This is a genomic window from Pseudomonas sp. BIGb0558 (genome assembly GCF_024807515.1).
Lineage (GTDB): Bacteria > Pseudomonadota > Gammaproteobacteria > Pseudomonadales > Pseudomonadaceae > Aquipseudomonas > Aquipseudomonas yamanorum_A.
Map to the genome: position 1 here is coordinate 228,730 of NZ_JANUEW010000005.1, position 55,925 is coordinate 284,654.

Consider the following 55,925-nt stretch of genomic DNA (forward strand, 5'->3'; position numbering starts at 1 on the left):
CAACTCCTTGCGCAGGCTGTTGACGTCAAAGCCCACCTGCATCAGCAAGGGTTTGATGGAACCGCCTTGCTGCTCCAGGAGCGCTTGCATCAAGTGCGCAGGCTCGATGGCCGGATGGTCCAGGCCAACCGCCAGAGATTGGGCGTCAGATAAAGCCAACTGCAATTTGCTGGTTAAACGATCAATACGCATTAGTCACCTTCCTTTTGAGCAGGCCGGAGCTATGAACAAACACATCCTGAATGAAGAAACCTGCCAGATACCCCTATAGATGGGGTGGATTCTGCAAGATTCAAGCAGCCTATCGCTGACTTGCGTCAGGATTGACCCAAGTCAAGAGAGTCTAGCGTTCGAGCCAGATAAGGGAGGCAAACCGACCGGTGCGCGGGCTGCGACGGTAGGAATAGAAACGGGGATCGGTCACGGTACAGAAGCCGCCACCGTACACAGCTGTGACTCCGCGGGCTGCGAGGCGTAGGCGGGCCAGCTGATAAATGTCGGCCATGAACTTGCCCGGATTCTGACTGGGGACAAACGCCGCAATCGTTTCCGGAAGTTGCTGCACAAAGGCTTCCCGCACTTCCGGGCCGACTTCAAAGGCTTGCGGACCAATGGCAGGGCCCAGCCAGACCAGCACTTCGCCAGGTTCGGTATCCAGGCTTTCAAACGCTGCTTCCAATACACCGGCAGCCAGGCCACGCCAACCGGCATGGGCTGCCGCAACGCGGGTGCCCGCGCGGTTGCAGAAGAGCGCAGGCAGGCAATCGGCAGTCATTGATGTACAGGCGATGCCAGGGGTGCTGGTCCAACTGCCATCTGCTTCGGCAGTCCGACCGGGATCGGCCTCAACCACAACGACACCGTGAACCTGACGCAGCCAGGCCGGCTGGATATTGAAGGCAGCGGTGAGGCGACGGCGATTTTCAAGAACGGCGTCGAGATTGTCCTCAACATGATCGCCAAGATTGAGGCTGTCGAACGGCGCCACACTGACGCCGCCCGCACGGGTAGTAACACAGGCTTTCACCCCGGCCGGCGCGGGCCAGTCAGGAATCAGCCAGTCACTCATCCGATAAACGCCTCGCGATCCTGCTTGAGCAGCGACAACAACCAGACAAAATCGTCTGGAAGTGGCGATTCCCAGCTCATCCGCTTACCGCTCGTCGGATGATCCAGTTCCAGGAAGCGTGCATGCAGTGCCTGGCGCGGGAAGGTTTTCAGCGAATCAACCATGGTTGCACTGGCCGCCGGCGGAATACGGAAGCGACCACCATAGGCCGGATCTCCGACCAACGGGAAGTTGATGTGCGCCATGTGTACCCGAATCTGGTGGGTACGACCGGTTTCCAGCTTCACCCGCACGTGAGTGTGGGAGCGGAAACGTTCGAGCACACGGTAATGGCTGACAGCCTGCTTGCCGCCTTCCATCACCGCCATGCGCTGGCGCTGCTGGCCGTGGCGACCGATCGGGGCATTGATTTTGCCACCGGCGGTTACCACGCCGATCACGATGCATTCGTAGATCCGGCTGACACTGCGGCTCTGCAGTTGTGTGACCAGCTGCGTCTGCGCCTGAATGGTCTTGGCCACCACCATAAGGCCGGTGGTGTCCTTGTCCAGGCGGTGCACGATGCCGCAGCGCGGGACATTGATGATGTCCGGCACGTGGTGCAGCAAGGCATTGAGCAGCGTGCCATCAGCGTGCCCGGCGGCCGGGTGAACCACCAGGCCTGCGGGTTTATTGATCACCAGGATGTCGTCGTCTTCATAGACGATGTCCAGTTCAATGTCCTGGGCGATCCATTCTCCCTGGGCTTCCTGCTCGGCAGTCAGCTCAAGAATCGCACCACCATGGACTATGTCTCGCGGGCGGATAACCGCTCCATCCACAGTCAGGCGGCCGTCTTTGATCCAGGCGGAAAGGCGCGAGCGCGAGTGCTCAGCGAATAATTGTGCGGCGACTTGATCGAGGCGTTGGCCGCCCAATTCGGACGGCACCTCTGCGCGAAGTTCAATTTTATCGGACATGCTCAGACTAGGCGTGGCACAGCCTTTGGTTTCGGCTGCGCGCTTGTGGTTAAATACGGCGTCTTTTGCCCCGAGGCTTTCCAAGGGGCGCTCATCATAACAGGACGGCCCCGCCCAAGACAGCGGCCGTCATAGGGACGCAAGCCGCCATGCAAGTGAAACACCTGCTGCTGATCGCCATCCTCGCCATGACTGCTGCTTGCTCGTCAACAAAGGAAGTCGTCGACGAAAACCTGAGCGAGGTCGAGCTGTACCAACAAGCTCAGACCGACCTGAACAACCACAGCTACACCAGCGCCACGGCAAAGCTGAAGGCACTGGAGTCGCGGTATCCGTTCGGGCGCTACGCCGACCAGGCCCAGCTCGAGCTGATCTACGCCAACTACAAGAACGCCGAGCCGGAAGCTGCCAAGTCCGCCGCCGAGCGTTTTATCCGCCTGCACCCGCAACACCCGAACGTAGACTACGCCTACTACCTCAAGGGCCTGACTTCGTTTGACCAGGACGTCGGCCTGCTGGCGCGCTTCCTGCCGCTGGACATGACCAAGCGTGACCCGGGCGCTGCCCGCGACTCCTACAACGAGTTCGCCCAACTGACCAGCCGCTACCCCAACAGCCGCTACGCGCCGGACGCCAAGCAGCGCATGATCTACCTGCGCAACCTGCTGGCTTCCTACGAGATCCACGTAGCCCACTACTACCTGACCCGTCAGGCGTATGTCGCCGCTGCGAACCGTGGCCGCTATGTCGTGGAAAACTTCCAGGAAACCCCGTCCGTGGGTGACGGCCTGGCCGTGATGACCGAGGCTTACCAGCGCCTGCACCTGGACGCCCTGGCGGCCACCAGCCTGGAAACCCTGAAGCTCAACTACCCGGACCACCCAAGCCTGAAGGACGGCCAGTTCGTACCTCAGGTAGCCGAAGCCGACAACCGTTCGTGGTTGAGCAAGTACACCCTGGGCCTGATCGAGTCCCGTCCACCGCTGCCGCCGGGTGAAACCCGCGCCAACCAGGACATCATCAAGCAATACCAGGACGCCAAGGATTCGATTCCATCGGACCTCAAGCCCCGTGACGAAAACGGCGACATCATCGAAGAGCAAGGGCCTCAAGCCCTGGGCAACAACGAAGACCGCTCGTGGTTCAGCTACATGACCTTCGGTATCTTCGACTGATCGTTCGCCGCGACGCAAAAAGGGAGCTCTTCGGAGCTCCCTTTTTTATTGCGCAGCATTATTGCGCTGTGCGCCTGCCACGTCCTTGGCTAAACTGGCGCATTCCTTGTCGAGAAGCTGCCCACCATGGTTCGTCTACTGTTCTGGATTGCCGTTATTGCTGCCGCGGTATGGTTTTGGCGCAAATTCAAAAGCCCGGCCGCCAAACAGCAGCGGCCCAGCGAACCCGGCACCATCCAGATGGTGCGTTGCGCCCACTGCGGCCTTCACCTGCCGCAGGACCGGGCCTTGAGCCAGCGCCAGGAGTGGTATTGCACCCAGGCGCACCTGGAGCAAGGGCCGAAGGCTATCCAGCGTTGATTCGGCCTGCCGGCGCGTACGGTGTCGGATCAATGATCGGCTGACGCTCCAGCAACAAATCGGCGAACAACTGGCAGGACGCCGGCGCCAGCACCAGGCCATTGCGGTAATGCCCGCAGTTGAGCCACAGCCCCTCAAACCCCGATACTTTGCCAATATAGGGAATGCCTTCCGGCGACCCTGGCCTCAAGCCGGCCCAATGCCCAACCACTTCGGCATCGGCCAGGGCCGGAATCAACTCGACGGCCGAGGCTTTCAGGCTTTCCAGCGCGGAAACGGTAGGCGTCTTGTCGAAACCCTCATGCTCCAGTGTGCTGCCGATCAGAATATGCCCATCGCGCCGGGGAATCGCATAACGGCCCTTGGCCAGGACCATGCACGACAAAAAGTCCGACGCGCACTTGTACAGGATCATCTGGCCCTTGACCGGCTCCACGGGTAACGCCAACCCCAGGCTACCGAGCAACTCACCGCTCCAGGCGCCGGCGGCGAGCACTACCTGATCACCACGGATCGGCCCAAACGCCGTGTTCACGCCAACGACCTTCCCGCCTTCCTGAATAAACCCATCAACCGCGCACTGCTCGTGAATCGTCACGCCTGGCAAGGCCAACAAGGCCGCCTTGAGGGATTTGACCAGTCGCGGATTACGCACATTGGCCACATCCGCCATATAGATCGCCTGGGAAAACCCGGCGCCCAGCACCGGCACCGCGTCATGGGCCGCTGAAACATCCACCTTGCTCAGCGGGCGCCCTTCGCGGGCGGCCCAGGCAAGCGCCTCTGCTTCATCGTCCAGATCCAACCAATACAGACCCGTGGTGTGAACTTCAGGATCAACGCCAGTCGCTGCAAACAGACGCTCTGCCAGTTGCGGGTAAAAGTCCTGGGACCAGTGCGCCAGAGCCGTCACCGCCGGGCTATAGCGCCACGGATAGAGTGGGGAAACAATGCCGCCACCTGCCCACGAAGACTCCTGCCCGACCGCCGAACGATCCAGCAGCACAACCGCCTGCCCCTGGGTCGCCAGGTTGAACGCTGTCAACAAGCCGATTACCCCACCACCCACAACCACTACTTGCTGTTGCTTAGCCATTGTTCGATCCAGCCGATAAAAAGAAAAAGGCACGCCCGGCGCCCAATCGTCCAGCTTCCTCATCATTGCCCCCAACACGCCTTGCCCGTCATATCAGGCGCGGCCCCCGGATTGCTTCGCGCACCGGTACTGCTCAGGCTGAAGGCGGCACAGGGATCGCCCGCCATCACCGAGTCAATCGCCGGCGTGGCAAGCAGAACGAAATCCTGAGGGTTCAATGCAGGGGTGATTCTATAGCGATCATTGCCGGCGATGACGCCAGTCGCATCAATAAAAGTACCGTTCCTCGCGTAATAACGCTCAAGGTACTGGGCTTGCTCAGTCAGCAACCCGGCAATTTCCGCGCGATAGACCTTTTTCATATGGCTGGCGTACCCGGGATAGGCGACGCCGGCCAGGAGACCGATGATCGCCACGGCGATCAATAATTCGATCAGGGTGAAGCCTGTGCAATCCTTGCTCATCGTGCTGCTCACCTATTGAAGTTGTCGCCACATGATTCGTCGAAAACGCTCACCGGGACCGCTGCCCACGTGCGCATACACAGATTCCAGGACGGACCGCGAGTGGCCACTGACACCCACCGACGTCACGCGATAGAGGGTGGCCTGGGTTTCTGCCGGCAGATGAGCCAGCCCCGTCCCCGAGCCCAGGTTTTGAATGCCGTAAAGGCTGTCCTTCATCCCGACCCAGGTCACGGTCGACACGGGGTTCGTCCCTGGTCCCACGACGGAAACCGACTCGGCAGGAGGCGCACAGGCAGTAGTCGAGCGACAACGGCGCAGGGCAAAACCAGGCGCCTGCACCAAAGACTCGCCAAGCCTTAGGCCGCTTTCGGCCAACTGAAACGACTGGTTGCGCTGGCGAACGCTGCCGGTCATTTTTTCCTGGGAGATTGCGCCCTGCATCGAAAACAACCCGATTAGCGCCAACAGCAGCAGGAATACCAGGGCGACCATCAACACCATGCCTGACTGCCTCGAACGTGAGAGGTAATAACCCATCATCGAGCTACTCCAGCCGATTACGCAGCGCCGCTACAACGCTGTAGGTCTGGTCTTTAACCAATCCTTTCGGGTCCTGAAGCGTCAGCAGAATCCGCACACTACGTATCAGCGACTCATCAGCGGGGTCAGGGTCGTATCGGCTGACAATCGTTGAGCCCGCCTTCCCGGCCACCCCGAAACTGATATCGAATGCACCCACGTTATCCACCAGCACGGCCTTGCTCGGGGCCGCCAGCGTGCTGAACTTCAACTGCCCGCCCTCGAAGGTGTAAGTCAGCCTGCGCAGTGGAAAGCGGGTCTGCCCGGGCGCTGGCACAGGCCCGCTCCCTGCATAGGCTTGGGCAGCGCCGGTGCAATCGGAAAGCACTGTCCAGTCAGGCTTGCTGCCACCCTCTCCGACGTCGGCGGTCACCAGCGTCAGGGACCGTGAGCTGCCAGTGATACTCCAGCCGATGGGACGATCAAACCCCGCAGGCGCATTGCCGATTGAGGCGGTGGACAGGCAGCCAAACATGCCCGCCAGGCGTATTTCCTGAATCAGCTTGCCCAGCACAAAGCGTGCATCATCCTGCAACAACGAAGCTGAATTCTGGCTGGCATGAGTGATTCGGGAGCTGAGCGCGACCTGGGTCACCCCCATGATCAGCACCAGGCCAAGCGCCAATGCCAGCAGCATCTCCACCAGACTGAAACCGCGAGCCGCGCCCCTCATGGCAGCGCCCTCGAGTCGACGGCAACCCGGCTCGTCAGGGTGAATGTTTCCCGGGCGCCTTGAGCCTTCGCTGCGCGAGAGTCGTCCCAACTGATGCTGATGGTCACCTCTCGCTGATTGACCACGACCGAGCCTTTGGCGCTCTCCCCGGCAAACCCTGCAATGTTGGCTTCGAAATCGTGCAGGTCCAGATCACGGACACTGGCGACCGCCGTACTGGCAGGCGCGCGCTCGCTCTGCCCCCATGAGTAATCGGCGCCCGAGTTGGCGCGGATTCGGTCAAGCATGTCGTACGCAATGAAACTGGCCTGGCTGGTCATCCTGGAACTGTCGGTGTACTTCAGCGCATTGAGCTGAATCACCGCCGCCCCCAGCAGGCCAACGGCGAGGATCAGCACAGACACCAGGACTTCGATCAGGGTCATCCCGGCCTGGGCCGGTTGAGGTCGAAACGTTACGGGGCAAGTGTTCATTACCATCGCCATCCATGTCGAAGGTCGTCAAAAAGCAGAAGAAAATCTGCAGTGCGACGCAAGACTAGCGTCGGTCTTGGCCCAGCGCTGCACCCCGGAACAAAGCGAAATACTTTGGACAGGATGGCCATCATTCGAGGTTCCAACCCCAGCGCTATAACTATGTCTGCCATCCGGCATCGACTGAAAAAACACACCGCGTCCACGGAGGGACGGCACATGAAACAACGAGGTTTCTCGCTGATCGAGCTGATACTGGGCCTGTTCCTGAGCGGCATCCTGGCCAACCTGGCAGTGCCGAGCCTCAAGGGGCTGCTGGAGTCGCAACGGCGCCAAAACGCCGCCGAATCCCTTGCCGGTGGTGTGCGCTACGCCCGCACGGAAGCCATCGCACGCAATCGCACGGTGGTCATCCATGCATTGGACGACGACTGGAGCCGAGGATGGAGGGTGATACTGGACCTGAACGGTCGCGGTCATCTGGACGACGACAACCCGATACTGCTGGAGCGCCAGGACAGTGGGCAGATACCGATTGTGGGGAATACGCCAGTGCGAACCCAGATACGCTTCAGCGGCTTGGGGGAGCCGCTGCTGTCAGCGGGGGCCTTCAGTGCTGGCACGGTCCACGTGTGCGCGACCGACCAGCAACTGAGCCTGTATCAGATAGTGCTGGCAGCCAGCGGGCGAATCAGCCTGCGCAGTAACAAGACCGAGCAGGCGCTGTGCCGGGGCTATGCCGGCACCCTGGGACTCAGAGCAGCGAACGAACCCGCAGCTCCTTGGGCATGGAGAAAGTGATGTTCTCTTCACGACCAGCCAGTTCATCAGCGCCCGTGGCGCCCCAGGCCTGCAATTGTTGAATCACACCACGCACCAGCACTTCCGGGGCCGAGGCACCCGCAGTGATACCAATGCGCTCGACACCGTCGAACCAGCTGCGCTGCATGTCTTCGGCACCATCGATCAGGTAGGCCGGAGTCGCCATGCGCTCGGCCAGCTCACGCAGCCGATTGGAGTTGGAGCTGTTGGGGCTGCCCACCACCAGTACCACGTCGCATTCGTCAGCCAATTGCTTGACCGCATCCTGGCGGTTTTGCGTGGCGTAGCAGATGTCATCCTTGCGTGGCCCGCCGATGGCCGGGAAACGCGAACGCAAGGCATCGATGACGCGGCTGGTGTCGTCCATCGACAAGGTGGTCTGGGTAACGAAGGCCAGCTTTTCAGGGTTGTACACCTGCAAGGCGGCGACGTCTTTTTCGTCCTCTACCAGGTAGATCGCGCCGCCATTGCTGGCGTCGTACTGGCCCATGGTGCCTTCGACTTCCGGGTGACCGGCGTGGCCGATCAGGATGCATTCACGACCGTCACGGCTGTAGCGCGCGACCTCGATGTGCACCTTGGTTACCAGCGGGCAGGTGGCGTCGAAGACTTTCAGGCCACGGCCTGCAGCTTCGGTACGCACCGCCTGGGAAACACCGTGGGCGCTGAAGATGACGATTACGTCGTCCGGCACCTGGTCCAGCTCTTCAACGAAGATGGCGCCGCGACTGCGCAGGTCTTCGACCACGAATTTGTTGTGGACGACTTCATGGCGCACGTAAATCGGCGGCCCGAAGACTTCCAGGGCGCGGTTGACGATTTCAATCGCCCGGTCCACGCCGGCGCAGAAGCCACGGGGGTTGGCGAGTTTGATTTGCATGCTGTGCCTCGTGTCTTGCCCTGTAGGAGCGGGCTTGTGTGGCGAGGGAGCTTGCTCCCGCTGGGCTGCGAAGCAGCCCCACTCTGGGCAATCAAGACACATCAGATGTATCTCGATGAACAGTTTGGGAGTGCTACGCACTCCAACGGGAGCAAGCTCCCTCGCCACAACAGCCTCGCGCCTACAGTAGGCCGGTTTCGTTAGTTACAGCGCTTTAACGTCGATGATTTCAACATCAAAGGTCAAGGTTTTCCCGGCCAACGGGTGGTTGAAGTCGATGGTCACTTGCGCGTCATCAAAGGCTTTCACCACACCTGGCAGCTCGGTATTCGCCGCATCATTGAAGATCACCAGCAAGCCTTCCGACAGCTCCATGTCCTGGAACTGCGAACGCGGGATGATCTGCACGTTTTGCGGGTTGGGCTGGCCAAAGGCGTTTTCCGGCAGGATCTGCAGGTTGCGCTTGTCGCCGGCCTTGAAACCGAACAGTGCCGCCTCGAAGCCCGGCAGCAGGTTGCCGTCACCGACCTTGAAGGTCGCCGGGGCCTTGTCGAACGTGCTGTCGACCGTGTCGCCATTCTCCAGGCGCAATGCAAAATGCAAGGTGACTTCCGTGTTCTGGCCGATGCGTTGCTCAGCCAATACCTGTTCAGTCATGAACGGTCTCTCCGGTTTTCTTACTTTTGAACATATCCAACGCCAGCATGATTGCACCGACGGTGATGGCGCTGTCGGCAAAATTGAACGCCGGGAAGTACCAGCGGTTCTGCCAATGCACCAGAATGAAGTCGATCACATGGCCCAGGGCGATACGGTCGTACAGGTTGCCCAGCGCACCGCCCAGCACCAGCGCCAACGCGACGGCCAGCCAGGTGTCATCGCGCCCCAGGCGCTTGAGCCAGACCACCAGCACCGCACTGACCACCACGGCAATCAGGGCAAACAGCCAGCGCTGCCAGCCGGAGCTGTCAGCCAGGAAGCTGAACGCAGCGCCGGTGTTGTAGGCCAGGGTCCAGCTGAAGTAGTCGGGAATCACCACGATCTGCTGGTACATCTGCAAGGCGCCTTCGAAATGAGCCTTGCTGAGCTGGTCAATGACCAGCACCAGCACGCTCAGTACGAGCAAGCCCAGGCGTCCAAAACGACTGGCTTTAGGCATAGTGACGAACCTCGCCAGCGCCAGAGATGTTGTCGACGCAACGACCGCAGATTTCCGGATGCTCCGGGTTCACGCCGACATCTTCACGGCAGTGCCAGCAACGGGCGCACTTGGGGAAGGCCGACTTGACCACTTTGAGCTTGAGGCCCGGGACTTCGGTCGCCACGGCGTCCGCCGGAGCCTGGGTAAACGGTGCCAGGCTGGCGGTGGACGTGATCAACACGAAGCGCAGTTCGTTGCTCAGCTTGGCCAGGTCAGCGGTCAGGCCTTCCTCGGCAAACAGCGTGACTTCGGCCTGCAGGTTGCCGCCAACGGCTTTCGCCGCGCGCTGCACTTCCAGCTCCTTGTTCACGGCAACCTTCACCGCCATCACGCCTTCCCAGTACTCGCGACCCAGCTCGAAGTCGGCCGGCAATTCGGTCAGGCCTTCGTACCATGTGTTGAGCATCACGGATTCGTTACGCTCGCCCGGCAGGTATTCCCACAGTTCGTCGGCGGTGAAGGCCAGGATCGGTGCGATCCAGCGCACAAGCGCTTCGGAGATGTGGTACAGCGCGGTCTGCGCCGAACGGCGGGCCTTGCTGTTGGCGCCGGTGGTGTACTGGCGGTCCTTGATGATGTCGAGGTAGAAGCCACCCAACTCCTGCACGCAGAAGTTGTGGATCTTCGAGTAGACGTTCCAGAAACGGTATTCGCCGTAGTGCTCCTGCAACTCGCGTTGCAGCAACAGGGTACGGTCCACGGCCCAACGGTCCAGGGCGAGCATTTCCTCGGCCGGCAGGATGTCGGTGGCCGGGTTGAAACCGGTCAGGTTCGACAGCATGAAGCGTGCGGTATTACGGATCCGGCGGTAGGCATCGGCGCTGCGCTGCAGGATCTGCTCGGACACGGCCATCTCGCCCGAGTAATCGGTAGAGGCAACCCACAGGCGCATGATGTCGGCGCCCAGGGTGTCGTTGACCTTTTGCGGCGCGATCACGTTGCCCAGGGACTTGGACATCTTGCGACCGTTCTCGTCGACGGTGAAACCGTGGGTCAGCAACTCGCGGTACGGGGCGTGATCGTCGATCGCGCAGCCGGTGAGCAGCGAGGAGTGGAACCAGCCACGGTGTTGGTCGGAACCTTCCAGGTACAGATCGGCACGCGGGCCGGTCTCGTGACCCATCGGGTGCGAGCCGCGCAGGACGTGCCAGTGGGTGGTGCCCGAGTCGAACCAGACGTCGAGGGTGTCGCTGATCTTGTCGTACAGCGGCGCTTCGTCGCCCAGCAGCTCGGCGGCGTCCAGTTTGAACCAGGCTTCGATGCCCTCTTGCTCAACGCGCTGGGCAACCACTTCCATCAGCTCGACAGTCCGTGGGTGCAGCTCGCCGCTTTCCTTGTTCAGGAAGAACGGGATCGGCACGCCCCAGTTGCGCTGACGGGAGATGCACCAGTCCGGACGGTTGGCGATCATCGAGTGCAGGCGCGCCTGGCCCCAGGCCGGAACGAACTTGGTGTCTTCGATCGCTTTGATCGCGCGCTTGCGCAGGGTTTCGCCGCTGTTCGGCTCTTTGTCCATGCCGATGAACCACTGCGCGGTGGCGCGGTAGATCAGCGGAGTCTTGTGGCGCCAGCAGTGCATGTAGCTGTGGGTGATGGTTTCGGTGTGCAGCAGCGCACCGACTTCCGACAGCTTGTCGATGATCGGCTGGTTGGCCTTGAAGATGAACTGGCCGCCGAAGAATTCCAGGGACGGCGCGTATACGCCGTTGCTTTGCACTGGATTGATGATGTCGTCGTTGACCAGCCCGTACTGCTTGCAGATCACGAAGTCGTCCACGCCATAGGCAGGCGAGCAGTGAACCACGCCGGTGCCGGCGCCCAGTTCAACGTACTCGGCCAGGTAGATTGGCGACAGGCGGTCGTAGAACGGGTGACGGAAGTTGATCAGCTCCAGCGCGGAGCCGGTCGTGGTCGCGATCACCGAGCCTTGCAGGTTGTAGCGGGCCAGGCACGACTCGACCAGCTCTTCAGCCAGCACCAGCAGGCGATCACCGACGTCCACCAGGGCATAGGTGAATTCCGGGTGCACGTTCAGCGCCTGGTTGGCCGGGATGGTCCACGGGGTGGTGGTCCAGATCACGATGGAGGCTGGCTTGGCCAGGCTCGCCAGGCCGAAAGCCTCGGCCAGCTTGGCTTCGTCGGCGATCGGGAAGGCCACGTCGATGGTCGAGGACTTTTTGTCTTCGTATTCCACTTCTGCTTCAGCCAGGGCCGAACCACAGTCGAAGCACCAGTTCACGGGCTTGAGGCCCTTGAACACGAAACCGCCCTTGACGATTTCGGCCAAGGCACGGATTTCACCGGCCTCGTTCTTGAAGTCCATGGTTTTGTAAGGGTTGGCCCAGTCGCCCAACACACCCAGGCGGATGAATTCGGACTTCTGCCCTTCGATCTGCTCGGTGGCGTAGGCACGGCACAGTTCGCGGGTTTTATCCGCGCCCAGGTTCTTGCCGTAGGTCACTTCGACTTTGTGCTCGATCGGCAGGCCGTGGCAGTCCCAACCCGGAACATAAGGCGCGTCGAAACCCGACAGGGTTTTCGAACGCACGATCATGTCCTTGAGAATCTTGTTCAGCGCATGACCGATGTGAATCGTGCCGTTGGCATAAGGAGGGCCGTCGTGCAGGACGAATTTCGGACGATCCTTGCCAATCTCGCGCAACTTTCCGTACAGGCCAATACTGTCCCAGCGCTGCAGGATCTGCGGTTCGCGCTGTGGCAGGCCGGCCTTCATTGGGAAGGCGGTGTCCGGAAGGTTTAGCGTGGCTTTATAGTCGGTCATTTAAGGCTCTTCATTAGCGATGGGCGCTAGGTGCGGCTAGTGCACGGGCGGCGGCGACATCCGCATTGATCGCCGTTTTCAACGCCTCCAGGGAGGCGAAACGCTGCTCTTCACGCAGCTTTTGGTGGAAAGCCACCGTCAAACGCCGGTCATACAGATCACCGGCAAAATCCAAAAGGTGAACTTCCAGGTGGGCTTTGCCATCACCTGCAACCGTGGGCCTGACGCCTATGTTGGCGACTCCGGGCCACGATTGGCCGTCGATGTCGACACTCACCAGGTAAACCCCGGTCAGCGGCACACGACGGCGCTTGAGTTGCACGTTGGCGGTCGGCGTGCCCAGTTGGCGCGCCAGCTTCTGGCCGTGCAAAACCCGCCCGGCAATCCGGAACGGGCGACCGAGCAAGCGCTCGGCCAAGGCGAAGTCGGCAGCGGCCAGGGCGTTACGCACCTGGGTACTGCTCACGCGCAGGCCGTCCAGTTCGACGGTTTGCGCGGCTTCGACGGTAAAACCCTGGGTGACGCCGGCTTGTTGCAGGAAATCGAAGTCCCCTACCCGGTCGCAACCGAAACGGAAGTCGTCGCCGACTTCCAGGTGCTGCACGCCCAGGCCATCCACCAGGATGCGGTCGACGAACTCGGCGGCACTGAGGCTGCGCAAACGCTGGTTGAAAGCCAGGCAAAGGACACGGTCCACGCCCTCTTCCGCCAGCAGCTGCAGCTTGTCCCGCAGGCGGGCCAGACGTGCCGGCGCCGTCTCAGGAGTAAAAAATTCGCGGGGTTGTGGTTCAAAAATCACCACACAGCTGGGCACGCCCAACTCAACCGCACGCTCACGCAGGCGGGCCAGGATAGCCTGGTGGCCACGGTGAACACCGTCAAAGTTGCCAATAGTGGCGACGCAGCCCCGATGCTGGGGGCGCAGGTTGTGGAGACCTCGAACCAGCTGCATAACGCGCTTCTTGCTCATAAAGTGGTCGATTATAACCACACCCGGCCCTGGACGACAGGCAACAGCGCAGGCCATTTGCGCGAATCGATAAAACAACCGCTTTATCGACGAAAAGTCTCTAGCTCAGCGACTTGCGATTGAAATCCCGCAAGCGGAAGCCCATCAGCAGCAACATGCCGAAGTACACCACAACGCCAGCGACCACCAACGCACCGAGGCGCATGAAGCGCTCCAGCATCTGGCCCTGATCCCAGGCTGGCATGAAGTGCATCAGGCCCAGCAGCACCGCGGCCATTGCCCCCACGGCCACCACCAGCTTGATCGCGAACAGACTCCAGCCCGCCTGAGGCTGGAACATTTTCTGTTTACGCAGTTGATAAAACAGCAGGCCGGCATTGATGCAGGCCCCGACACTGATTGCCAGTGCAAGCCCGGCATGCTTCAGCGGGCCAATGAACGCCAGGTTGAGCAGTTGCGTCACCACAAGGGTGAAGATCGCGATTTTTACCGGGGTACGGATGTTCTGTTGAGCATAAAAGCCGGGAGCCAGCACCTTGATCACGATAATGCCCAGCAGGCCGACGGAATAGGCGATCAACGCACGCTGGGTCATCGAGGCGTCAAACGCGGTGAACTGGCCGTACTGGAACAGCGCAACCGTCAGTGGCTCGGCGAGCAACCCTAGCGCCACGGCGCACGGCAGCACCAGCACGAAGCACAGGCGCAGGCCCCAGTCGAGGATCCGCGAATACTCGTGGCGGTCCTTGCTGGCATAGGTGCGCGACAGCGTAGGCAGCAGGATGGTACCGAGCGCAACGCCCAGCACGCCGGATGGCAACTCCATCAGGCGATCGGCGTAGTACATCCACGACACCGAGCCCGAGACCAGCAGCGAGGCAAAGGCCGTGTTGATGATCAGCGAGATCTGGCTGACGGAAACCCCAAGGATCGCCGGCAGCATGTTGCGCATCACCCGCCAGACGCCCGTGTCCTTGAGGTTCAGGCGCGGCAGCACCAGCATGCCGATTTTCTTCAGGTGCGGCAGTTGGTACAGCAGTTGCGCGAGGCCGCCGGCCAATACCGCCCAGCCCAGGGCCATCACGGGCGGATCGAAGTACGGCGTCAGGAACAGCGCAAAAATAATCATGCTGACGTTAAGCAGGGTCGGCACGAACGCCGGCACCGAGAAACGGTTCCAGGTATTGAGGATCGCCCCGGCCAGGGACGACAGGGAAATCAGCAATATATAAGGAAAGGTCACCCGCAACAGATCAGTGGTCAGGGCGAATTTTTCCGGCGTATTGGCAAAGCCGGGGGCTGTGGCCCAGATCACCCAGGGCGCAGCGAGCATCCCGGCAATCGTCACCAGCGTCAGCACCAGCGTCAGCAAACCCGACACATAAGCAATAAAGGTACGGGTCGCCTCCTCGCCTTGCTGGGCCTTGTATTCGGCCAGAATCGGCACGAATGCCTGGGAAAAAGCCCCCTCGGCGAAGATCCGCCGCAGCAGGTTGGGCAGTTTAAAGGCAATAAAGAAGGCATCCGTGGCCATGCTGGCGCCAAAAATACGCGCCAGCAGCGTGTCACGCACAAACCCAAGAACCCGGGAAATCATCGTGATAGAGCTGACGGCGGCCAACGACTTGAGCAGATTCATTGAAAGAGTTTTTGCCTATAGATAAAGAGCAGGCGAACAAACGGCCCACATATGCGATACTCCGCGCCTGCAACAAGCACAGAGCCAAAGCTCGCGAGTTTACAGGTCAAGCGCCGGAAATAAATCACCCGCCTCTTAAGATCGACCACTCAGCAGTTCGCATCACCCGCCCTTGACAAGACTTCAACTCATCGGCATGATTCGCGGCCTATTTTGTTTGCTATTTCCTAAAAAGTCTTTCGAGGAGCTCGACGGTGGCCAACACACCTTCCGCCAAAAAACGTGCAAAACAGGCTGAGAAGCGTCGCAGCCACAACGCCAGCCTGCGTTCCATGGTTCGTACCTACATCAAGAATGTAGTTAAAGCCATTGACGCAAAAGACGCTGAAAAAGCTCAAGCTGCTTACGTTCTGGCCGTGCCAGTTATCGACCGTATGGCCGATAAAGGCATCATCCACAAGAACAAAGCTGCTCGCCATAAAGGTCGTCTGAATGGCCACATCAAGGCTCTGAACCTTGCTGCTGCAGCCTAAGCGATAAGCTTGTTAAAAAACCGACCCCAGGGTCGGTTTTTTATTGCCTACGTTTTTACAGGCACTGCAAAACAAATGTGGGAGCTGGCTTGCCCGCAATAGCATCACCTCGGTATCACTGATACACCGAAGTGCCTGTATCGCAGGCAAGCCAGCTCCCACATAGAGCAGGGTTATTGCCCAGCAGGCCACGGCAGGATCGGAATCGCCGTCACCGCATTCTGCGGGCTGCCTTCGATCAAGCGGTCGCTGTAGACCAGATACACCAGGGTATTGCGCTTCTTGTCGAGGAAACGCACCACCTGCACGGTCTTGAACACCAGGGACGTGCGCTCCTTGAACACCTCATCCCCATCCTTCAGCTCGCCCTTGAAGCGAATCGCCCCTACCTGACGACAGGCAATCGACGCCTCGGCGCGATCCTCAGCCAGACCCAAGCCGCCCTTCACCCCGCCCGTCTTGGCGCGAGACAGGTAGCAGGTCACACCATCCACCTTCGGATCATCAAAGGCCTCGACCACGATCCGATCATTGGGGCCGACAAACTTGAACACCGTCGACACCTGGCCAATCTCTTCGGCCGACGCCAGCAACGGCATCGCCAGCAGCAAACCGAGCAATCCCTTCATTACGCGCATCGAGACATCCCTATTACTTAAACCAGAATCAGGTTATCCCGGTGAACCAGCTCCGGCTCAGCCATGTAACCCAACAGACCGACAATCGCCTCAGACGACTGCCCAATGATTTTCTGCGCCTCAAGGGCGCTGTAGTTAGCCAGGCCACGGGCAATCTCACGCCCGTCAGGCGCCACACACACCACCATCTCGCCACGGCGGAAGCTGCCCTGGACCAGTTTTACACCCACCGGCAGCAGGCTTTTGTTGCCCTGAGCCAACGCAGACACCGCCCCCGCATCCAGCACCAGGGTACCGCGCGTCTGAAGATGCCCCGCCAGCCACTGCTTGCGCGCCGCCAGCATGCCGCGCTCGGGCGACAGCAGCGTACCGATGCGCTCGCCCGCCTTGAGACGGTCCAGCACCCGCTCGATCCGACCACCGACGATGATCGTGTGCGCACCGGAACGCGCCGCCAGCCGCGCCGCACGCAGCTTGGTCTGCATGCCGCCGCGCCCCAGGGCACCACCGACACTGCCGGCTACCGCATCCAGCGCCGGGTCATCGGCACGCGCTTCGTAAATCAGCTGGGCATCCGGGTTATTGCGCGGATCAGCGTCGAACATGCCGTCGCGATCGGTGAGGATCACCAGCAAGTCAGCCTCGACCAGATTAGCCACCAAGGCTGCCAAGGTGTCGTTATCGCCGAAACGGATTTCGTCAGTCACCACGGTGTCATTCTCGTTGATCACCGGGATCACCTTGAGTTCAACCAGAGCGCGCAGGGTGCTGCGGGCATTCAGGTAACGCTTGCGGTCGGACAAGTCATCATGGGTCAGCAGAATCTGCGCCGTGTGGCGACCGTACTCGGCAAAGCTGGATTCCCAGGCCTGCACCAGGCCCATCTGACCAATGGCGGCAGCGGCTTGCAGCTCGTGCATCGCGCTGGGTCGCGCGGTCCAGCCAAGACGGCTCATGCCCGCGGCAACCGCCCCGGACGACACCAGCACCAACTCGACGCCAGCCTCATGCAAGGCCACCATCTGGTCCACCCAGACGCTCATGGCCGCACGATCCAGCCCTTTGCCATCCGCCGTCAGCAGCGCGCTACCGATCTTAACGACCCAACGCTGCGCACCTGTCACCTTGCTCCGCATCATCTTCAACCTTAGATAGAGGGCCGCGCGACCCAGCGCCGCCCATAACGTTATTCGTGACTACCGATTTCCAGATACCAAAACGCCGCTCGATTGAGCGGCGCTTAAGTTTACTGCAACGAATCAGTCGCGCACGTAAATGATTTCCGGGCCATCTTCATCATCCACGTCTTCTTCGTCCCAGTCGTCGTCACCGATATCATGGACCGACTTGACGCCACTGCGACGCAGCGCACGCTGGTCATCCAGCGCCTGCAGCTGGGCACGGGCTTCGTCTTCGATGCGCTGATCCAGCTCGGCCAGCTCTGCCTTGTAGACAGGGTCGGCCGCGAGGCGATCGGCACGATCTTCGAGGTAACGCATGATGTCACGCGTCAGGCGCTCAGTGCCTTCTTTGGCAATGGCCGAGATCACGTAGACCGGACCGGTCCATTCCAGGCGATCAACGATCTCCTTGACGCGCTCTTCGTGCTCTTCCTCGAGGATCTGGTCGCACTTGTTCAGCACCAACCAACGATCACGCTCCGCCAGGGACGGGCTGAACTTGGTCAGCTCGCTGACGATCACTTCAGCGGCGTCCGGCGCACTGGTGTCGTCCAGCGGCGCCATGTCGACGAGGTGCAGCAGCAAACGGGTACGGGACAAGTGCTTGAGGAAACGAATCCCCAGGCCCGCGCCATCGGAAGCACCTTCGATCAGGCCCGGAATGTCCGCAACCACGAAGCTTTTCCAGCGATCGACGCTGACCACGCCCAGGTTCGGCACCAGAGTGGTGAACGGGTAATCGGCGACTTTCGGCTTGGCAGCCGACACCGAGCGGATGAACGTACTCTTGCCGGCGTTCGGCAGACCCAGCAGGCCTACGTCAGCCAGCACCTTCATTTCCAGCTTGAGGTCACGCTGCTCGCCAGGCTTGCCCGGCGTGGTCTGGCGTGGCGCACGGTTGGTACTGGATTTGAAACGGGTGTTACCCAGACCGTGCCAGCCGCCATGAGCCACCAGCAGGCGCTGACCGGCCTTGGTCAGGTCACCGATGATTTCCTGGGTAGCGGAGTCGATTACGGTGGTGCCGACCGGAACCCGCAGCACCAGCTCTTCGCCTTTCTTGCCGGTGCAGTCGGTGCTGCCGCCGTTGGAGCCACGCTCGGCATCAAAGTGCCGGGTGTAACGGTAGTCCACCAGGGTGTTGAGGTTTTCGTCGGCGATCATGTAGACCGAGCCGCCATCACCACCATCACCGCCGTTAGGACCACCGTTTTCGATGAATTTTTCCCGACGGAAACTCATGCAACCGTTACCGCCGTCGCCAGCTTTTACTCGGATCGAAACTTCATCAACAAACTTCATAACAAAACGCCTCTCGTCGCACGGACGAGCTTAAGAAACCAAGACATAAGACTCTTGCAAAAATGAGCGCAGCGACCTCAAGCAACGACCGCAAATCCACTGCTTTCGCCCATCACAAACAGCTTTGCAAGAGACTCACCCCACAAACGAAAAAGCCCCGTCGCGAGACAGGGCTTTTCCAGCAACTACGTAATTATGCCGCGACGACTTCAGTCTTCGGGACAATGCTCACGTAACGGCGGTTGAAAGCGCCTTTTACTTCAAACTTGATCACGCCGTCGATTTTAGCGAACAGAGTGTGATCTTTACCCATGCCAACACCGTAACCGGCGTGGAATTGGGTGCCGCGCTGACGCACGATGATGTTGCCCGGAATGATAACCTGGCCGCCATACATCTTCACGCCAAGGCGTTTGGCTTCTGAGTCGCGACCGTTACGGGTACTACCACCAGCTTTTTTGTGTGCCATGAGTCAATTCTCCTAGTGAGGAATTAGGCTGAAATTAAGCCTGAATACCGGTGATTTTGATCTCGGTGTACCACTGGCGGTGGCCCATACGCTTCATGTGGTGCTTACGACGACGGAACTTGATGATGCGGACTTTATCGTGACGACCTTGGGAGATCACTTCAGCCACAACGGTAGCGCCTGCAACAACTGGAGCGCCGATGTTCACGTCATCGCCATTGGCGACCAACAGAACGCGATCAAAAGTAACGGATTCGCCAGTAGCGATTTCCAGCTTCTCGATCTTCAGGTATTCACCTGGGGCGACCTTGTATTGCTTGCCACCAGTAACAATTACTGCGTACGACATGGTATTTCTCCGATAATCCTGCTCACCCAGCGCTTTATAAGAAGAGGTATTGGCTGGCATGGCTGCATGGGATGGACGTCCCGAATGCAATTGCGTAAGGCAGGTGCTGCCCAGGAAGTTCAGGGTGCGCGATTGTACGCAAGCTATGGAGGTGTTGCAAGTAGCCGTCTATCGCGCCTTGACACTACGGGACGTGGGTCCTAGCATGCCGCGCAACCCTTCTGGAGCGACTGTCGCTGATGCAACCCCAAGCTTTCTACCGCGCGGTGGCGGACGATTTTAGCGCCGTCGACGGCATCATCAAGAAGCAGCTGACTTCTAAAGTGCCGCTGGTCTCCAAAATTGGCGACTACATTACGTCGGCCGGCGGTAAACGCCTGCGTCCTTTATTAGTGTTGCTGTGTGGCAAGGCCCTCGGCCGCGAAGGCGATGACCTGCGCCTGCTGGCCGCGACCATCGAGTTCCTGCACACCGCCACCTTGCTGCACGACGACGTGGTCGACATGTCCGGCATGCGCCGCGGTCGCGAGACGGCCAACGCGATGTGGGGCAACGCGCCGAGCGTGCTGGTGGGCGACTTCCTGTACTCGCGCTCGTTCGAAATGATGGTCGAGCTGGGCTCGATGCCGGTGATGAAGATTCTTTCACAGGCCACGCGCATCATCGCCGAAGGCGAAGTGTTGCAGCTGTCGAAGGTTCGCGACGCCAGCACCACCGAAGAAACCTACATGGAAGTGATTCGCGGCAAGACCGCGATGCTCTTCGAAGCCTCGACCCACAGTGCCGCAGCCCTGTGCGAAGCGACACCCGAGCAGCGCGAAGCCCTGCGCACCTTCGGCGATCACCTGGGCGTGGCCTTCCAACTGGTGGACGACCTGCTGGATTATCGCGGCGACGCCGAAACCCTGGGCAAGAACGTCGGTGACGACCTGGCCGAGGGCAAGCCAACCTTGCCGCTGATCTACACCATGCGCGAAGGCACGCCGGAACAGGCGGCCCTGGTGCGCAAGGCGATCCAGAAAGGCGGGATCGAAGACCTGGAAAGCATCCGCGAAGCCGTGGAAGCCTCGGGCTCCCTCGAATACACCGCACAACTGGCCCGTGACTACGTCGCTCGTGCCATCCAGTGCCTGGAAGCCCTTCCAGCCAGCGAATACCGGGACGCCCTGGTTGAGCTGAGTGAATTTGCGGTCGCCCGTACTCACTGATTCTGCTCTGCTTCATGTGGGAGCTGGCTTGCCTGCGATGCAGGCACCTCGGTTTGTCTGTCACACCGCGGTGATGCAATCGCAGGCAAGCCAGCTCCCACAGCGTTCTCTGGCGTTGCTGCACCCTGCCCGGCTAAAACCCTATACAATGTGCGCTTTTTAGCCATCCTGAAACTAAAGGAGCTTTAGTGAGCACGTTGCCACCCTGCCCAAAATGCAATTCCGAATACACCTACGAAGACGGCGCCCAGCTGATTTGCCCGGAATGCGCCCATGAGTGGGCCGTCGGTGGCGAAGCCGAGGCTGCCAGCGATGAATCCGTGAAGAAAGACTCTGTGGGCAACGTCCTGCAGGACGGCGACACCATCACCGTGATCAAGGACCTCAAGGTCAAGGGCACGTCCCTGGTGGTCAAGGTCGGCACCAAGGTCAAGAACATCCGCCTGTGTGACGGCGACCACGATATCGACTGCAAGATCGACGGTATCGGCCCGATGAAACTCAAGTCCGAGTTCGTCCGCAAGGTCTGAACCTGCTGCCTCCATCCCGTGCCCTGCACGGGATGGCGCTTCACCCTCCCCGCGTCACTTCCGCACTGGCGGCAAAAGGCCAGGCCTTTTGATCAGAAACAATATCCACACAGAAAAGTCCGGAAATCGCCAATAGGCACTTGCTATTCCTTGAATAAGAATTATTCTCATTGAAACCCATCAAGGAGATGCTTCCCATGACTTATTTGATCGATGCCTGGCTGGACCGTCCACACCCTTACCTGCGAATCCTCCATCGGGAAACCGGGGAAGTCTGCGCAGTGCTGGAAGAAGAAGCGCTAAGCGAACTGCAGGACCAGGGCGACCTGGACGTCAATGGCCTGAGCTCCAGTGAACCTGGGGTATTGAAGGAGGTGGTGAGAAATCTGTTTCTGTTCTGCTATGCCCGGGCGTTGCGCCCAGTGACGGATCTCAATGGCAAGTTTCATCCATGAGCAACCTGCAAACCCTGAATAACACTGGCTCTATGTGGGAGCCGGGTTGCCCGCGATGCAAACGACTCGGTTTAACTTGAAACCGAGGTGATGCTATCGCAGGCAAGCCAGCTCCCCCCTAGAGCCAGGAGCAACTGTCAGCAGGTATTACAGAACGTCGAGCAGCTCGACGTCGAACACCAGAACGCTGTGCGGCGGGATGCTGCCAACGCCTTGAGCGCCGTAAGCCAGTTCGCTCGGCACGTACAGACGCCATTTGCTGCCGGCATTCATCAGTTGCAGGGCTTCGGTCCAGCCAGGAATCACGCCGCCAACCGGGAATTCAGCAGGCTGGCCACGCTCGTAGGAGCTGTCGAACACAGTGCCGTCGATCAGGGTGCCATGGTAGTGAGTACGTACCTGGTCTTCACGGGTCGGCTTGGCGCCGCTACCTGCAGTCAGCACTTCAAATTGCAGGCCGGAAGCCAGGGTGGTGATGCCGTCACGCTTGGCGTTTTCAGCCAGGAAAGCCAGGCCTTCGCCAGCAGCGGCTTCAGCTTTTGCAGCAGCTTCGGCTTGCATGATCTCGCGGATGACCTTGAAGCTGGCGGCCATTTGCTCCTGGTCCACACGGGAAGGCTTGCCGGCGAAAGCGTCGGTCAGGCCAGCCAGGATCGCATCCAGGCTCACGCCCGGTGGCGGGTTGTCGCGCAGTTGGTCGCCCAACTGACGGCCAATGCCGTAGCTCACGCGGGTTTCGTCGGTGGACAAGTTGACTTCGGACATGGAACTGCTCCGCTGTAGGACGACAACACACGCCGTCCAAACTAAAAGGGCGAGCAGCCTAGCACACAAGCCACGCCCTTGATGAGCCCCGCGCAGGAGAGCGCCAGGGGGTAATTAATGCTTGGTGACCTTATCCAGGTAACCCATGGCAAACGCCGACACTACAAACGTCATGTGAATGATCACGTACCACTTCAGGTGCTCGGGGTCGACGTTCTTGGCGTCCATGAAGACCCGCAGCAAATGGATCGACGAAATCGCCACGATGGACGCCGCGACCTTCATCTTCAGCGACGAGGAGTCCATGGTCCCCAGCCAGTTGAGCTTTTCCTTGCTTTCGTCGATGTCCAGCTGGGAGACGAAGTTCTCGTAGCCGCTGATCATCACCATCACCAGCAGGCCGCCCACCAGCGCCATGTCGATCAACGACAGCAGTACCAGGATCACATCCGACTCGCTCATGGAGAACACCATGGGAATCACATGGAAGACTTCCTGGAAGAACTTCAACCCCAGCGCCAGCAGCCCCAGGGACAAACCGAAGTAGATCGGCGCCAACAGCCAGCGTGAGGCATACATTGCATTTTCGATAAAGCGTTCCATTGAATCTCACACAGCGTGGCTAAAAATGGCGCCGAGTATACCAGCCGCATCCAAACCCCAGAAACCGTCGAGAAAACTGATCTGTACGGCATCTGTAAAAGAATTTTTCTGCTAGTGTCGAGCTCATCAACTCGGCTCGATGATGTCGGACAGGAAAACTCAGATAATGGATGTGCGATCCCCTTTGGCCAGCATTGGCCTGTGTGCGGCGTTGCTGATGGGCAGCGGTTGTTCCCCCAGCGATGAACACAAGCAAGCCAGCCTCGAAGAGAAAACCGCCAAGTTCGAACAGTCCCTGGACGCCATCCAGGACCCCAAGCTCAAGGACGCCGTGTCCGAGCTCGGTGGCTCGTTGCTGTTGCTGGAACGGGCGCGGGCCAAGCTCGGCACCAAGCCCATCGAGGCCGAGTACAGCGAAGACAGCCTGGCGCTGCTCAAGCATTACCCGACGCCCCAGGCCCTGGTTGATACCTACATCAATGGCCTGTTTGTGCTGCGCAAGGCGTCCCATTCGGACTACCTGACGGACCTGCAGCCGATCTTCCCCTTCAACTTCAACATGCCCGATCAGTTCCCATTCCCCCACGGCCTGGAATGGCAGTCGGTGACCCTGAGCAACAACAAGGTCATCCCGTTCCAGCCGGAATGGTCGGAAACCGACCCGGGCATCCAGTTGAGCCCCACCAGTTCCAACCTGACCAACCCCGATGACCTGACGGTGACCTACCCGTTCGTCGAAGGCATCGAGACTGACAACAAGAGCCAGCCGCAGCCCGTCACCCTCAAGGGCAAGGTAGAAGTGATCGCGCCGCGTAAAGTCTTCACCTTCGACTTGTCGAAAAAGGACGTGGGCCGCAAACGCACCGAAGAAAACGTCACGGTCACCCTGCTGACCCTGGAAAAGAACTACGCCGAGATCGAACTGACCAACAGCGCTCCACTCGCGCCGGAAGTCGCCGACGAATCGCCTAACCCGCTGCTGGTGCAGGCGCGCGACACCACCGGGCAATTTCTCTCGCGCTCGGGCTCGATCAACGAGAACGCCGCACAACTGGCGTTCTACGAGAAACAACTGGCGGAGATGCAAAAGCAGAAAGCCTGGTCCGACACCTTCGAGAAGCAGCTGGAAGACGAGCAGAAAGCCTTCGAACACAAGCAGGACAGCCACTACACCAAGGTGTACTTCAACGGCCTGATCGACAACGTGCAAGTCAGCGTCCTCGACTTCTCCCAAGCCACGATTACCCGCAAGGACCTGGACTTGCCCGTACGGCGCTTCGACAAGAACAGCCTGGAGAAAACCGTACAGCCCCTGCCGATGCCGGTCACCGTGTATGACGACCAGGCCTCCGACTGGCTGAAGGATGCCACGCTGTCCGAAGACCAACTGAAGAAAAGCGTCATCATCAACCAATCGGTGGATGACGCCAGCGCGGCGCACATCGAGTTTGATCACCCGTACACCTTCAACGACGACCTGCTGGGCGACGACCGCGGCGGCGGCGATGCCCCCGTGACCTTCCTCACTGCCAACGACGAAGGCAAGCTCGGCGAGCCGATCGAACTGCCCGCCGAAGCCTACGAGGTCGACCCGGGCCGCGCCACCATCACCTATGACCTGAACCTGTTCCCCGAGAACCCGGGATTTGCCGTCGGATCAATGCCACTGTTCCTGGCCACCATCGAAAAAGGCACGCTCACCGCAGGGCAACTGCCCAAGGGCCTGGAGCTGAAAGACAACGCACTGATTGTCGACCAGAAGCAGTTCCCCGCCGACAGCTGGCGGTTCTATGCCAAGGACGCAAGCGGCAACTACCTGAAGGAAATCCTCGGCGTCAGCCACCGGGCCGAGGAATACGGCACTGCGTTGTTCGACGTGCATTACTTCTACGGCCAGCCGACCACATTTGAAACCTATCAGCGCACCGGACTGAATACGGTGGAGTATGGATTTGAGGTCAAGCTGGACAAGCCCGAGGCAGCGCCTGCCCCCAAACCGTAAGCGCCACCCGTACTGAAGCTCCAAGCCGGCTTGTGTGGGAGCCGGGCTTGCCCGCGATAGCATCACCTCGGTCTGGCTGAAAGACCGAGTTGCCTGCATCGCAGGCAAGCCAGCTCCCACACAAACCCACACATTCGGTTTTCGATGTTTAGCGGATATCACTCAACGCCGTTTGCCGCCCGCCATTGAGCTGTCGCAAGTGCGCCTGCAGGTGCAGGCACCATATCTGCGGGTCATCAGCCAGCTCGTACCCGTGCAGGGTCAGGCTTTCGACAATCGAATCGAGGATGGTTTGTGCCACGAAAGGTCCGTGAAACGGGCCTTGGGACTTGATGGTGGAAGGCTGCTCGCCAGTCATTCCGGCGGCAAACAACAAAGTCCACATCCCGGTATCCCCCGCGAGAGGGCGAATCGAACATTCGATACGGGTGACCAGGCCCAGGCACTGGCGGGTAAGGCAGAGGTTGCGCGACATGGCGGCGACCCTCGGTAGATCCGGTATTCAGCCTTGCAGGGCAAGACTGTTTCTATCCAGCGACTCCTTTGGATATCCCTTGAGCTGAGAATAGAAGAAACCCGCTACAAACCAAGGCTGGGGGACCAACGGACGACTGCCGTCATGGCGGCGTCAAAAATATGCCGAAGGGGCCGGACAGCCGGCCCCTTCGGCATTGATTACACCGGCTTGGCCTCGGCCAACGCCTCCTGCGCCAGCTCCTTCTCGGCTTCCTTCAGGTCATCTTCGCTGATCATCTCGGCAATCGCCCGCAGACGCTCCACCACTCGCGCATTGACGCTGCCTTCAGGGAATTGCCCCTCCTCGTCCGGTGAACCGGCCGGCTCGCCCACCAGCAGGCTCAAGGCTTCGTCAGCCTGACGCACGGCGTAGACATGGAATTGCCCGTCCCGCACGGCCTGCAACACCTTCTCATCAAGCATCAGCGTCGCGACGTTGGCCTGGGGAATGATCGCCCCCTGCTCGCCGGTCAGCCCGCGGGCTTCACAGAGGCGGAAGAAGCCTTCGATCTTCTCGTTGACCCCGCCCACCGCCTGCACTTCACCAAACTGGTTGATGGAGCCGGTAATGGCGAAGCATTGCTTGAGCGGCGTCTTCGACAGGGCCGAGATCAAGGTACAGGCCTCGCCCAGGGACGCACTGTCACCGTCGACGTAACCGTAGGACTGCTCCAGGGCGATACTCGCCGAGATCGCCAGCGGGAATTCCTGGGCATAACGGCTGCCCAGGTAACCGGTGAGGATCATCACGCCTTTGGAGTGAATCGGCTGGCCGAGGTTGACCTCACGCTCGATATCCACGATGCCACTGCCGCCCGGGTACACCGAGGCGGAAATCCGTGCCGGCACACCGAACGCCGAGTCACCCACCTCCAGCACGGTCAGCCCGTTGCACTTGCCCACCGCCGCACCGGCGGTGTCGATCAGGATCACCCCGGCGAGCATGTCATCGAGAATCCGTGCGGAAACCCGTCCAGTGCGCGTGGCCTTGGCCTTGAGCGCGCGCTCGATGTGCCCGGCGTCGGTACGTTCATCACCCGCCAGGTGGCGAATGAAGTCCGCCTCGCTGACCAACTGGAACAAATCACCGATACGCGCCGACAAGCGCCCCTGGTTCTCCGCCAGGCGCGCGCTGTAGGTCGCCAGCCGCGCCACGGCATCCGAGGTCAACGGCGCCATGCCTTCTTCCGAAGTGCGGGTTTTCAGCAACTGGGCGAACTGCTCCAGGCTTTCATCCACCATCGGGATGTCTTCGTCAAAGTCCACCAGCACCCGGAACATCTCCTGGAAGTCCGGATCCGCGTCCTGCAACGCGTAGTACAGCTGACGGGAACCAATGATGATGACCTTGAGTTGCAGCGGAATCACTTGCGGGTTGAGGGTCACGGTGGCCAGGCGGCCCAGTTCGCCCAACGGTGACTCCATCTTCAGCTTGCGCGATTGCAGGGCGCGCTTGAGGGCGTCCCACACAAACGGCTCGCTGAGCATCTTCTCGGCTTCAAGGATCAGGAAACCGCCGTTGGCCCGGTGCAACGCACCCGGCCGCAACTGACGGTAAGTGGTGTAGAGCGCGCCCTGGTCGGTGCTGTATTCAATACGGCCGAAGAGGTTGTCGTAGGTCGGGTGCGGCTCGAAGACCACCGGCGCGCCACCGTTGACCGGATGGCCCACCACCAGGCTCGGGCAGTACTGCTCTTCCAGCAACTTGCGGGCCTGGGCGTCGGTTTTCGCGTCGTCCACCAACTGCTCGACCACGGTTTTCAGCAGGTAGACCTGCATCGCCTGCAAGTAGCCGCAGACCGCCGCGTTCTCCGCATACTTCTCGGAAAGCGGCGCCAGCAGTGGCTGCAAGGCCAGCGTGATGGTTTCTTCGTTGAACTGGCGCATCTGGTTGTTGGACTCGCGCTTCCACTGGGGCAGGCTGGCGAGTTCTTCGTTGAGGCGTTCTTCCAGTTCGGAAATGTCGGTGTGGAAACGCTCGCGGTCGGCTTCCGGCAACTGCGAGAACTCGGCCTCGTCCAGGGCCTTGCCGTCGAGCATCGGGGTAAACGCGATGTTGCTGCTGTCACGGTACAGCGCCACATCCTTTTCAAGGGCCAGGCGCTCGATCACATCCAGGGCGCGGTCGTAACGCTGGTTGAAGGCACGGTCGATGGCGCTTTTACGCTGTTGGTAAGTCGGGTGTTCAAAGACCGCCGGGAAAGTCGCGACCAGGTTATCGATCAGGCCGTTGATGTCGCTGATGAACGCAGCTGCACCGCCCGCCGGCAACTCCAGGGCGCGGGGTTCGCGAGGCTCATCGAAGTTATTGACGTAGACCCAGTCGGCCGGGGTCTGCAGGCGCTTGCCCTCGGCCTTGAGGTAGCGTTTGACGAACGAAAAGCGGCCCGTACCGGGCTCGCCCATGACAAATACGTTGTAACCGGGGCGTGGCATGGCCACACCAAACTGCAAGGCTTCGACCGCACGTTCCTGGCCAAGCACACCGCGAAAGGGCTCCAAATCATTGGTGGTCGAGAAGCTGAACTGTTCAGCGGAAAAAGGACGAGTCAGCGCTTCGGGCGCTAGACGCAAGCTGGCAGCAACAGGATCAGGCATCGGGCTTCCTTACATCAGGCGGGGCAGATGACGGCATTCTGGCGCCGGGTTGGGCCGGCTGGCAAGGCACGGCTTAGGGAAAGCATAGACCCGGGTTCGGGGCTGTAAAAAAACCGAGTGTTTCCGGCTTGTTTCATAAAAAGTCACGGAACCCTTGGATCATGCCTAAACTCCAAACTGCGCGGGTTGGACTAATAACCGGCCCCTAGGGCGCTTTGAGGCGCCTGAACCCTTGTCCATTGGTTTGCACACAAAGAGAACAAAGCTATGAAACGGATCCTTCTCGGTACTCTCTTCACCGTCGTCTCCCTCAATGCAATGGCTGAAGCGCCAGGTGGCCCGAACTGCGGTTGGGGCAACATGTTGTTCGAAGGCCAACGCGGCACTCCCGCTCACTTCCTCGCCTCCACCACCAACGGTACCTCGGGCAACGCCACCTTCGGCATGACCTCGGGCACCAACGGCTGCAGCACCAACAGCGCACTGACCTACGGTGGCAAATCGTGGATTGCCATGAATGGCATGATGAACGAGCTGTCCGAAGACATGGCCAAGGGTAACGGCGAGGCGCTGACTACCTACGCCGTGGTACTGGGCGTTGCTCCTGAAGATCGCGAGCACTTTGCCGCTGTGACTCACGAGCACTTCCAGCAAATCTTCAGCAAGGCTGACGTCACTGCTGATGACGTGCACAACAACACCCTGGCGGTACTGAAAGGCGACACCCGTCTGGCGAAATACGCTACCCAGGCTTAAGCTCGACCTGCCCGTGCCTCTTGAGGCACGGGTTTTATTATTTTTTGGACCTGCCTCCCCTTTGGGTCTTTTTATCTCGACTTAAGTTGCCCACATGCTCAAACGCCTTGCCTGGTTGGCACTCTTCGCCTGCGCCCCGCTGTATGCGGCCCCGCACCTTGATGATCAACGTTTGCAGCAACTGGCCAACGATCCGTTCTGGCTCTCGCTGGGGCATTACGAATCCGGCAAGTTCAAGGGCTGGCGCAGTTATGTCAGCGACAAGAAATTCTTCCTCGCTCCCGATGGCGCCCACCATCCGGACCAGGAACTGAAGGCTACTGTAGAGGCGCTGTATGCCCCGGCCAGCCTCGGTGAAAAACACGCCCAATGCGTGTATCCGGCACGTACCCGTTGGCTCAAGGACCAGTTGCACCTGACTGACCTGCCGGCGCTGGACTGCAAGGAATTCAAGCAATGGTTCAAGGACGTCGCCCCCCACAGCGCGGTGATGATCTTCCCGGCGGCCTACCTCAACAGCCCCTCGTCAATGTTCGGTCACACCCTGCTGCGCATCGACCAGGCTGACGTACAGAGCAACAACACCGCCCTGCTCAGCTATGCGATCAACTTCGGCGCCTATATCGAAGGCTCGGACAACAGCATCCTCTACGCATGGAAAGGCCTGATGGGCGGCTATCCGGGCCTGTTCGCACTGGTGCCCTACCAGGAAAAACTCTCGGAATACCGTAGCCTGGAGAACCGCGACCTGTGGGAATACCGCCTGAACCTGACCCAGGTCGAGACCGAGCGCATGGTCGAGCACGTGTGGGAGCTCAAGCAGATCCAGTTCGACTACTTCTTCTTCGACGAAAACTGCTCCTATCGCCTGCTGGAACTGCTGCAAGTGGCCCGCCCGAGCCTGCGCCTGACCGAACAATTCCCGCTGACCGCCATCCCCACCGACACGGTCAAAGCCGTGAAAGAAGCCGGCCTGGTGGAGAAAATCGACTACCGCCCCTCCCGTGAACGGGAACTGCTGGAACGCGCCAAGCCGCTGGACAGTGACGAGCAGCAATGGGTGCTGAAGATCAGTGACGACCAGAAACAACTGCAAGAGCCGGCCTTCAAGGCCATCGCCAAAGACCGCCAGGCCCTGATCATCGACGCCGCCTACCGCCTTGGCCGCTACCGCGCCAACGGCCTGGAGCGCGACACCGAACGTTCCCAGCGCAGCTTTGAACTGCTGCGGGCGATCAATCAGAACCCGGCGCCGGACCTGAAGATCGAACGCCCCGGCCTGCCCGAAGACGGCCACGAATCCCGCACCTGGCAAGCGGGCATCGGCACCCGGGGCGACAAAGCGTTCGGCGAATACGGCCTGCGCATGGCCTACCACGACCTGAACGACAACGCCGAAGGCTTCCCATTGGGCGCGCAGATCGAAATCCTGCAAATGAAACTGCGCCAGTACGAAGGCAACCACTGGCAATTGCAGCAACTGGATCTGGCGACCATCCGCTCACTGACCCCGCGCAACGAACTGCTGCAACCCTGGTCGTGGCAAGTGACGGGCGGCCTTGAGCGCGTACCGGGCAAGCATGACGACGAAACCCTGGTCAGCCACGTCAACGGCGGCGCTGGCGGCACCTGGCAACTGCGCGACGACATGCTCGGCTTTGCACTGGGCACCGTGCGTGTGGAACACAACAGCGACTTCGGCGAAGCCATCTCCCCGGCGGCCGGGTTCAATACCGGCGTGCTGTGGCGCAACCCGCTGGGCAACCTCAGCCTGGAAGCCAAGGGTGATTTCTTCACCAATGGCGAAGTGCGGCGCAGTATCAGCCTGAATCAACAGTGGGAACTGTCGCGCAACCTGGGGTTGAGACTGAGTGCGCAGCGGGAATACAGCCACTTGGCGACACCGGTCAATGAAGTGATGCTGGAAGTGAAGTGGTATCACTACTGACCCCACTCTCCAGGAAAACACCTATCAAATGTGGGAGCTGGCTTGCCTGCGATGCAGACGACGCGGTCTGCCAGTTGCACCGCAACGATGCCATCGCAGGCAAGCCAGCTCCCACACTTCAGACGCAGCAGTGCCAACAGATTAATCACAGCCCTTTCACATCCCCCCAACGAATCGCCTTCTAAACTCCCCTCATCAGCCGTTCAACGGCCAGGGAGCAAGCGATGTGGCGGTACGCAGTAATGCTGGGCGTGTTGGCCTTGCTGTCGGGTTGCCAATCGACCCACGAAGATTTGCTGGCCAAGGGTTACCCACCCGCCTTCGCCGACGGCTATGACGACGGTTGCAGCAGCGGCCGCCAGGCCGCCGGGGTGATCACCGGGGAGTTTCGCAAGAACGTCCCCCGCTATCTGAAGGACCGCACCTACGCCGAAGGCTGGGATGACGGCTTTCGCCAGTGCAAGGCCATGCGCGAGAACGAAGACCTCAACGACTACAAGAACCGCCACTGGGACGACCGCGAACGCGCCTGGCAACAGGAAAAGGATCGCGACGCCGCCCGGGCCTTTCGCTCGCCATAGGTCGCTTTCAGACATCCGGCGAAACTTAACCCCTGCGACCATGGCCCAAACTCCATAGCAGGAGAATCCCATGAGTCGAGCGTTCGTCAACGAAGACAGCGCCGCTGCCCAGGCCAGCCAGCCGGTGGAACGCCAGGTCAGCGCGCAACCCAATCACCTCACCGCCCGTGGGCTTGCGCAATTGCAGGCCAAGGTGGCGCAGTTGCAAAGCGAGCACAGCGAAGAGTCCGCCAAGGGCGAGCAGGCCGATAAACAGCGTCAGGCCGACCTTGAGCGGGACTTGCGTTACTTCAACCAGCGCCTGCAAAACGCGCAGGTGGTGGCGCCGGCGACCTCCACCGACAAGGTGCAGATCGGCAGTTGGGTGACGTTTGCCAATGAACAGGACGAAGAGCAGCGCATTCAGTTGGTCGGCGAAGACCAGGCCGATGCCACGGTGGGCCTGATCAACTGGGGCTCGCCGCTGGGCCGGGCGCTGCTGGGTGCGCAGGTAGGCGACGAGGTGCTGTGGAAGCGCCCCGTCGGTGATCAGTTGATCGAAATCCTGCGCATCGAGCCCGAGGCTTAAACGATGCCTTGGGCCAGCATCGCGTCCGCGACTTTCACAAAGCCGGCGATGTTGGCGCCCTTCACGTAGTTGACCCGGCCGTTTTCTTCGCCGTAGTGCACGCACGCATGGTGGATCGACTGCATGATGTTGTGCAGCTTGCTGTCCACTTCGCCAGCGGTCCACAGCAGGCGCATGGCGTTCTGCGACATTTCCAGCCCGCTCACCGCCACGCCGCCCGCATTGGATGCCTTGCCCGGCGCGAACAGGATGCCGGCCTCGATAAAGATATCCACCGCTTCAAGGGTGGTGGGCATGTTGGCGCCTTCGGCCACGCACACGCAGCCATTGCGCAACAAGGTGCGCGCCGCTTCGGCGTCCAGTTCGTTCTGGGTCGCGCAGGGCAGTGCGATGTCGCAGGCCAGTTCCCACGGTGCCTTGCCGGCACGGAATTCCAGGCTGAAACGCGAAGCCAGATCGCTGATGCGCCCGCGCTGGACGTTTTTCAGCTCCAGCAGTGCCGACCATTGTTCTTCGGTCAAACCGCTTTCGCAGTACAGGGTGCCTTCGGAGTCGGACAGGGAAATCACCTTGCCGCCCAGGTCCATGACTTTGCGCGCCGCGTACTGGGCGACGTTACCGGAACCGGAGATGGCCACGCGCTTGCCTTCGACACGCTCGCCATTGCGCTTGAGCATTTCCTCGGCGAAGTACACACAACCAAAACCGGTGGCTTCCGGGCGAATCAGGCTGCCGCCGTAGCTCATGCCCTTGCCGGTCAGCACCGAGGTGAACTGGTTGCTCAGGCGTTTGTATTGCCCGAACAGGAAACCGATCTCACGCGCGCCCACGCCGATATCACCGGCCGGCACATCCACGTCCGAACCGATATGGCGGTACAGCTCGCTCATAAATGCCTGGCAGAAGCGCATCACCTCGGCATCGCTCTTGCCCTTGGGATCGAAGTCCGAGCCGCCCTTGCCGCCGCCCATGGGCAGGGAGGTCAGGGAGTTCTTGAAGGTTTGTTCGAAAGCGAGGAATTTCAGCACCCCAAGGTTGACCGACGGGTGGAAACGCAGGCCGCCTTTATACGGACCGATGGCGCTGTTCATCTGAATCCGGAACCCGCGGTTGACCCGTACCTTGCCCTGGTCATCTTCCCATGACACCCGGAACACAATCGCACGCTCCGGCTCGCAGATGCGCTCCAGGATGCCCGAGTTCAGGTAGTGGGGATTGGCTTCAAGAAACGGCCACAAACTGCGCAGGACTTCTTCCACGGCCTGGTGGAATTCCGGCTGGTCGGGGTCGCGCTTCTTGAGGCGGGCAAGGAAGGATTCAACGGATTCGATCATGAAAAGTCTCGGCAAATTTATTGTCGTTAAAGGAGATTTGTCCCGGACTTTATCAATTCATGTCGCACCGCGACAGGGCAAAATGTCGCTTTTGTGAATTTAAATGGTGCATTTAATATAAATTAAGGCAGTTTTTGCACCTTAATGAGGATTTCAATCCGGATTTTGCACCAATAGGTAAACCGCTATCGCAGGCAAGCCAGCTCCCACATCTGGAATGCATTCCAAGTGTGGGAGCTGGCTTGCCTGCGATGAATCCACCTCGGTCCGGCTGAAAAAATGCAAAAAAAAAGCGGAGCCACAAAGGGCTCCGCTTTTTCATACCACCAACCCGAATCAGGCCAGTTTCTTGTGCCGTACACGATGCGGCTGGGCAGCGGCTTCGCCGAGGCGTTTCTTGCGATCGGCTTCGTATTCGGTGTAGTTGCCTTCGAAGAACACGGCTTGGGAGTCGTCTTCGTACGCCAGGATGTGAGTGGCCACGCGGTCAAGGAACCACCGATCGTGAGAGATCACAATGGCGGCGCCCGGGAAGTCCAGCAGGGCTTCTTCCAGGGAACGCAGGGTTTCAACGTCGAGGTCGTTTGACGGTTCGTCGAGCAGCAAGACGTTGCCGCCCTCTTTCAAGGTCAGGGCCAGGTGCAAGCGACCGCGCTCACCACCGGACAGGTCCTTGACGAACTTCTGCTGGTCGCCGCCCTTGAAGTTGAAGCGACCCACGTAGGTGCGCGACGGGATTTCATAGTTGCCGATGCGGATCTGGTCGGAACCGTCGGAAATCTGCTGGAACACGGTCTTGCTGCCGTCGAGGTCGTCGCGGCTCTGGTCCACGCACGCCAGTTGCACGGTTTCGCCGACTTCGATAGTGCCCGAGTCCGGTTGTTCCTTGCCCATCAGCATGCGGAACAGGGTGGATTTACCCGCACCGTTACCGCCGATCACGCCAACGATGGCGCCTTTTGGCATGGAGAACGACAGGTTGTCGATCAACACGCGGTCGCCGTAGCCTTTGCAGACGTTCTTGAACTCGATGACCTTGTCACCCAGGCGCGGACCGGCCGGGATGTAGATTTCGTTGGTCTCGGAACGCTTCTGGAATTCCTGGGACTGCATCTCTTCGAAACGCGCCAGACGGGCCTTGGATTTCGACTGACGCGCCTTGGCGCCTTTACGCACCCACTCCAGCTCGTCTTTCATGGCCTTTTCATGGGCCGACTGCTGCTTGGATTCGGCCGCCAGACGGTTGGACTTGGCTTCCAGCCAACCGGAGTAGTTGCCCTCGTAAGGGATACCGGCGCCACGGTCGAGTTCCAGAATCCAGCCGGCAACGTTGTCCAGGAAGTACCGGTCGTGCGTGATCGCAACTACGGTGCCCGGGAAGTCGTGGAGGAAATGCTCCAGCCAGGCGACGGAATCGGCGTCCAGGTGGTTGGTGGGTTCGTCGAGCAGCAGCATGTCGGGAGCCGACAGCAGCAGGCGGCACAGGGCCACACGACGCTTTTCACCACCGGACAGGTGCTCAACCTTGGCGTCCCACGCCGGCAGGCGCAGCGCATCGGCGGCGACTTCCAGCTGGCGGTCCAGGTTGTGACCGTCAGCGGCTTGCAGGATGGCTTCGAGCTTGGCCTGTTCTGCCGCCAGCTTGTCGAAGTCGGCATCTTCTTCCGCGTAGGCCGCGTAAACCTCGTCCAGGCGCGCCTGAGCGTTTTTGATCACGCTGACCGCTTCCTCGACCACTTCACGCACGGTCTTGGTCGGGTCCAGGATTGGTTCCTGTGGCAGGTAGCCGATGTTCAGGTCGGGCATCGGGCGGGCTTCGCCGTCGAACTCGGTGTCGACGCCTGCCATGATTTTCAACAGGGTGGATTTACCCGAACCGTTGAGGCCGAGCACGCCGATCTTGGCGCCCGGGAAGAAGGACAGAGAAATGTTTTTCAGGATTTCCCGCTTCGGCGGAACAACTTTTCCCAGCCGATGCATGGTGAAGACGTATTGAGCCATGGTGAACCTAGCGTCAGTGACTGATGAATTAAGCGGGCGAAGCCCGTGCCAGGCCATGCGCCGCGCGGGCCGTTGATGACGATCAATGCCTGCGTACGGTAGATGCCTGATTGTCTGGGGCTGGAACGCCCTCGCGTAACCGGCAAAGCTACCTGAATGCGGGTGGGCAGTCCAGCCAGGCGGGGCTGGCACTTTGCCACAACACAAGGCATGCTAGCCGCCCTCCGGGCGTCCGGCTTATAGTGCACGTCGCGCGCCAGTCCAGCCAAACCGCAGGATCACAGTTTGTCCAACGTAACAAAGCCAACTCCCCTGCGCGCCGCTCATATAGCGCCGGGAGCGCCCCTGCACGGAACCCTCAAGGGCGCATTGGCGACGCTGGTCCTGCTGCTGCTCGCCTTATTGTTCTGGCAACTGCTGGACCAACTGCAGCAAAACCAGAAGAACCAGCAGCAATACACCATCGACTACAGCGCCGACCTGGCCGAGCAGATCAGCCTGAACATGGCCCTCAGCGCGCAGATCGCCCTGAACCTGCTACCGATCGTCGAGCCGCCGCGGGATACCGAACAGCAGCAAATCCTGATGCGCACCCTGCAACGCTCCCTGCCGGAGCTGCGCAGCGTGGCCCTGCTCGCCCCCAGCGGCGCGATGATCAGCGACAGTGCCAACGACAGCCAGGACAGCGCCTGGCTCGAAGAGCTGGTCAAGCGCAGCCACGCCCAGTCCTATTACCTGAGCAACAACAACGACGGCACGGTCATCTACCTGCTGCTGCACCAGCCCAGCGGCGGCACCAAGATGTACTGGGCCCTGCGCCTGGCGCCCAATTACCTGGCCAACCTGACCCGCCAGGACGGCCAGGGCCAGCGACCGATGTGGGTCATCGAAAACCGCCTCAACCACCGCGTGGTCAGCCGTGACAGCGGCATGCCGGCCCAGTGGGCCTCGGCGTTGACCCCGGACGAACTGAACAAAAGTGTGCTGGTCACGCCCCTGAGCAAGAGCGACTGGCAACTGCGCGGCCTGTTCGACCGCGCCGCCGTGCTGGAGCAACTGCTGCCGGCGTTTATCGGCAAATGCCTGCTGGGCCTGGCCTTCTCGCTGATCCCGGTGATCGTGCTGCTGAACATGCGCCGCCGCCAGCGCCAGGTGCACGAGGGCCGCCGCCGCTACCAGGACATTTTCGAAGGCACCGGCGTGGCCCTGTGCGTGCTCGACCTGTCGGGTTTACGCGCGTTCTTCGACAAGGCCCAATTGCAAACCCGCGAGCAACTGCAACAGTTGCTGCAAGACAACCCGGAGCAACGCCAGCAACTGCTCAAGGAGCTGCGCATCACCGAGGTCAACCAGGTCGCGGTGCGCCTGCTGAATGTGGCCTCTTGCGAACAAGCCTGGGAACGCCTGATCGACGCCTGCCCGTCGAGCCCGACCGCCATCGGCAACCAGGTGATCGACGCGGTACTGACCCAGCAAAAGCAGCTCGAACTGGAAATCCAGCTCAGCGATGTCGAAGGCAACGACCAATACCTGTGGCTGGTGATGCGCCTGCCGGAACAACAGGACGACTTCAAGGCCGTGATCCTGAGCATCAGTGACATCACCAGCCGCAAGCTGATCGAGCTGTCGCTGGTGGAGCGCGAAGGGTTCTGGTCGGACGTGGTGCGCACCGTGCCCGATCACCTGTATGTGCAGGACGTGATCAGCCAGCGCATGATCTTCAGCAACCACCACCTCGGCCACACCCTCGGCTACAACAAGCCCGAGTTGCAGCAGATGGGCGAGTACTTCTGGGAAATCCTGCTGCACCCCGAAGACGCCGAGCGCTACCACGACCTGCGCCTGCAACAGCGTCAGGCCGGCTACCTCAGCCAGTTGCAGTGCCAATTGCGCTTTCGCCACCGCAACAACCAATGGCGGCGCTTCGATATCCGCGAACAGGCCCTGGCCCGGGACAAATCCGACCAGGTCACGCGCATCATCGGCGTGGCCAAGGACATCACCGACCAGATCGAGGCCAGCGAGTCCCTGCGCGACAGCGAGCAGCGCTACCGCATGCTGGCCGAAAGCATCAGCGACGTGATCTTTTCCACCGACAGCAAGCTGGCCCTCAACTACGTCAGCCCGTCGGTGAATGCGGTGCTGGGCTATGACGTGGACTGGATCTTCGAAAACGGCTGGCAGTCGACCATCGCCAACCCGCAGCAACTGACCGGCATCTATTCGCTTGTGGAGCAAGTCAGCCGCGCCCTGGACCAACCCGAATCCCTCGCCGCGTTGCGCAACGATGTACAGACCCAGTTGTTCCTGTTCGATTGCCTGCGGGCTGACGGGCGCAAGGTCCCGATCGAACTGCGCCTGGTGCTGGTGTGGGACGAACACGGCGCGTTCGAAGGCATTCTCGGCGTGGGTCGTGATATCAGCCAGCAACGCCGTGCGGAAAAAGACCTGCGCATGGCGGCCACGGTATTCGAACACTCCACCTCGGCGATCCTGATCACCGACCCGGCCGGTTATATCGTGCAGGCCAACGAGGCGTTCAGCCGGGTCAGCGGTTATGCAGTGGCGGACGTGCTCGACCAGTTGCCGAACATGCTCACTGTCGACGAACAGCAGGAAGCCCACCTGCGCTACGTGCTCAAGCAATTGCACCAGCACAGCACCTGGGAAGGCGAAGTGTGGCTCAAGCGCCGCAACGGCGAGCATTACCCGGCGTGGGTCGGGATTACCGCCGTGTTCGATGACGAAGGCGACCTGGCCAGCTACGTGTGTTTCTTCAGCGACATCAGCGAGCGCAAGGCCAGCGAACAGCGGATCCACCGCCTGGCCTACTACGACGCCCTGACCCACCTGCCCAACCGCACGTTGTTCCAGGACCGCCTGCACACCGCGTTGCAGTCGGCGGAACGGCAGAAGTCGTGGGTGGTGCTGATGTTCCTCGACCTTGACCGTTTCAAGCCGATCAACGACTCCCTGGGCCACGCCGCCGGCGACCGCATGCTCAAGGAAATGGCCACCCGCCTGCTGGGCTGCGTGGCCGAAGACGACACCGTGGCGCGCATGGGCGGCGACGAGTTCACCTTGCTCCTGCAACCCCGGGTCAACCGCGAGATGGCGCTGAACCGCGCGATTCACGTGGCCGAGCAGATTCTGGCGAGCCTGGTGAAGCCGTTTGTGCTGGAGGGTCGCGAGTTCTTCGTCACCGCCAGTATCGGCATCGCGTTGAGCCCGCAGGACGGCAACGAGCTCAGCCAATTGATGAAGAACGCCGACACGGCGATGTACCACGCCAAGGAGCGCGGCAAGAACAACTTCCAGTTCTACCAGGCCGACATGAACGCCAGCGCCCTGGAACGCCTGGAGCTGGAAAGCGACCTGCGTCACGCCCTGGAACAGAACGAATTCGTGCTGTATTACCAACCGCAGTTCAGCGGCGACGGCAAACGCCTGACCGGTGCCGAAGCCCTGCTGCGCTGGCGTCATCCGCGCCGCGGGCTGGTGCCGCCGGGAGACTTCATCCCGGTGCTGGAGGAGTTGGGGCTGGTGGTGGACGTGGGCGACTGGGTGATCAGCGAAGCCTGTCGCCAACTCAAGACCTGGCACCAGAACAAGGTGCGGGTGCCCAAGGTCTCGGTGAACATTTCGGCCCGGCAGTTCTCCGACGGGCAACTGGGCGAGCGCATCGCCACCATCCTCAAGGACACCGGCCTGCCGCCGGCGTGCCTGGAGCTGGAGCTGACCGAAAGCATCCTGATGCGCGAGGTCAACGAAGCGATGCAGATCCTCGCCAGCCTGAAAAACCTCGGCCTGAGCATTGCGGTAGACGACTTCGGCACCGGTTATTCATCGCTGAACTACCTCAAGCAATTCCCCATCGACGTGCTGAAGATCGACCGCACCTTTGTCGACGGCCTGCCGTCGGGCGAGCAGGACGCGCAGATTGCCCGGGCGATTATCGCCATGGCCCACAGCCTGAACCTGGCGGTGATTGCCGAGGGCGTGGAAACCCATGAGCAGCTGGACTTCCTGCGGGAGCACGGTTGCGATGAGGTGCAGGGCTACCTGTTCGGGCGCCCGATGCCGGCGAACCGGTTTGAGGCGCAGTTCAGCAATGATGCCCTCTTCATGTTCGATTAACCCCCCGTAGCAGCTGTCGAGCGCCAGCGAGGCTGCGTAAGCCGCACCGCCGAGCCATCGCCCGGCACTGGACCGAGTCGCTGCCGACGCAGCCTCGCTGGCGCTCGACAGCTGCTACGGGGCTACGGGGCTACGTGAGCCCCGCTTGTCCGCGACATGATGTCCTTTCATATGCCATCTAAAACCCATTGGGTTAGAATGCGCTTCTTTTCTGCCCCCGATCCTTGAGGACCGCCATGTTCAGCCGTGATTTGACTATTGCCAAGTACGACGCCGATCTCTTTGCCGCCATGGAGCAAGAAGCCGTGCGCCAGGAAGAGCACATTGAGCTGATCGCTTCGGAAAACTACACCAGCCCTGCGGTTATGGAGGCTCAAGGTTCGGTTCTGACCAACAAGTACGCCGAAGGCTACCCGGGCAAGCGTTACTACGGTGGTTGCGAGTACGTCGACATCGTTGAGCAACTGGCCATCGACCGCGCCAAGGAACTGTTCGGCGCCGATTACGCCAACGTCCAGCCACACGCCGGCTCCCAGGCCAACAGCGCCGTTTACCTGGCCCTGCTGCAAGCGGGCGACACCATCCTGGGCATGAGCCTGGCCCACGGCGGTCACCTGACCCACGGCGCCAGCGTTTCCTCCTCCGGCAAGCTGTACAACGCCGTTCAGTACGGCATCGACGGCAACGGCCTGATCGACTACGACGAAGTCGAGCGCCTGGCGGTTGAGCACAAGCCAAAAATGATCGTGGCCGGTTTCTCTGCCTACTCGCAGATCCTGGATTTCCCACGCTTCCGCGAAATCGCTGACAAGGTGGGCGCCTACCTGTTCGTCGACATGGCTCACGTGGCCGGTCTGGTCGCCGCTGGCGTCTACCCGAACCCGGTTCCATTCGCTGACGTAGTGACCACCACGACCCACAAGACCCTGCGCGGTCCACGTGGCGGCCTGATCCTGGCGCGTGCCAACGCCGAGATCGAGAAGAAGCTGAACTCCGCTGTGTTCCCAGGTGGCCAGGGTGGCCCGCTGGAGCACGTGATCGCTGCCAAGGCGATCTGCTTCAAGGAAGCGCTGCAGCCAGAGTTCAAGACCTACCAGCAGCAAGTGGTGAAAAACGCCAAGGCCATGGCCGGTGTGTTCATCGAGCGCGGTTTTGACGTGGTGTCCGGCGGTACCGAGAACCACCTGTTCCTGTTGTCCCTGATCAAGCAGGACATCTCCGGTAAAGACGCTGACGCCGCTCTGGGCAAAGCCTTCATCACCGTGAACAAGAACTCCGTACCGAACGACCCACGTTCGCCGTTCGTCACCTCCGGCCTGCGCTTCGGCACTCCGGCTGTGACCACTCGTGGCTTCAAGGAAGCAGAGTGCAAGGAACTGGCTGGCTGGATCTGCGACATCCTGGCGGACCTGAACAACGACGCAGTGATTGATGCTGTTCGTGAGAAGGTCAAGGCCATCTGCAAGAAGCTGCCGGTATACGGCGCTTGATTGCAGTAGCTTGAATAAAAAGCCCGGCTCAAGAGCCGGGCTTTTTTATGACGGTTTTCAAATTGAAATACGGTTAAGTGTGGGAGCTGGCTTGCCTGCGATAGCGGTGTGCCAGTTAATACACCGGTGACTGACACACTGCTATCGCAGGCAAGCCAGCTCCCACATTGACCGCATTTCAAGTCAGGGTTGATAGACCCGTGCAAAGCCTTCGCGAATCTTCTCTTCCGGCAACTCATCGGCAATAAACACAATCACACTTTCCCGCAGCTCGCCTTCGGCCCATTCGGTGTCCCAATCGAACCCGTAGAGCTTCAGCACGCCCTGGAACACCATGCGCCGGTCTTCCCCGGCAATGTTCAGCACGCCTTTGTAGCGCAGCAGTTGCTTGCCGTGGTCTTCCAGCAATTCGTTCATGAACTCGCTGAGTTTGTCGATATCCAGCGGCTGGTCAGTGCGCAGCACCAGGCTGGATATGCGGTCGATGGACGGCGCCTGGCTCACCGGGCGCAGGCTCATGCCGGCATTCAGGTTGAAGCCGCGCACGTCCAGCAGTTCGCCGAGGTCGATCTTGCCGTGTTCCACCACACGAATCGGTGCGCGGCGGTTGATGCGGGTCAGGCGCTCGCTGAGGGCGTCGAACGTGGCGTCGTCCACCAGGTCGCGCTTGCTCACCAGCAGGCGGTCGGCGAAACCGATCTGCGCCTGGGCGATGGTCTGGGTCAGGTGGTGCTCGGCATGGGCCGCGTCCACCAGGGTAATGATGCCGTCGAGGATGTAGCGCTCGCGCAGTTCTTCATCGATGAAAAAGGTTTGCGCCACTGGCGCTGGGTCGGCCAGGCCGGTGCACTCGATCACCAGGCGGTCGAAGGCGATCTCGCCGCTGTCCAGGCGCTCCAGCAGCAGGTACAGGGCCTTGGTCAGGTCGGTGTGGATGGTGCAGCAGACGCAGCCATTGGACAGGGTCATGACTTGCACCGGCTCGGTGCCCAACAGTTGGGTGTCGATGCCGGCGTCGCTGAATTCGTTTTCGATCACGGCGATTTTCAAGCCGTGCTCGGCCTTGAGCAGGTGGCGCAACAAGGTGGTCTTGCCAGCGCCGAGAAAGCCGCTGAGGACGGTGACGGGGATGGGGGTTAACAAAACAACGATCTCCCATTCGCTAAAAGAAATGTAGGAGCCCGGCTTGCCGGCGATGGCGGTCTGAAGATCGCTATCGCCGGCAAGCCGGGCTCCTACAGTAGTGGTGTTGGGTTCAAGTGCGGTGCTTCAACAGCACTTGGGCCCACCCTTGCCGCCGTAACGGGCTTCCTGGCGTTCCCTGAAGAACGCCTTGTAGTCCATCATCGGCTTGTCCGGGTGTTTGGTTTGCATATGCTCGACGTAGGTGTCGTAGTCGGGCATGCCGACCATCAGGCGCGCGGCCTGACCGAGGTATTTACCGAGGCGACTGATGTCATTGAACATGATTGCAATCCTCTATCAAGCGTCCGGGATGGCCTGGTATGGCGCTTCTTTATCCGTACGTTCCTTTTTGCCCCAGGCGGCAATGCCGACCTTGAGCGCATAGAACAGGATGCTGAAGACCACGAACAGGAACAGCGCCGTCAGCGTTGCGTTGGTGTAGGCGTTCCAGATCACGTGTTGCATCTGGTCGATGCTCTTGGCCGGTGCGAGGATCTGGCCGGCGGCCAGGGCATCGCTGTATTTCTTGGCCAGCGACAGGAAGCCGATCGCCGGGTTGGCGTCGAACAGCTTGATGAAGCCTGCGGTCACGGTGCAGATCAGCAGCCAGACAGCCGGCAGCATGGTCACCCAGATGTAGCGCTGGCGTTTCATTTTGATCAGCACAACAGTGGCGAGCATCAGCGCGATACCGGCCAGCATCTGGTTGGAGATACCGAACAGCGGCCACAAGGTGTTGATGCCGCCCAGTGGGTCGATCACGCCTTGGTACAGCAGGTAACCCCACATCGCCACGCAACCTGCGGTAGCAATCAGGTTGGCCGTCCAGGACTCGGTACGCTTGAGCGCCGGTACGAAGGAGCCGAGCAGGTCCTGGAGCATGAAGCGACCGGCACGGGTACCGGCGTCGACTGCGGTCAGGATGAACAGCGCTTCGAACAGGATCGCAAAGTGGTACCAGAACGCCATGGTGTTTTCACCCGGCAGCACACTGTGCAGGATCTGCGCGATACCGACCGCCAGGGTCGGCGCACCGCCGGCACGGGCCAGGATGGTGGACTCGCCAATGTCATGGGCCACTGCCTGCAACGCTTCCGGGGTAATCGCAAAACCCCAGCTGCTGACGGTTTGCGCAACGGTAACCACATCAGCGCCGACAATCGCGGCCGGGCTGTTCATGGCGAAGTACACGCCTGGCTCGATCACCGAAGCGGCAACCATTGCCATGATGGCCACGAATGACTCCATCAGCATGCCGCCGTAGCCGATGTAACGGGCGTGCCCTTCACTGGCCAGCAACTTGGGCGTGGTGCCCGAGGAGATCAGTGCGTGGAAACCCGAGACCGCGCCGCAGGCGATGGTGATGAACAGGAACGGGAACAGGCCGCCCTTCCACACCGGGCCGGTGCCATCGATAAACTGGGTCAGCGCCGGCATTTTCAGGTCGGGCATGGTCACCAGGATGCCAATCGCCAGGGCGATGATGGTGCCGATTTTCAGGAAGGTAGACAGGTAGTCACGTGGCGCGAGGATCAGCCACACCGGCAGCACCGCAGCCACAAAGCCGTAACCCACCAGCATCCAGGTGATCTGGATCCCGGTGAAGCTGAAGGCCTTGGCCCACACCGGGTCAGCGGCAATCTGCCCGCCCAGCCAGATCGAGCCCAGCAGCAACAGCACGCCGGCAATCGAGATTTCGCCGATGCGGCCCGGGCGGATGTAGCGCATGTAGATGCCCATGAACATCGCGATCGGGATGGTCGCCATCACCGTGAAGATGCCCCACGGGCTTTCGGCCAGGGCCTTGACCACGATCAGCGCCAGCACCGCGAGGATGATGATCATGATCAGGAAGCAGCCAAACAGCGCGATGGTGCCGGGCACGCGGCCCATTTCTTCGCGGACCATGTCCCCCAGGGAACGGCCGTTGCGACGGGTGGACAGGAACAGGACCATGAAGTCCTGCACCGCGCCCGCCAGCACCACGCCGGCGATCAGCCACAAGGTGCCGGGCAGATAACCCATCTGCGCCGCCAATACCGGGCCGACCAACGGCCCTGCGCCGGCGATTGCCGCGAAGTGGTGGCCGAAAAGGATGTGTTTGTTGGTCGGCACATAGTCCAGACCGTCGTTGTTGAGCACAGCGGGGGTAGCCCGCAGTGGATCGAGCTGCATCACATGGTTAGCGATGAACAGACTGTAGTAACGGTAAGCAACCAGATAAATGGCCACTGCTGCGACCACAATCCACAAGGCGTTGATCGCCTCGCCGCGGCGCAAGGCCACTACGCCCAGGGCGCACGCTCCTACGATTGCCAGCAGCAGCCAGGGTAGATGGCGTAGCAGGCTATTATTATTTTTCATTTTTATATTCCAGCCAGGGTGGACAGAAAGACAGCCATCCCGAGTTTAGCGCTACTGGCCTTAAAGGCCACCCCCCTACGTTGGTCTAGAGCCTTGCGGGGGCGAAAAAAGCAGAAATAATCGCCCCATGATGGCGCAGGGCTACAATTCTCTTATCCACAGAGGGTTTTACCATGAGCGAACAGCCTTCAGACCGACGCCGTTTCCGACGGATTGCCTTCGATGCCAAGACCGAGCTTACGCAAGACGGCCATGTCTGGCCGGTGCAACTGGTGGATTTGTCCCTCAAGGGACTGCTGGTGCAACGGCCCGAAGGCTGGCAGGGCCATCGCTACGAATCGTTCGACGTGGACATTCACCTGGACGCCGAGACCGATGTGAAGATGCAAGTGCGGCTGACCCATGACGATCATGGGCAACTGGGCTTTGTGTGCGAGCACATCGACCTCGACTCGATCAGCCACCTGCGGCGGATAATCGAGCTGAACCTCGGCGATCAGGCAGAACTTGAGCGGGAATTCGCCGCCTTGCTGGAGATATAAGCCTCAACCTGAATCAGTGTGGGAGCTGGCTTGCCTGCGATAGCGGTGTATCAACTAATGGATATGCAACCTGACCCACCGCTATCGCAGGCAAGCCAGCTCCTACAGGGGACCGGGGTGTAGCCGACTATTCGAAGAGGGCATCCAGCGCCTGCTCCAGGCGCGTCACCCCAATCACCTGCAAGCCCGGCGGCATTTCCTTCGGTGCATTGCCCTTGGGCACGATGGCGCGCTTGAAGCCGTGCTTGGCCGCTTCCTTCAGGCGCTCCTGGCCGCTGGGCACCGGGCGCACTTCACCCGACAGCCCCACTTCACCGAACACCAGCAGGTCATGGGGCAACGGCCGGTTGCGCAGGCTGGACATCACCGCCGCCATCAAGGCCAGGTCGGACGCGGTCTCCAGCACCTTGACCCCGCCCACCACGTTGAGGAACACGTCCTGATCGTGGGTGGGAATCCCGCCGTGGCGGTGCAGTACCGCCAGCAACATCGCCAGGCGGTTCTGATCCAGGCCCAAGGTGACACGACGCGGGTTGGCCAGGTGACTGTCATCCACCAGCGCCTGGACTTCCACCAGCATCGGACGGGTACCCTCCCACGTTGCCATCACCACACTGCCCGGAACTTCTTCCTGGGCGCGGGTGAGAAAAATCGCTGACGGGTTGGAGACTTCTTTCAAACCCCGGTCGGTCATGGCGAACACGCCCAGTTCATTGACCGCGCCAAAACGGTTCTTCACCGCCCGCAGCAAACGCAAGCGGCCGTCGGACTCACCTTCGAAATACAGCACGGTGTCGACCATATGCTCCAACACCCGTGGCCCGGCCAGCGCGCCTTCTTTAGTCACATGGCCCACCAGGAAAATCGCCGTACCACTCTGTTTCGCATAACGCACCAGTAACGCGGCACTTTCCCGCACCTGGGACACGCCACCCGGCGCCGATTGCAATTGTTCGGTGAAAATCGTCTGGATCGAGTCGATCACCATCACCTTGGGCTTTTCCAGGCGCGCGGTGGCGATGATGCTTTCGATGCAGGTTTCGGTCATCACCCGCAACTGGTCCTGGGGCAAGCCCAGGCGACGGGCGCGCATGGCCACCTGCTGCTGGGACTCTTCACCGGTGACGTACAGCGCCGGCATGCGGCTGGCGATGCTGCACAGGGTTTGCAGCAGGATCGTGGATTTACCGATGCCCGGGTCACCGCCGATCAGCACCACCGAGCCGTCCACCAGGCCGCCGCCCAGCACTCGGTCGAGCTCACCGGAGGCCGTGGAGAAACGCGGAATTTCTTCGACGCTGACTTCGGCCAGGGTCTTGATCTGGGTTTGTTGCCCGGTCCAGCCGGAGCGCCCGCTGGGGGCCACGGCGCCGCCACTTTCAATCATGGTTTCGGTCAGGGTGTTCCACGCACCGCATTCAGTGCACTGGCCGGCCCACTTGGGAAAGGTCGCGCCGCACTCCGTGCAGCCATACATGCGCTTGGCCTTTGCCATTTGAGAACCTCCAACCGAAAAACCGCGATGATAGCTCAGCGCGGCGCCGGGGTACGGATTTCACCACTGGCCAAACGTGAAGCACTGTTACCGATCGGGTCTTCGGCATTCAGATCGGCGCCCTTGGCTTTCAGCTCATCCAGCAGTTCCACGCGTTTGAACAGCCCGGCGTACATGGCTGCCGTTTGTCCGGCGCCGTTGCGCTGGTCAGGGTTGCAGTCGGTGGCGAGCAGGCGTTGGGCGATTTTCAGCTCTCCCTTGAAGATCGCGCCCATCAACGCGGTGTTGCCGCGCTTGTCTTGCACGCAGGCGTCGGCGCCGGCGGCGAGCAATCGGTCCACGTAGGCACCTTCGCCGTGGTAGGCGGCGAGAATCAGCGCGGTGTAGCCTTTTTCGTCCTGGGTGTTCAGCGAATAACCGGATTCGATAAAGGTGTTGAGCATGTCCACGTCGCCACGGCGGGCGGCGTCGAAGTAGTAATCCTGCAGTTGTGCCTTAAGCGCGGCCGGATCAGCTTGTTCGGCCAATACGCTGAACGACAAACACGCAAGGACAGCGCCTATAAAGATTCGCATGGCAAATTCTCAGTGATGTGCCCCTGTAGGAGCCGGCTTGCCGGCGATGGCGTACTTGTGGGCGCTATCGCCGGCAAGCCGGCTCCTGCAGGGAGCGTGGGCGGTTAGTCGGTCAGCTTTTCGGCCAGTGCTTTAACGCGGGCCAGGTCGCCCTTGGCCACTTTGGTCACGCCGGTGCCGTACTCCGGATCAGCCTTATAAAGGAACGACAGGATGATGTGCTTGCTCTCGTCATCGGTGGTGGCCAATGAGCCGCCGAAGTTCTCGATCAAGTCCTCACGCTCTTTCTTGTTGAACGAGCGATACAAATCACCGGCCTGCTTGAAGTTCTGTTCACGCTGGATCTTCGCCTGCTGGGTGCTGCCCGACAGCACCGACTGGCTGTAACGGGCAGTTTGCGGCTCTTCCCGTGGCATCAGGCGGCTTGGCTGGTAGTTCACGCCGGTGGTGGTTTTACCGAAGTTCATCGCGCCGTCCTGGTTACCGTTGTTGACGGTCACCCGTGGGGCGTTGATCGGCAGTTGCAGGGCATTTGGCCCCAGGCGGTACATTTGCGTATCGGCGTAGGAGAACACCCGGCCTTGCAGCAGGCGGTCTTCCGACGGCTCGATGCCCGGCACCAGGTTGGCCGGGGCCATGGCCACTTGTTCGGTTTCCTGGAAGACGTTGGCCGGGTTGCGGTTCAGCACCATTTGCCCAACTTTGCGTTCCGGCACATTTGGCCAGATCTTGGTGGCGTCCAGCGGGTCGAAATCAAACTTGACCAAGTCCTCAGGTTTCAACACTTGCACATACAAGTCCCACTTCGGGAAGTCGCCCTTGTTAATGTGCGTGACCAAATCATTAGTCATGTGGCTGTAATCACGCCCCTGAACTTCAACCACTTGTTTGGGATCGAGATTCTTGATGCCTTGCAAACTTTTCCAGTGAAACTTGACGTAGTGCACTTCGCCTTTGGCGTTAATCAACTTATAGGCATGTACGCCGTTGCCGTCCATCTCGCGATAACTGGCGGGAGTGCCGGAGTCGGAATATAGCTCCGTCAGCGTGCGGGTGGACTCCGGAACATGGGAGAAGAAGTCAAAACGACGGGAGTCGTCATCCAGGTTAGTGCGCGGGTCCGGTTTAAAGGCGTGAACCATGTCCGGGAACTTGATGGCGTCGCGAATAAAGAACGTCGGAAAGTTATTGCCAACCAGGTCCCAGTTGCCTTCGGCGGTGTAGAACTTGGTGGCGAAGCCGCGCGGGTCGCGCAGGGTTTCCGGGGAATGGTTGCCGTGAACGACCGCAGAGAAGCGCACAAATACCGGCGTGGCTTCGCCGGCGGCAAACACCTTGGCCTTGGTCAGGTCGCTGAGGTTGTCGGTGACGGTAAACGTACCGTGGGCACCGGTGCCACGGGCATGCACCACGCGCTCCGGAATACGCTCGCGGTCAAAGCGCTGCAACTTCTGGATCAGTTGCACATCCTGCAACAGCACCGGGCCATTGGCACCAGCGGTTTGCGAGTTCTGATTGTCACCCACCGCCGCGCCATTATCGCGGGTGAGGTTGGCGGCGTGTACGGACAGCGAAAGAAGACTGGCGCCCATTACGAACAGCACCTGTCGCGCAGAAATAGGCCCGCGGCTAATAGGGTTTTTCATCGAGGTATCCTCTGGTTTTTTTAGTGCACATTGAGTTGTGCTTGCCAGAGGCTAGTGACCCGCGAGTCAGAAGATAAATAGAAAAGCCGTACCACCCCGATAAAGAAAATAGTGTGGTAACCCCCTGAAATAGCGGGTATTCCGCGCGCGATTGGTGGCACTTTGCAAACTATTTGCAATTTAGTGTGTCGATAAAAACTGACACTGTTAGCAGTTGTGTCGAGCAGGCCTCGCCACACTGTCTTACACTGGCTTCTACCCTCCTCATCTGTAACAAGGAATAACCTATGGGCGTGTTAAGTGAGTTCAAGGCCTTCGCGGTCAAAGGTAATGTGGTCGACATGGCCGTCGGTATTATCATCGGCGCCGCCTTCGGAAAGATTGTTTCCTCGTTTGTAGGCGACGTGGTGATGCCCCCTATCGGCCTGTTGATCGGTGGCGTGGACTTTGGAGACCTGGCTGTAACACTCAAGGCCGCTCAGGGCGATGCGCCAGCGGTGGTGCTGGCGTACGGCAAGTTCATCCAGAGCGTGATCGACTTTGTGATCGTCGCGTTTGCGATCTTCATGGGCGTGAAGGCCATCAACCGCCTCAAGCGTGAAGAGGCCGTAGCGCCTAGCCTGCCGCCGGTCCCGACCAAGGAAGAAGAGCTGCTGGGAGAGATCCGCGATCTGCTCAAGGCACAGAACAGCAAGCCCGAGTAAGCTCGGCAAATAAAGCAAAGGCGCCTGCAGGGCGCCTTTGTTTTACCAGTAGTTTTCTACCGCCACCTGGCCGGGGCGGCGGGCCAGGCTCAGTTGCATGTCGCGCTGTTTGAGCAACTGGCGTGTGTCATCGATCATCTGCGGGTTGCCGCAAATCATCACCCTGGAATGCTCGGGCGTCAGCTCGACGCCGGCAGCGCGCTCCAGCTCGCCATTCTCGATCAGCGTGGTGATCCGCCCATTCAATGCCCCCGGATGTTGCTCACGGGTGACGATGGGAACGTAGGTGAGCTTGTGGGCGTACTCCGCCAGGTACTCGCGCTCACCCAACTCGTGAATCAGTGACTGGTACGCCAATTCCCTGGCCTCCCGCGCGCTGTAGACCAGTATGATCCGCTCGAATTTTTCCCACACCTCGAAGTCCTGCAGGATCGACAGGAACGGCGCAATGCCGGTCCCGGTGCCCAACAGCCAGAGATCGCGACCGTCCACAAACCGGTCAAGGGTCAGGAAGCCTGTGGCCTGGCGCTCCACCAGCAAGGTATCGCCTTCGCGCAGGCGGCTCAGTTCACTGGTGAACTCGCCGCCTGGCACCACGATGGAGAAGAAGTCCAGGTACTCATCAAAAGGCGAGGAGACCACCGAATAGGCACGCCACACAATACTGCCGTCGGCCTTGGTGACGCCCAGGCGCACGAATTGCCCGGCGCGAAAACGAAAGCCCGGGTCCCGGGACGTACGCAGGGTAAACAGGCTGGGGGTCAGGGATTGCACGTCAAGCAACGTCTGGCGGGTGAATTTTTCAGCGCTGGCCGTCATGGGGAACTCCGTTTTGCACAGGCCCCTAGTGTCCCTCAAAGCGGCGCCGGGAAACACCGCCGGTTTGTACTGGCATTGCTTCTGCGAAGACCTTGGGCCGCAGTTGTGTCTGAAAACACATAAATAGCAAGCTTATAATTCTGACTAATCATTTAGCTATTAGAACGTTTCACATCAGCTATCAGATGAGGGGGCGCATATAAACAACATCAAAATAACACTATCACTAAGCTGTTAAAAATATTAGAAAAAACTCGCTGAATAAACACAACTTGTACAAGCAGTCAGGTTTGTAGAATTGCCCCCCTACTGAACGCCTGTCCAAATTTTCATTTTGAGCTGTGGTCCATGTCCTACAATTGGTTTCCTGCCGAACTTAGGGACCGAGCAGTACCCATTCAACGGTAAAGGTGTAAACCCATGGAGAGTTACCAATGGTCAACTGGCGCAATACTCGGCTACCCAAACTGGAAGGCGAGAGCGAAATCACCAGCATGTATGAAGCAGCCCTGAACCTTACCTACGAGCTCGACTTTCAATACTGCGCATTCACACTTAGTGCTCATCTTCCAACCAATCAGACGAAGACAGTTCGAATAAACAACTACTCAAATGAGTGGAACACCCTCTACAAACAAGAAAACTACTTTGACCTGGACCCCATCGTGGCCCATTGCAAGCGCTCAGTGCTGCCGATCGTATGGGACGAGAAGACCTTTTCCACCGTGCCGGACCTATGGGTTCATTCCCAGTCTTATGGCTTGAAGTTCGGATGGACCCAATCGGTGCATGACTTTCAAGGTGTGTTCAGCATGCTGAGCCTGGGACGTGACACCCGCCCCGTAAGCCCTGAAGAGCTGTATGAGAAAGCCGGGCAGGCGTTTTGGCTGTGTCACGCCCTGCACGCGGTGGTGGCGCAGAAGTATGCCGACAAGCCCAGCCTGCAAGCTCCCAGCAAGCTGACCCCGCGCGAGACCGAAATCCTGCAATGGTCGGCCATGGGCAAAACCGCCTCGGACATCGCCACAATCCTTTGCCTTTCGGAACGCACCGTGGGGTTTCACATCAGCAGCGCCATGAAGAAGCTTGGGGTCAACAACAAGATTGCCGCCGTGATCACCGCCGTGAAAGCCGGCCTGTTTTGAAACACCGAATGTAATCCCCTCGAAAAAAACGTAACATTTGCAGCCAGTTCCGGGTGATGACGCCAGCTCAATGGGCCCCGCGTCGCCGTTCACCCAGATGGTTCGCTTACCCAGAGTCTCCCGCGCCATGCCCCTGCTCGACAGCCCCTTCGCCCAACTCGACCTGATCCGCCAGCCCGAACAGCACAACGACCCGCTGCAAGCCTTTGATGCGGCCGATGAGTACTTGCTCAGCTACCTGGCGGAACAACAACCGGCGCCTGCGACCCGCGTGCTGGTGCTCAACGACAGTTTCGGCGCCCTGGCGGCCAGCCTCGAAGGGCATGTGCAGGTCACCTCCAGCGGCGACTCGTTCCTGGGGGCCCTGGGCCTTGAAAAAAACCTGGCGCGCAACGGCAAGGCCTTCGACGCGGTAACCTTCCTGCCCGCCAGCCAGACGCCGACCGGGCCGTTCGACCGCGTGCTGATCCGCGTGCCCAAGACCCTGGCCCTGCTCGAAGAACAACTGATTCGCCTGCAAGGCCAACTGGCCCCTGGTGCCGAGGTGATCGCCGGGGCGATGGTCAAGCACCTGCCGCGCGCCGCCGGTGAATTGCTGGAGCGCTATATCGGGCCGATGCACGCTTCGCTGGCGGTCAAAAAAGCCCGTCTGCTGATCGCCACCCTGGCCGAACGGCCACACGCCGTGTCGCCCTACCCTACGCGCTACAGCCTGGAAACCCCAGCCATCGAACTGCTCAACCACGCCAACGTGTTCTGCCGCGAAGGGCTGGACATCGGTACCCGTGCGTTCCTGCCGCACTTGCCACAGAACCTGGGCGGCGCCCGCGTGGCGGACCTGGGCTGTGGCAACGGTGTATTGGCGATTGCCAGCGCGCTGCAGAACCCCGAGGCGCACTACACGCTGGTGGATGAGTCCTACATGGCCGTGCAATCGGCTACCGAGAACTGGCGCGCGGCGCTGGGCGAGCGCGAGGTGCTGATTCACGCCGGCGACGGCCTTGCCGATCAAGCGCCGCAATCCCTGGATGTGGTGCTGTGCAACCCGCCCTTCCACCAGCAACAAGTGGTGGGCGACTTCCTCGCCTGGCGCATGTTCCAGCAGGCGCGGGAAGCCCTGGTGGTGGGCGGCGCGCTCTATATAGTCGGCAACCGTCACCTGGGTTATCACACCAAGCTGGCGCGCCTGTTCCGCGGCGTCGAGCAAGTGGCGACCACGCCCAAGTTCGTGATTCTCAAGGCGCGCAAATAAAAAAGCCCTCCATAAGGAGGGCAATAGGTACTACGGGATGTCAGTGGGTGGTCAGGCCTGCGGCATTCATGAACATGCGCATCAGGCTGGCCACCACGAACAGGGCCAGGACGCTCCCGGTCCAGATCATCGCCAGCCAGCCCAGGCGCTGCCAGAGCGGCTTTTTCTCGGCCTGTTCGATGTCGTGCAACGAAGGTTTGCCGGACATGAGTCAATCCTCCTAGTGATAACCGTCTTCGTGGGTGACCTTGCCGCGGAACACGTAGTAGCTCCAGAAGGTGTAGCCCAGGATGAACGGGATGATGAACAGCGTGCCCACCAGCATGAAGCCCTGGCTTTGCGGCGGCGCGGCGGCGTCCCAGATCGATACCGACGGCGGGATGATGTTCGGCCACAGGCTGATCCCCAGGCCGCTGTAGCCGAGGAAGATAAGCACCAGGGTCAGCAGGAACGGCGTGTAGTGCGCGTTGCGGGCCACGGCGCGAATCAGTCCGTACATGGTCACCAGCACCAGGATCGGCACCGGCAGGAACCAGAACAGATTCGGCAGGGTGAACCAGCGCGAAGCGATTTCCGGGTGGGCCAGCGGCGTCCAGAGGCTGACGATACCGATCACCGCCAGCACCACGAATGCCAGGGGCCGTGCCAGGTTGTGCATCTTCTCCTGCAAACTGCCTTCGGTCTTCATGATCAGCCAGGTGCAACCCAGCAGCGCATACGCCACGATCAGGGCCACGCCGCAGAACATGGTGAACGGCGTCAGCCAGTCCAGTGAGCCGCCGGCAAACTGGCGGTCGACCACCGGGATGCCATCAATGAACGCCCCCAGCGCCACGCCCTGGAAGAACGTCGCAGCCAGCGAACCACCGATGAAGGCCTTGTCCCACAGGTGACGCTTGTCGTCCTTGGCCTTGAAGCGGAACTCAAAGGCCACACCGCGAAAGATCAGCCCGATCAGCATCAGCATCAGCGGCAGGTACAGCGCCGAAAGCACCACCGAGTAAGCCAGCGGGAACGCGCCAAACAGCGCCGCGCCCCCCAGTACCAGCCAGGTTTCGTTGCCGTCCCACACGGGGGCGACGGTGTTCATCATCACGTCACGGTCGGTCTTGCCCGGGATGAACGGGAAGAGAATGCCGATCCCCAGGTCAAAGCCGTCCATGACCACGTACATCATGATGCCGAAGATGATGATCACGGCCCAGATCAGCGGAAGATCAATACCCATGGCTCAGTTCCCCTTGTTCAAGGTGTCGCCGTGATCGGCGTCGCCGCTGTCATCGGCCGCCGACAACGGACGGGCCGGTGTGCGTTTCTGCCCGGGGCCACCGTGGGTGGGCTCGGTGCTTTCGTGGGTCACAGGCCCTTTGCGCACCAGGCGCATCATGTAGCCCAGGCCCGCACCGAACAGCGCGAAATACACCACCACAAACAACACCAACGTAATGCTCATCTGCGCAAAGCTGTGGTTGGACGAGGCGTCCGCCGTGCGCATCAGCCCGTAGACCACCCACGGCTGACGACCGATTTCGGTGGTGAACCAACCGGCGAGAATCGCGATCAGGCCGGAAGGGCCCATCCACAACGCCAGGTACAGGAACGGCTTGGACGTGTACATCTTGTCGCCCTTGCGCAGCCAGAGGCTGAACAGGCCGGTGAAGATCATCAGGAAGCCCAGGCCCACCATGACCCGGAACGACCAGAACACGATGGTCGAGTTGGGACGGTCCTCAGGCGGAAACTCCTTGAGGGCCGGCACCTGTTTGTCCAGGGAGTGGGTCAGGATCAGGCTGCCCAGGTACGGGATTTCCACGGCAAATCGGGTTTTCTCGGCCTTCATGTCCGGCCAGCCGAACAGGATCAGCGGCGTGGGTTCGTTGCCGATATTTTCCCAGTGGCCTTCAATCGCGGCGATCTTCGCCGGCTGATGCTTCAGGGTATTGAGGCCGTGGAAGTCGCCGATAACGGCCTGGATCGGCGCGACAATCAGCGCCATCCACATCGCCATCGAGAGCATGGTGCGGATCGCCGGGTTGTCCTTGCCGCGCAGCAAGTGCCAGGCTGCCGATGAGCCGACGAAGAACGCGGTCGCGACAAATGCTGCCGTGGCCATGTGCATCAGGCGGTAGGGGAACGACGGGTTGAAGATCACGGCCAGCCAGTCGGTAGGAATCACCCGGCCATCAATGATTTCAAAGCCCTGTGGCGTCTGCATCCAGCTGTTGGAGGCGAGAATCCAGAAGGTCGAGATCAGCGTCCCGACGGCCACCATCACCGTGGCAAAGAAGTGCAATTTGCGCCCGACCTTGTTCCAGCCGAACAGCATGACCCCCAGGAAACCGGCCTCGAGGAAGAAGGCTGTGAGCACCTCGTACGTCAGCAGCGGCCCGGTGACGGCGCCGGCGAAGTCCGAGAAGCGGCTCCAGTTGGTGCCGAACTGATAGGCCATGACCAGACCGGAGACCACGCCCATGCCGAAGTTGACGGCAAAGATCTTCGACCAGAAATGGTAGAGGTCACGGTAGGTGTCGTTGTGGGTCTTGAGCCACAGGCCTTCCAGTACCGCGAGGTAACTGGCCAGGCCGATGGTGATGGCCGGGAACAGGATATGGAATGAAATGGTGAACGCGAATTGAATTCGGGCGAGATCTAGCGCCTCCAAACCGAACATAAGTCTTCCTCTGTCAGGTAATACCGAATGCTGGCTGGAGGCCTGCACCCACTGCCCCCACGGATATGGAGTGTGGCGAATTTAAATTCGTTTCTTTTTTTAACCAGCCACGCAGGGATTCTGGCCTTGCGGCCGCCAGAGCAATCCCGGGGGAGGGTTTTGATCTGGATCAAGCATTGCTGAAAGAGTAGTCCCATTTTCGCGTGAGCAAGGCGTGGTCTTTTGCCGCGTGACAGGTTGCCTCAGTGGTGAGTGGGATTGTCTGTGGTGGGGGTGGGCGGGCCCCTGGGTGTATATCCGTTATTTGGGTAACGGCCGCCTATGGTTCCGCTCTTACAGCGGCTCACTTTTGAAAAGCGCAAAAGTAAGCAAAACGCTCTTGCCCCACCACTCGGCACCTCGCCTAGGCTCGGTGTGC

General features: G+C 60.3%; 53 protein-coding genes (1 of these 53 running past the window's edge). 18 read left to right on the forward strand and 35 right to left on the reverse strand.

Going from position 1 to position 55,925, the window contains the following annotated elements; all coding sequences use genetic code 11:
• The 3 genes from clpB to rluD form a co-directional block, all read right to left on the reverse strand.
• Positions 1 to 192 carry the 5' end (the start) of an ATP-dependent chaperone ClpB gene (gene clpB / locus M2400_RS10160; protein WP_169386332.1) on the reverse strand. It extends 2,373 nt beyond the left edge of the window, so only the first 192 of its 2,565 coding nucleotides appear in the window; the start codon lies at positions 190 to 192; its stop codon lies beyond the left edge, outside the window.
• A gap of 151 nt (positions 193 to 343) precedes the next feature.
• Entirely contained in the window at positions 344 to 1,069 is a 726-nt protein-coding gene (gene pgeF, locus M2400_RS10165) for a peptidoglycan editing factor PgeF (protein ID WP_259195895.1), read from the reverse strand.
• Entirely contained in the window at positions 1,066 to 2,028 is a 963-nt protein-coding gene (gene rluD / locus M2400_RS10170) for a 23S rRNA pseudouridine(1911/1915/1917) synthase RluD (protein WP_003215899.1), read from the reverse strand. Before rluD ends, pgeF begins: the two co-directional genes overlap by 4 nt.
• 149 nt (positions 2,029 to 2,177) lie before the next feature.
• Here rluD and M2400_RS10175 point away from each other — a divergent pair, with 149 nt between their 5' ends.
• Both M2400_RS10175 and M2400_RS10180 read left to right on the forward strand, forming a co-directional pair.
• Complete coding sequence (locus M2400_RS10175; protein ID WP_008432851.1) at positions 2,178 to 3,203, forward strand: outer membrane protein assembly factor BamD; 1,026 nt, start codon at positions 2,178 to 2,180, stop codon at positions 3,201 to 3,203.
• A 126-nt stretch (positions 3,204 to 3,329) separates the two neighbouring features.
• The gene (locus tag M2400_RS10180) at positions 3,330 to 3,563 is read left to right on the forward strand and encodes a PP0621 family protein (RefSeq protein ID WP_177043385.1); all 234 of its coding nucleotides are present in this window, start codon (positions 3,330 to 3,332) and stop codon (positions 3,561 to 3,563) included.
• On the opposite strand, the gene thiO is transcribed toward M2400_RS10180, so the two are convergent.
• The 5 genes from thiO to pilV form a co-directional block, all read right to left on the reverse strand.
• On the reverse strand, positions 3,550 to 4,659 hold the full coding sequence (thiO, locus tag M2400_RS10185) for a glycine oxidase ThiO (protein WP_259195898.1): 1,110 nt from the start codon (positions 4,657 to 4,659) through the stop codon (positions 3,550 to 3,552). The two genes, M2400_RS10180 and thiO, sit on opposite strands and share 14 nt — an antisense overlap.
• 62 nt (positions 4,660 to 4,721) lie before the next feature.
• On the reverse strand, positions 4,722 to 5,123 hold the full coding sequence (locus M2400_RS10190; RefSeq protein WP_177043383.1) for a type IV pilin protein: 402 nt from the start codon (positions 5,121 to 5,123) through the stop codon (positions 4,722 to 4,724).
• Positions 5,124 to 5,135: 12 nt separating this feature from the next.
• The gene (locus M2400_RS10195) at positions 5,136 to 5,663 is read right to left on the reverse strand and encodes a PilX N-terminal domain-containing pilus assembly protein (protein WP_259195918.1); all 528 of its coding nucleotides are present in this window, start codon (positions 5,661 to 5,663) and stop codon (positions 5,136 to 5,138) included.
• Between the two features lie 7 nt (positions 5,664 to 5,670).
• Complete coding sequence (locus tag M2400_RS10200; protein ID WP_177120528.1) at positions 5,671 to 6,378, reverse strand: PilW family protein; 708 nt, start codon at positions 6,376 to 6,378, stop codon at positions 5,671 to 5,673.
• Entirely contained in the window at positions 6,375 to 6,851 is a 477-nt protein-coding gene (gene pilV, locus M2400_RS10205) for a type IV pilus modification protein PilV (RefSeq protein WP_177043381.1), read from the reverse strand. The genes M2400_RS10200 and pilV overlap by 4 nt, the downstream gene beginning before the upstream one ends.
• 219 nt (positions 6,852 to 7,070) lie before the next feature.
• Between pilV and M2400_RS10210 the strand changes: the two genes are divergently transcribed.
• Entirely contained in the window at positions 7,071 to 7,652 is a 582-nt protein-coding gene (locus tag M2400_RS10210) for a GspH/FimT family pseudopilin (protein WP_177043380.1), read from the forward strand.
• Here M2400_RS10210 and ispH read toward each other — a convergent pair.
• The 6 genes from ispH to murJ form a co-directional block, all read right to left on the reverse strand.
• Positions 7,606 to 8,553 carry a 4-hydroxy-3-methylbut-2-enyl diphosphate reductase gene (gene ispH / locus M2400_RS10215; RefSeq protein WP_259195899.1) on the reverse strand — a complete coding sequence of 316 codons (948 nt, stop codon included), beginning with the start codon at positions 8,551 to 8,553 and terminating at the stop codon, positions 7,606 to 7,608. The two genes, M2400_RS10210 and ispH, sit on opposite strands and share 47 nt — an antisense overlap.
• Positions 8,554 to 8,757: 204 nt before the next feature.
• Positions 8,758 to 9,195, reverse strand: a complete 438-nt coding sequence (gene fkpB / locus M2400_RS10220) for an FKBP-type peptidyl-prolyl cis-trans isomerase (RefSeq protein ID WP_003215879.1) — start codon at positions 9,193 to 9,195, stop codon at positions 8,758 to 8,760.
• Between the two features lie 7 nt (positions 9,196 to 9,202).
• Positions 9,203 to 9,712 carry a signal peptidase II gene (gene lspA / locus M2400_RS10225; RefSeq protein ID WP_010174962.1) on the reverse strand — a complete coding sequence of 170 codons (510 nt, stop codon included), beginning with the start codon at positions 9,710 to 9,712 and terminating at the stop codon, positions 9,203 to 9,205.
• Positions 9,705 to 12,536, reverse strand: coding sequence for an isoleucine--tRNA ligase (gene ileS, locus M2400_RS10230; protein WP_177043379.1), 2,832 nt, complete (start codon positions 12,534 to 12,536; stop codon positions 9,705 to 9,707). The genes lspA and ileS overlap by 8 nt, the downstream gene beginning before the upstream one ends.
• Positions 12,537 to 12,549: 13 nt before the next feature.
• Positions 12,550 to 13,488: a bifunctional riboflavin kinase/FAD synthetase gene (gene ribF / locus M2400_RS10235; RefSeq protein ID WP_076014011.1), complete on the reverse strand. Its 939-nt coding sequence runs from the start codon at positions 13,486 to 13,488 to the stop codon at positions 12,550 to 12,552.
• Between the two features lie 118 nt (positions 13,489 to 13,606).
• Positions 13,607 to 15,145, reverse strand: coding sequence for a murein biosynthesis integral membrane protein MurJ (gene murJ / locus M2400_RS10240; protein WP_177043378.1), 1,539 nt, complete (start codon positions 15,143 to 15,145; stop codon positions 13,607 to 13,609).
• Positions 15,146 to 15,399: 254 nt separating this feature from the next.
• On the opposite strand from murJ, the gene rpsT reads away from it, so the two are divergent.
• Entirely contained in the window at positions 15,400 to 15,678 is a 279-nt protein-coding gene (rpsT, locus tag M2400_RS10245) for a 30S ribosomal protein S20 (protein ID WP_003215870.1), read from the forward strand.
• 173 nt (positions 15,679 to 15,851) lie between these two features.
• Here rpsT and M2400_RS10250 read toward each other — a convergent pair whose 3' ends face one another.
• The 5 genes from M2400_RS10250 to rplU all read right to left on the reverse strand — a co-directional run bounded on the left by M2400_RS10250 (position 15,852) and on the right by rplU (position 19,617).
• A complete protein-coding gene (locus M2400_RS10250) occupies positions 15,852 to 16,316 on the reverse strand; it encodes a CreA family protein (protein WP_259195902.1) in 465 nt (154 codons plus the stop codon).
• 17 nt (positions 16,317 to 16,333) lie between these two features.
• Positions 16,334 to 17,452 carry a glutamate 5-kinase gene (gene proB / locus M2400_RS10255; RefSeq protein WP_259195919.1) on the reverse strand — a complete coding sequence of 373 codons (1,119 nt, stop codon included), beginning with the start codon at positions 17,450 to 17,452 and terminating at the stop codon, positions 16,334 to 16,336.
• A 123-nt stretch (positions 17,453 to 17,575) separates the two neighbouring features.
• Positions 17,576 to 18,799: an Obg family GTPase CgtA gene (gene cgtA / locus M2400_RS10260; protein WP_076014014.1), complete on the reverse strand. Its 1,224-nt coding sequence runs from the start codon at positions 18,797 to 18,799 to the stop codon at positions 17,576 to 17,578.
• Positions 18,800 to 18,992: 193 nt separating this feature from the next.
• Positions 18,993 to 19,268 (reverse strand): 50S ribosomal protein L27, encoded by a 276-nt coding sequence (gene rpmA / locus M2400_RS10265; protein WP_003215862.1) that lies wholly within the window; start codon positions 19,266 to 19,268, stop codon positions 18,993 to 18,995.
• A gap of 34 nt (positions 19,269 to 19,302) precedes the next feature.
• The gene (rplU, locus tag M2400_RS10270) at positions 19,303 to 19,617 is read right to left on the reverse strand and encodes a 50S ribosomal protein L21 (protein WP_003176051.1); all 315 of its coding nucleotides are present in this window, start codon (positions 19,615 to 19,617) and stop codon (positions 19,303 to 19,305) included.
• 239 nt (positions 19,618 to 19,856) lie between these two features.
• On the opposite strand from rplU, the gene M2400_RS10275 reads away from it, so the two are divergent.
• The 3 genes from M2400_RS10275 (at position 19,857) to M2400_RS10285 (ending at position 21,810) form a co-directional block, all read left to right on the forward strand.
• A complete protein-coding gene (locus M2400_RS10275) occupies positions 19,857 to 20,825 on the forward strand; it encodes a polyprenyl synthetase family protein (protein WP_177043376.1) in 969 nt (322 codons plus the stop codon).
• A gap of 188 nt (positions 20,826 to 21,013) precedes the next feature.
• Positions 21,014 to 21,355 carry a zinc ribbon domain-containing protein YjdM gene (locus M2400_RS10280; protein WP_003215858.1) on the forward strand — a complete coding sequence of 114 codons (342 nt, stop codon included), beginning with the start codon at positions 21,014 to 21,016 and terminating at the stop codon, positions 21,353 to 21,355.
• Positions 21,356 to 21,552: 197 nt separating this feature from the next.
• Positions 21,553 to 21,810, forward strand: a complete 258-nt coding sequence (locus M2400_RS10285) for a hypothetical protein (protein WP_003215856.1) — start codon at positions 21,553 to 21,555, stop codon at positions 21,808 to 21,810.
• 147 nt (positions 21,811 to 21,957) lie between these two features.
• On the opposite strand, the gene M2400_RS10290 is transcribed toward M2400_RS10285, so the two are convergent.
• Together M2400_RS10290 and M2400_RS10295 are read right to left on the reverse strand one after the other, a co-directional pair.
• Entirely contained in the window at positions 21,958 to 22,575 is a 618-nt protein-coding gene (locus M2400_RS10290) for an FKBP-type peptidyl-prolyl cis-trans isomerase (RefSeq protein WP_177043375.1), read from the reverse strand.
• Between the two features lie 114 nt (positions 22,576 to 22,689).
• Positions 22,690 to 23,178 carry a TIGR00645 family protein gene (locus M2400_RS10295; protein WP_010174946.1) on the reverse strand — a complete coding sequence of 163 codons (489 nt, stop codon included), beginning with the start codon at positions 23,176 to 23,178 and terminating at the stop codon, positions 22,690 to 22,692.
• Positions 23,179 to 23,344: 166 nt separating this feature from the next.
• On the opposite strand from M2400_RS10295, the gene M2400_RS10300 reads away from it, so the two are divergent.
• Positions 23,345 to 25,180, forward strand: coding sequence for a hypothetical protein (locus M2400_RS10300; protein WP_259195903.1), 1,836 nt, complete (start codon positions 23,345 to 23,347; stop codon positions 25,178 to 25,180).
• Between the two features lie 148 nt (positions 25,181 to 25,328).
• Here the strand turns inward: M2400_RS10300 and M2400_RS10305 are convergent, their stop codons facing one another.
• Complete coding sequence (locus tag M2400_RS10305; protein ID WP_076014017.1) at positions 25,329 to 25,655, reverse strand: hypothetical protein; 327 nt, start codon at positions 25,653 to 25,655, stop codon at positions 25,329 to 25,331.
• A gap of 200 nt (positions 25,656 to 25,855) precedes the next feature.
• Positions 25,856 to 28,294, reverse strand: coding sequence for a Lon protease family protein (locus M2400_RS10310; RefSeq protein WP_177043373.1), 2,439 nt, complete (start codon positions 28,292 to 28,294; stop codon positions 25,856 to 25,858).
• 267 nt (positions 28,295 to 28,561) lie between these two features.
• Here M2400_RS10310 and M2400_RS10315 point away from each other — a divergent pair, with 267 nt between their 5' ends.
• The 4 genes from M2400_RS10315 (at position 28,562) to M2400_RS10330 (ending at position 32,147) form a co-directional block, all read left to right on the forward strand.
• Positions 28,562 to 29,050, forward strand: a complete 489-nt coding sequence (locus tag M2400_RS10315) for a DUF3015 domain-containing protein (RefSeq protein WP_177043372.1) — start codon at positions 28,562 to 28,564, stop codon at positions 29,048 to 29,050.
• A gap of 94 nt (positions 29,051 to 29,144) precedes the next feature.
• Positions 29,145 to 30,998, forward strand: a complete 1,854-nt coding sequence (locus tag M2400_RS10320; RefSeq protein ID WP_177077968.1) for a DUF4105 domain-containing protein — start codon at positions 29,145 to 29,147, stop codon at positions 30,996 to 30,998.
• A 224-nt stretch (positions 30,999 to 31,222) separates the two neighbouring features.
• The gene (locus tag M2400_RS10325) at positions 31,223 to 31,579 is read left to right on the forward strand and encodes a hypothetical protein (protein WP_169386343.1); all 357 of its coding nucleotides are present in this window, start codon (positions 31,223 to 31,225) and stop codon (positions 31,577 to 31,579) included.
• Positions 31,580 to 31,649: 70 nt separating this feature from the next.
• Entirely contained in the window at positions 31,650 to 32,147 is a 498-nt protein-coding gene (locus M2400_RS10330) for a GreA/GreB family elongation factor (RefSeq protein WP_259195907.1), read from the forward strand.
• Here M2400_RS10330 and gdhA read toward each other — a convergent pair.
• Together gdhA and ettA are read right to left on the reverse strand one after the other, a co-directional pair.
• Positions 32,144 to 33,481 (reverse strand): NADP-specific glutamate dehydrogenase, encoded by a 1,338-nt coding sequence (gene gdhA / locus M2400_RS10335; RefSeq protein WP_259195908.1) that lies wholly within the window; start codon positions 33,479 to 33,481, stop codon positions 32,144 to 32,146. The genes M2400_RS10330 and gdhA overlap by 4 nt on opposite strands.
• A 336-nt stretch (positions 33,482 to 33,817) precedes the next feature.
• On the reverse strand, positions 33,818 to 35,482 hold the full coding sequence (gene ettA / locus M2400_RS10340) for an energy-dependent translational throttle protein EttA (RefSeq protein WP_177043368.1): 1,665 nt from the start codon (positions 35,480 to 35,482) through the stop codon (positions 33,818 to 33,820).
• 285 nt (positions 35,483 to 35,767) lie between these two features.
• Here ettA and M2400_RS10345 point away from each other — a divergent pair, with 285 nt between their 5' ends.
• On the forward strand, positions 35,768 to 39,619 hold the full coding sequence (locus M2400_RS10345) for a bifunctional diguanylate cyclase/phosphodiesterase (protein WP_177120521.1): 3,852 nt from the start codon (positions 35,768 to 35,770) through the stop codon (positions 39,617 to 39,619).
• Between the two features lie 236 nt (positions 39,620 to 39,855).
• A complete protein-coding gene (glyA, locus tag M2400_RS10350; RefSeq protein WP_177043366.1) occupies positions 39,856 to 41,109 on the forward strand; it encodes a serine hydroxymethyltransferase in 1,254 nt (417 codons plus the stop codon).
• 183 nt (positions 41,110 to 41,292) lie between these two features.
• Here glyA and yjiA read toward each other — a convergent pair whose 3' ends face one another.
• The 3 genes from yjiA to M2400_RS10365 form a co-directional block, all read right to left on the reverse strand.
• The gene (gene yjiA, locus M2400_RS10355; RefSeq protein ID WP_259195909.1) at positions 41,293 to 42,252 is read right to left on the reverse strand and encodes a GTPase; all 960 of its coding nucleotides are present in this window, start codon (positions 42,250 to 42,252) and stop codon (positions 41,293 to 41,295) included.
• A gap of 126 nt (positions 42,253 to 42,378) precedes the next feature.
• Positions 42,379 to 42,576 (reverse strand): YbdD/YjiX family protein, encoded by a 198-nt coding sequence (locus M2400_RS10360; protein ID WP_003176208.1) that lies wholly within the window; start codon positions 42,574 to 42,576, stop codon positions 42,379 to 42,381.
• Between the two features lie 15 nt (positions 42,577 to 42,591).
• Positions 42,592 to 44,658, reverse strand: a complete 2,067-nt coding sequence (locus M2400_RS10365; RefSeq protein WP_259195910.1) for a carbon starvation CstA family protein — start codon at positions 44,656 to 44,658, stop codon at positions 42,592 to 42,594.
• Between the two features lie 173 nt (positions 44,659 to 44,831).
• On the opposite strand from M2400_RS10365, the gene M2400_RS10370 reads away from it, so the two are divergent.
• A complete protein-coding gene (locus M2400_RS10370) occupies positions 44,832 to 45,200 on the forward strand; it encodes a PilZ domain-containing protein (protein WP_177043363.1) in 369 nt (122 codons plus the stop codon).
• A gap of 127 nt (positions 45,201 to 45,327) precedes the next feature.
• Here the strand turns inward: M2400_RS10370 and radA are convergent, their stop codons facing one another.
• The 3 genes from radA to katB form a co-directional block, all read right to left on the reverse strand.
• Positions 45,328 to 46,695 (reverse strand): DNA repair protein RadA, encoded by a 1,368-nt coding sequence (gene radA, locus M2400_RS10375; protein WP_003215821.1) that lies wholly within the window; start codon positions 46,693 to 46,695, stop codon positions 45,328 to 45,330.
• Between the two features lie 35 nt (positions 46,696 to 46,730).
• Positions 46,731 to 47,270, reverse strand: a complete 540-nt coding sequence (locus M2400_RS10380) for an ankyrin repeat domain-containing protein (RefSeq protein WP_177043362.1) — start codon at positions 47,268 to 47,270, stop codon at positions 46,731 to 46,733.
• Positions 47,271 to 47,374: 104 nt separating this feature from the next.
• A complete protein-coding gene (katB, locus tag M2400_RS10385) occupies positions 47,375 to 48,916 on the reverse strand; it encodes a catalase KatB (protein WP_177113495.1) in 1,542 nt (513 codons plus the stop codon).
• A 287-nt stretch (positions 48,917 to 49,203) separates the two neighbouring features.
• On the opposite strand from katB, the gene mscL reads away from it, so the two are divergent.
• Positions 49,204 to 49,620 (forward strand): large-conductance mechanosensitive channel protein MscL, encoded by a 417-nt coding sequence (gene mscL / locus M2400_RS10390; protein ID WP_177043360.1) that lies wholly within the window; start codon positions 49,204 to 49,206, stop codon positions 49,618 to 49,620.
• 42 nt (positions 49,621 to 49,662) lie between these two features.
• Here mscL and M2400_RS10395 read toward each other — a convergent pair whose 3' ends face one another.
• Complete coding sequence (locus M2400_RS10395) at positions 49,663 to 50,439, reverse strand: ferredoxin--NADP reductase (RefSeq protein ID WP_259195911.1); 777 nt, start codon at positions 50,437 to 50,439, stop codon at positions 49,663 to 49,665.
• Positions 50,440 to 50,873: 434 nt separating this feature from the next.
• Here M2400_RS10395 and M2400_RS10400 point away from each other — a divergent pair, with 434 nt between their 5' ends.
• Positions 50,874 to 51,584, forward strand: coding sequence for an autoinducer binding domain-containing protein (locus M2400_RS10400; protein ID WP_259195912.1), 711 nt, complete (start codon positions 50,874 to 50,876; stop codon positions 51,582 to 51,584).
• A gap of 127 nt (positions 51,585 to 51,711) precedes the next feature.
• On the forward strand, positions 51,712 to 52,836 hold the full coding sequence (locus M2400_RS10405) for a methyltransferase (protein ID WP_259195914.1): 1,125 nt from the start codon (positions 51,712 to 51,714) through the stop codon (positions 52,834 to 52,836).
• A 40-nt stretch (positions 52,837 to 52,876) separates the two neighbouring features.
• On the opposite strand, the gene M2400_RS10410 is transcribed toward M2400_RS10405, so the two are convergent.
• Genes M2400_RS10410 through M2400_RS10420 form a run of 3 tightly spaced genes read right to left on the reverse strand, consistent with a single transcriptional unit; the run spans position 52,877 to position 55,507 of the window.
• Complete coding sequence (locus tag M2400_RS10410; RefSeq protein WP_003215809.1) at positions 52,877 to 53,044, reverse strand: DUF2474 domain-containing protein; 168 nt, start codon at positions 53,042 to 53,044, stop codon at positions 52,877 to 52,879.
• Between the two features lie 12 nt (positions 53,045 to 53,056).
• Positions 53,057 to 54,064, reverse strand: a complete 1,008-nt coding sequence (cydB, locus tag M2400_RS10415) for a cytochrome d ubiquinol oxidase subunit II (RefSeq protein WP_008432810.1) — start codon at positions 54,062 to 54,064, stop codon at positions 53,057 to 53,059.
• 3 nt (positions 54,065 to 54,067) lie between these two features.
• A complete protein-coding gene (locus M2400_RS10420) occupies positions 54,068 to 55,507 on the reverse strand; it encodes a cytochrome ubiquinol oxidase subunit I (protein WP_177043356.1) in 1,440 nt (479 codons plus the stop codon).
• Positions 55,508 to 55,925 lie beyond the last annotated feature (418 nt).

Coding starts and splice junctions, on each gene's coding strand:
- pgeF (WP_259195895.1), bottom strand. CDS start 1,069: ATGAGTGACTGGCTGATTCCTGACTGGCCCGCGCCGGCCGGGGTGAAA.
- rluD (WP_003215899.1), bottom strand. CDS start 2,028: ATGTCCGATAAAATTGAACTTCGCGCAGAGGTGCCGTCCGAATTGGGC.
- M2400_RS10175 (WP_008432851.1), top strand. CDS start 2,178: ATGCAAGTGAAACACCTGCTGCTGATCGCCATCCTCGCCATGACTGCT.
- M2400_RS10180 (WP_177043385.1), top strand. CDS start 3,330: ATGGTTCGTCTACTGTTCTGGATTGCCGTTATTGCTGCCGCGGTATGG.
- thiO (WP_259195898.1), bottom strand. CDS start 4,659: ATGGCTAAGCAACAGCAAGTAGTGGTTGTGGGTGGTGGGGTAATCGGC.
- M2400_RS10190 (WP_177043383.1), bottom strand. CDS start 5,123: ATGAGCAAGGATTGCACAGGCTTCACCCTGATCGAATTATTGATCGCC.
- M2400_RS10195 (WP_259195918.1), bottom strand. CDS start 5,663: ATGGGTTATTACCTCTCACGTTCGAGGCAGTCAGGCATGGTGTTGATG.
- M2400_RS10200 (WP_177120528.1), bottom strand. CDS start 6,378: ATGAGGGGCGCGGCTCGCGGTTTCAGTCTGGTGGAGATGCTGCTGGCA.
- pilV (WP_177043381.1), bottom strand. CDS start 6,851: ATGAACACTTGCCCCGTAACGTTTCGACCTCAACCGGCCCAGGCCGGG.
- M2400_RS10210 (WP_177043380.1), top strand. CDS start 7,071: ATGAAACAACGAGGTTTCTCGCTGATCGAGCTGATACTGGGCCTGTTC.
- ispH (WP_259195899.1), bottom strand. CDS start 8,553: ATGCAAATCAAACTCGCCAACCCCCGTGGCTTCTGCGCCGGCGTGGAC.
- lspA (WP_010174962.1), bottom strand. CDS start 9,712: ATGCCTAAAGCCAGTCGTTTTGGACGCCTGGGCTTGCTCGTACTGAGC.
- ileS (WP_177043379.1), bottom strand. CDS start 12,536: ATGACCGACTATAAAGCCACGCTAAACCTTCCGGACACCGCCTTCCCA.
- ribF (WP_076014011.1), bottom strand. CDS start 13,488: ATGCAGCTGGTTCGAGGTCTCCACAACCTGCGCCCCCAGCATCGGGGC.
- murJ (WP_177043378.1), bottom strand. CDS start 15,145: ATGAATCTGCTCAAGTCGTTGGCCGCCGTCAGCTCTATCACGATGATT.
- M2400_RS10250 (WP_259195902.1), bottom strand. CDS start 16,316: ATGCGCGTAATGAAGGGATTGCTCGGTTTGCTGCTGGCGATGCCGTTG.
- proB (WP_259195919.1), bottom strand. CDS start 17,452: ATGCGGAGCAAGGTGACAGGTGCGCAGCGTTGGGTCGTTAAGATCGGT.
- cgtA (WP_076014014.1), bottom strand. CDS start 18,799: ATGAAGTTTGTTGATGAAGTTTCGATCCGAGTAAAAGCTGGCGACGGC.
- rpmA (WP_003215862.1), bottom strand. CDS start 19,268: ATGGCACACAAAAAAGCTGGTGGTAGTACCCGTAACGGTCGCGACTCA.
- rplU (WP_003176051.1), bottom strand. CDS start 19,617: ATGTCGTACGCAGTAATTGTTACTGGTGGCAAGCAATACAAGGTCGCC.
- M2400_RS10275 (WP_177043376.1), top strand. CDS start 19,857: ATGCAACCCCAAGCTTTCTACCGCGCGGTGGCGGACGATTTTAGCGCC.
- M2400_RS10285 (WP_003215856.1), top strand. CDS start 21,553: ATGACTTATTTGATCGATGCCTGGCTGGACCGTCCACACCCTTACCTG.
- M2400_RS10290 (WP_177043375.1), bottom strand. CDS start 22,575: ATGTCCGAAGTCAACTTGTCCACCGACGAAACCCGCGTGAGCTACGGC.
- M2400_RS10295 (WP_010174946.1), bottom strand. CDS start 23,178: ATGGAACGCTTTATCGAAAATGCAATGTATGCCTCACGCTGGCTGTTG.
- M2400_RS10300 (WP_259195903.1), top strand. CDS start 23,345: ATGGATGTGCGATCCCCTTTGGCCAGCATTGGCCTGTGTGCGGCGTTG.
- M2400_RS10305 (WP_076014017.1), bottom strand. CDS start 25,655: ATGTCGCGCAACCTCTGCCTTACCCGCCAGTGCCTGGGCCTGGTCACC.
- M2400_RS10310 (WP_177043373.1), bottom strand. CDS start 28,294: ATGCCTGATCCTGTTGCTGCCAGCTTGCGTCTAGCGCCCGAAGCGCTG.
- M2400_RS10315 (WP_177043372.1), top strand. CDS start 28,562: ATGAAACGGATCCTTCTCGGTACTCTCTTCACCGTCGTCTCCCTCAAT.
- M2400_RS10320 (WP_177077968.1), top strand. CDS start 29,145: ATGCTCAAACGCCTTGCCTGGTTGGCACTCTTCGCCTGCGCCCCGCTG.
- M2400_RS10325 (WP_169386343.1), top strand. CDS start 31,223: ATGTGGCGGTACGCAGTAATGCTGGGCGTGTTGGCCTTGCTGTCGGGT.
- M2400_RS10330 (WP_259195907.1), top strand. CDS start 31,650: ATGAGTCGAGCGTTCGTCAACGAAGACAGCGCCGCTGCCCAGGCCAGC.
- gdhA (WP_259195908.1), bottom strand. CDS start 33,481: ATGATCGAATCCGTTGAATCCTTCCTTGCCCGCCTCAAGAAGCGCGAC.
- ettA (WP_177043368.1), bottom strand. CDS start 35,482: ATGGCTCAATACGTCTTCACCATGCATCGGCTGGGAAAAGTTGTTCCG.
- glyA (WP_177043366.1), top strand. CDS start 39,856: ATGTTCAGCCGTGATTTGACTATTGCCAAGTACGACGCCGATCTCTTT.
- M2400_RS10360 (WP_003176208.1), bottom strand. CDS start 42,576: ATGTTCAATGACATCAGTCGCCTCGGTAAATACCTCGGTCAGGCCGCG.
- M2400_RS10365 (WP_259195910.1), bottom strand. CDS start 44,658: ATGAAAAATAATAATAGCCTGCTACGCCATCTACCCTGGCTGCTGCTG.
- M2400_RS10370 (WP_177043363.1), top strand. CDS start 44,832: ATGAGCGAACAGCCTTCAGACCGACGCCGTTTCCGACGGATTGCCTTC.
- radA (WP_003215821.1), bottom strand. CDS start 46,695: ATGGCAAAGGCCAAGCGCATGTATGGCTGCACGGAGTGCGGCGCGACC.
- M2400_RS10380 (WP_177043362.1), bottom strand. CDS start 47,270: ATGCGAATCTTTATAGGCGCTGTCCTTGCGTGTTTGTCGTTCAGCGTA.
- katB (WP_177113495.1), bottom strand. CDS start 48,916: ATGAAAAACCCTATTAGCCGCGGGCCTATTTCTGCGCGACAGGTGCTG.
- mscL (WP_177043360.1), top strand. CDS start 49,204: ATGGGCGTGTTAAGTGAGTTCAAGGCCTTCGCGGTCAAAGGTAATGTG.
- M2400_RS10395 (WP_259195911.1), bottom strand. CDS start 50,439: ATGACGGCCAGCGCTGAAAAATTCACCCGCCAGACGTTGCTTGACGTG.
- M2400_RS10400 (WP_259195912.1), top strand. CDS start 50,874: ATGGTCAACTGGCGCAATACTCGGCTACCCAAACTGGAAGGCGAGAGC.
- M2400_RS10405 (WP_259195914.1), top strand. CDS start 51,712: ATGCCCCTGCTCGACAGCCCCTTCGCCCAACTCGACCTGATCCGCCAG.
- M2400_RS10410 (WP_003215809.1), bottom strand. CDS start 53,044: ATGTCCGGCAAACCTTCGTTGCACGACATCGAACAGGCCGAGAAAAAG.
- cydB (WP_008432810.1), bottom strand. CDS start 54,064: ATGGGTATTGATCTTCCGCTGATCTGGGCCGTGATCATCATCTTCGGC.
- M2400_RS10420 (WP_177043356.1), bottom strand. CDS start 55,507: ATGTTCGGTTTGGAGGCGCTAGATCTCGCCCGAATTCAATTCGCGTTC.